Source organism: Pseudomonas sp. FG43 (genome assembly GCF_057809175.1).
Window position 1 is genome coordinate 1 of record NZ_JBMDJL010000011.1, and the last position, 57,671, is coordinate 57,671.

Consider the following 57,671-nt stretch of genomic DNA (forward strand, 5'->3'; position numbering starts at 1 on the left):
GAGCCTGTTTTTAACGCAGCATCACCGAGCGCAGCCACTTTTCGTACAAAGCCTAATGCGAGTTTTGATCCCACAGCCAGTTCCATATGCCCGGCAAACGCACAGCCTCATCGCTGCTCTTGACCGTACGAGCCAGCGCAGCGCGCTTCAACTGCGCGCTGTCGTCGTAGAAGGGCTTTTCAGCCAGGGTCACGCCGGTTTCACGGGCGCTATCGACCAGGATCTGCAGGTATTCCCGGGCATGCCGGGCGGTGTAGCGGTTCAGGTCATGAAAGGTGACGACAACCGGTATGACGCCATCGACGGTCGGAAGCTCGGCGGCCGCGATACGTTCACGCACTTCCGATAGCTGACGGATCATGTTGGAGCGGCGGCGCAGGCTGAAGTTGTAACCCCATATCTTGCCGTCGTTGGCACTCAGGTCGGTCAGCAGCACATGCAGGCCATGCTGCTGATAGGCCGCGAAGGTGCGCTTGTCGTAGTTCCAGAATGGCGGACGCAACAGAACCGTCGGCGTACCCGTGATACCGGCGATGATCGCACTGCCCTCTGTCAGTGATTGCTCAAGCTCTTCGGGATTCAGCGAGCGGTGATTGGTGTGATGCGGGGTGCTGGTATGAAAACCCAGTACATGCCCTTCCTCATCCTGGCGCTGCATGATTGCCCGCCCTTGTTCACTGCCGCCTGCGCCGCTGGAACCTGTCTGAACGAAGAACACGGCCTTGATATCCGGTTGCAGCGGATTACGGGCCAGGCTGTCGAGCACCGTGAGCGTCGGATTGTAGAAGCTCGATGCACTTGGGCCATCGTCAAAGGTCAGCAGAAACCGGACGGGCGGTTGCTGATGCAGCCGCTCGACAGTCTGCGGGGTCAGGGGAATGGGGTTGGCGATACAGCCCGAGAGACCGAGTACGACAACAAGCACCGACAAGGTACGGAAAACAGAGCCCATGAGTATGTTCGAGTCCGGCTAGCCAACGGTGATGCACCTTTTCGGGTGCCCGGCCATTCCTCCGTGATCGGCTCATGCGCGGGACATTCGCCCTTCGCGCCCCTGCACTACGCTGAGGGGCTCACACATTATCGGGGCTTGACCGGTAAAGCCATGGGTAAACGATGAACTCTCTGCCCGGCGTCTACTTTTCCCACTCAGCGCGGGGAATCTTCAGCCCATGCAAGCCGTCGTAGCTTGCCCGTTGAGGTGGCGTCCAGCCTTCGAGCAGCGAGTCTTCCAGGCTGTAGATTTCCACGCCCAAAGGGCGGCAGACGGACAACGGGTCCTGAGCGTCCGGCCCCCACATCGGCAATGACAGGTCACCGCCGGGGCAAGTGGACAAGGCACACAGCAAGTCGATTTCCGCGAAGAACTCCAGATAATCCCCCTGACGGGCCGGGCAAGCCTTCATGAAATACATGTCGTCATGATTGAGCCCGGTACACTGGAAGATATTGAGCACGTCATGAACATCGAACTCGGTCAGGCCATGGGGCAATACGGCGCGGGTCAGGTTCGAGTGGCAGTGATGATGAAAATCTTCGCCGGTCAGCATCTTGTTGACGTAGGGATCGCAGCGGGTGCCGAGCAGGTCATGCAGACGCCCGCCATGTTCGTCGATGCCGTAGCTGGCCAGGCTGTCGTCGGTGATGGTCACCATCGGACGCAGGAATGGCAGGTTCGACCAGAGTCTGTCGTGAGTCGTGACATGAGCCCCCTGCAACTGGCGAGTACGGGAAGCCCACATGCGCTCGCGAGGATCATCGGCACTCCAGACATTGAAGTCGCCGACCTGCGGCCCCACCGGCGTGGTGACACGAAACACCTGCCCCGCCTTGACCTTCCAGGCCCGCCCGGTACGAATCGGCACCTCGAACTTCTCGATCAGCGTACGCTGATCGACGCTGGCACGTATGCGTTCGTAAAACGGCTTGTCCACTTGCAGCGCAGCACCTTTGCTGACCTGATAAGCGGCTGGGTAGTCTTTGTACATGCGCTGTTCCTCGGCCATGGGCAATGGCCACAGATAACAGACTTCCCGGCCATACCGTCAAGCCAGCATGACGCGCACAGGCATGAATGGGCGGTTTCGATCAGGTCGGACAGGCGATGGTGCCATTATCGAGGCCTTGCCTGTGGTTCTCGTAGTCCAGCGTGGCTTTGCCATTGACCCATTTCAGGGTAATCACCAGCACCGAATCGAAGTCGTCGCCCGTCCAGTCGTCCAGCAGCTTCATTTTCTGGCCCGATGCTTCCTGGGCGACCTTGTTGATCAGTTCCGGCAGATAACCGTGGGACCAGGCCGTGTAGATGACTGCGTTGTGATACTTGTCATGCATCAGCTCATCGGCCAGGGCACCGGTGTCATTGGCACCAAAGTCGATATTGACCGGCAGGCCCAGCTTGATCGCGCTAGGACCGACTGTCATCAAGGGCCGCAGGTAGCTGTAGGACAGATCACCTTCCCCCTCTTCCACATGACGACTCGGGTTGGCGGCAAAGATGAAATCGGCCTTGCCATAGGTCCTTGGCAATAGCTCGGACAAGTCGATGGCCCGGTTCAAACCCTGGCAATTCAATTGCCCAAGGCCCATGGAAGGCTTCTCTGCATGGCGCAGGAATACGAGGGTTTGCGTACCGTTTTTCGGCTCGGCTTGCACTCTGCTACCGATGGCAAACCAGAAAGCTACGCAAGCAATCAAAAGAGCAGGAAAAAAAAGCCAGGCGTAACGGCGATAGACGCGGCTGATCAAGTGGGTTCTGGAGATATTCATTGTCTGGAGTCCGGCACGTGTTAAGTAAAGTCAGCTTGTCGCTGATGCGAATGTGCCAGCCATGAGCGGGTTCGCAGCCCCCGTGAAATCCTTTGTGGATCAGTCGAATACGTACCCTTGATCACGTTTAAAGACTAATACCTATATGTTTCGATATGAAGAATTCGGATGATAGGAGTCCAAAAGTGCCTTCTTGTTGCATCGGGCAGGCAAAAACAGACAAGACGCGAGAGGACGGATAGCCAGGAAAAACCCTCTGGAAAGATTTAAAAGCTCACCAGAAGGTTAAAAACGAGGGATTTTTGCGCTAAATCAACAGATATTGGCAAAGTATTTGAAGGCGGAATTTTGTTTCAAAATTCGCGTTGCGGTGCATAAAACTCAATGTCTGGCCATTCAGAAGACTGAGGGAGACGGCTTGCAGCTTGCCGCCTCCCACTCACTTTCAGATCACAAACCGACCCACCATCGTATTCAAGCCTACAGCCAGTCGCGACAGTTCATGGCTGGCGGCACTGGTCTGGTTAGCGCCCGCGGCCGACTGATTGGCAAGGTCGCGAATGTTGACCAGATTGCGGTCAACCTCGCGGGAAACCTGAGCCTGTTCTTCGGACGCACTGGCGATCACCAGATTACGCTCGTTGATCTGCGAGATGGCATCCGTGATCATCTCCAGCGCATCGCCTGCGGCCTGAGCCAGGTCCAGCGTGGATCGAGTGCGGCCGGTATTGAGCGTCATGGACTCGACAGCCTGCCCCGTGCCGCTCTGGATACCCGCCACCATCTGCTCGATTTCCCGGGTAGACTGGGCGGTACGATGCGCCAGCGCCCGGACTTCATCGGCCACGACCGCGAAGCCTCTGCCCGCCTCGCCTGCCCGTGCGGCCTCGATTGCAGCATTGAGTGCCAACAGGTTGGTCTGCTCGGCAATGGCACGGATCACATCCAGCACCTTACCGATCTCACGACCTTGAGTGGCCAGCCCTTCAATCAGACTGGAGGTGCTCTGGACGTCACGGGTCATGACCTCTATGGCCTTGACCGTTTCCACAACCTTGTCACGCCCCAGACGTGCCGTTTCGTTGGACTGCTGCGAGGCCTGGGAGGTGGATACCGCATTGCGAGCCACCTCTTCGACTGCTGCGGTCATCTGGTTGACGGCAGTGGCCGCCTGCTCAAGCTCGTCGTTCTGCTGTTGCAGGCCGCGAGAGGACTCTTCAGTCACGGCGCTCAACTCTTCAGCGGCTGAAGCCAGTTGCGTCGCCGAGCCTGAAATCTGTTCGATGGTCTTGCGCAGGTTCTGCTGCATCAGCACCAGAGCTTCCAGCAAGCGTGCAGGCTCATCATTGCCGTCCACTTCGATATGCCGGGTCAGGTTGCCGTCGGAGATTTCCTGCGCTGCGCGTACCGCCCGACTCAATGGCATGACAATACTGCGGGTCAATAACCAGGCCAGTAGAACCGTCAAGGCAGCAGCCAGAATCGAAACCAGAATGATTGCTGTATTGGCATTATCGAAATGGAGGCTTGAGCGGTTGGATGCCTCCTGGGCCGATTTCTTATTGATAGTTATCAATTGATCAAGTTGCGAGGAGATCAGATCCGTACTGACTTTCATCTGGCCATTGATCAACGCTCTCAACTCTTCGAGTTTATTACTGCGCGACAGCATCATTGCCGTTTGTTGCACGTCCAGATAATCGGCCAGCGCAGCCTGAAACTTTCTATATATATCTTTCTCCTCACCCTCCGCAGGCAAGGCTGCGTAGTTGGACTCCGCTTTTTTAAGCTTCTGGGTCAACAACTGGGCACGGGTTTCAGTTTCCTGTATCTGATCAGGCTCGCGGTTGATCACGTACCGGAACGCCATGATGCGTAACAGCAGCAGGTTCTCGTCCACTTCGCCCAGATAGCCGATGCTGGGAAGCATGTTGGTTTCCAGATCCGTGGTGGCCTGACGAATGATGGACATGCGATTGAGTGCAAAAATGCCCAGCCCTATTACCAGAATGGCAATAAAGGCAAAGCCCAGAAAAGCACGAGGCGCAATATTGATGCTTCGTAGTGACATGAACTGATTCTCTTGGGAAGTACAACCCGATGCGCTCCATGCATAACGAAACGAGAGAGTCAAAACTCTCGCCAATGGGAAGAGCAACGGCATTAAGCCTGTGCTCCATAAAGCGGTTATCGGTCAACCTTGAGAATAAATAGAGTCAAAAACAGAAAATATTTTCTGGCGTCAAAGTGACGACTTTCCGTTCGTTTTTATTGCCGTATTCAATGATCAATACAGTCTTTGATATTCACTTTCCTGCCTTGGTGTCCGCCCATATACGCGCACGCAGTTCTTCGATTTTCACCTGAACAGGTTCAAGCACGAACATCCGGCTGACCATGTCGGCATTTGGATAGACATTGGTATCGCCCCAAAGCGCCGGATTGATCAGGGCATCCGCCTTTTCATTGCCGTTCGCGTACTTGACCTCGTTGGTAATGTGGGCCATCACCTCCGGGCGCAGCAGGTAATTCATGAAGGCATACCCGGCCTTTTCATTGGGGGCATCGACAGGCATTGCGACCATATCGAACCACATTGGTGCCCCTTCCCTGGGTACGGTGTAACCGATCTGTATGCCGTTACCGGCTTTTTCCGCCAGATCCTGAGCCTGGGCAATATCGCCGGAAAAGCCCAGCGCCACGCAGATCTTGCCGCTGCCAAGGTCTGCAATGTATTTGACGGGGTCAAAATAGCGGACGTAAGGCCGGATGGCGCTCAATACAGTCGCAGCCTTTGCATAGTCTTCAGGCTGCTCGCTGTGGGCAGGCAGGCCAAGGTAGTTCAAGGTGATGGGCAGCACTTCGGGAGCATTATCCAGAATGGCGACGCCGCACTGCGCAAGCTTCTTCATGTTTTCGGGCTTGAAGATCAGGTCCCAGGAATCCAGCGGCGCATTGTCTCCGAGCAGGGCCTTGACCTTGGCGACGTCATAGCCGATGCCAGTACTGCCCCATAGATAGGGAAAACCATGCTGGTTGCCGGGATCGTTGACCTCCAGCGCCTTGAGCAATACCGGGTTCAGATTCTTCCAGTTAGGTAGCTGGCGCTTGTCCAGCACTTTCAAGGCGCCGCTGTCGATCTGCCGTGCCATGAAGTGTACGGACGGCACCACGACGTCATAGCCCGAATGGCGGGCCATGAGCCTGGCGTTCAGGACTTCATTGGTTTCGTAGGTCTGATAATCGGCCGTTATGCCGGTCGCCTCCTGAAAATTCCTGACGGTGTCGGGGGCGATGTAGTCGGTCCAGTTGTAAATATTGACCCTCTGCGCTGCATGGCTGGTGGAGGCCAGCAACATCAGTGCAGCAATGGATTTACTCAGCATCTGTCAACTCCCGGGGTCAATGGAACCAGCTTGCCCTAACCGGCGCGCGTATCTCAATAGATGGAGCAGACTGATTTAAGGATCAAACGATTTTGACGTACATCAAATAATTGAAAAAATTCGGGGAACACCTGAAAATATTTTCCAGATGTGTGCAGGCAGGTGCTATTTTTAGGTCTCGCCAGACCGTTCAGATCATCCCGCAGAAAAGCAGTACGATCACTCAGGATTGTGCACTGTTTGATCTCTCAGGCTTTTATCGGTCGCATCTCGACTGGTCTTCCTACCCATTGGGGCTGCAGGAATTGCTCGATTGAATCAGGTGGGCCGCTTCCATGAACAAAGTCACGTTCCCCAATGCATGCCAACTGATGCGCTGGCACTTTCATCCGGTTGGCTTTGAAGCCACCATGGATGCACCCAGCAGCATGATCGCCCGCCTGTTCGACCGGGCCAGCGGTGAAACGGTGGTCGCCATTGCCGGCCTGCCCTGCGCTACCGTCATGAACGCCACCGACGTAGAGCGGATCATCGAAGCCATCGAAGCCGAACTGGAGCTGTTCGGAGCCCATCAGTCAGTCGGCTTCATGTGAACCGGCGGGAGCTTTGGACTCCCGCCCACTCACTCATCAATGCTTGCGCAGATCCTCAAAAAAAGGCTTGTCCCGGGCAACCCTGTCAGAAGCCTTGGGCACCTGGACATTGTCATTGCCTGCGGTTCCTTCATCGATATACCAGTAGCAATAACGTATGGCGCGGGTGATCGCCACATACGCCAGACGCAGGACTTCATCCTGCTGGGCATTGTCGAACGACTGCGTATCGCTTGCGTTACCCAGACCGGCCAGACGATAGACCTGATTCTTGTAGGGCGACAGTGTCGAGTGCTGACAATCCCCCAGCAGAAATACCGCATCGGCCTGTAGCCCTTTGGAGCTGTGATAGGTCAGCGTCCTGATCCGCCGAGACTGCGGGCCCATTGCAGAGTCGGCCTGAATCAGGGATTTCAACGACTCGGAAATCATGGCCTTTTCACTGTTCTTGCGATACAGCAACAGGATCGAATCACCTGCGTTGTAGTGCTCGGCCACACGCTCGGCCAGCTCATTATCATCGCGGTTCAGCACCGTCACCGGCAGCAGTTCCTGAACGGCACCACTGGCCTTTTCCTTCTTGCCCGCAATGGCAGGCGCAGCCCGCACGATATGTTCGGCGGCATCGATGATGTACTGGTGGCTGCGAAAGTTATCGCTGAGCATGACCCTGGTAGTCGCAGGCGAGGAAAATTCCTTGGGAAACTCCATGAAATATTGCGGCGAGCTGCCTCGCCAGCCATAGATGGACTGCCAGTCGTCTCCCACACACAACAACGATGAATGCCTGGCGACACGGCCGCCATGAATGGCCGGGCCACGGCGTCGGATCTCTCGCAGGCTGGCGCGTATCCAGGAGACAATCTGCGGCGAAACGTCCTGAAATTCGTCGATCATCAGGTGCGACAGAGGCCTGAGCACTTCATCGCTGACCTGCCTGAGGTTTTCCGGTGAGGTTTCGCCAAACAAGGCAAACATCCGGTTGTAGGTCATGATCGGCGGCGTCTGATCCAGCAGATGGTTCTCGAAAGCCTTCCAGAACAGGCTGAGGCCTTCAAAGAAAAACCGGTCAGGATCATTGCTGGCAAAACTCATTTCAGCCACGGCACCGGGTACATCAAGCCCCAGGTTCTCGATGAAGCTGGCCGCTGTGACAAAACAATCCAGCAGCGGCGCTGCGCTCAACTCGCCCTTGATCCTGTAATCGAAACCCGGCCCGGCCACGGCGGATCCGGCCAGCGATTTCAGCACCTTGCCAGCCGCTTCGTAGTTCTCGAACCAGATCAGCGGCTTGCGGCAGAAAGCTTGAAACAGCGTGCGCTTGATCACCCATTCGGCCCAGACCGGAAGCTTGGCGCCCGGGCGCTTCATCTGCTGGTCTTCGCTGGAGTCGAGCCCCAGCACGACCCAGGCATCCAGTTCGGCGATATAGCCATGAACGTGAAAGGCAAAACCATTTATTTCAATGGTCTGGCGCATAGGCTCAATGCCTTTTATAGGCCATGCCTTTGCCCGAATCCACAGGTCCTCGATGATGTCGCACAGTTCCTCATCGCGCTTGGCCGACAGCTCGGTCACGGTGATGCGCTTTTGCACATCCGGGTGATCGCGATCCAGTTCCTTGAGCTGCAGCGCATGGCGGTACAGCGGCGCAATCACCTCGCGAAAGCGTTCGCTGCTGGCATAGAGGTCGCGATAGCAGAGGTTCAATTGCTGACGCTGGGCGTCGTTGATACGCAGATCGAACGGGTTACTGTCGGCCTCGTCGCCTGAAGCGGAGGTATTACCCAGATTCTCGAAAGCACGCAGTTGCTCGAAACCCGGCAGGCTGCGAACCAGCGGCAGTATTCGCGAATGGAAGGTGCGAACCAGATCCCGGGCCTGCTTGTGGCTCAGGGTATGCCCCCACAAAGCCATTATCTCGATCAGCTTGCCGATGAAGTCCTTGCGCGACTCGCGGGTAAAGGTCACTACGGTCATCGCTTCCAGCTCGAAGCCCAGGTAGTGATGGAGCAACAGTATTCGCAGCACCAGCGACGTGGACTTGCCCGCCCCTGCGCCCGCAATCACGTAAGTGGATGGCGTGTCGCTGAAAATCATTTTCCATTGAGCAGTGCTGGGCTGTGCATGGGGCGGCAGCTTTTGCGCCACATCAGCCTTGATGCGCTTTTTCAGTTCCGGGGTCAGACCCAGACGCCAGTCATCGAACAGATGATCATCGACTTTCGGCCCACGATGCTCGCTGGGCCGGGTGTCACGGATCAGCAAGACATTGCGCCCTTGCTCCAGCCCATCCAGACGACCTTCGGCGTAGCCTTCATTCACACCTTCGATGTGCCCGCTCAGATACCCGTCAGCATGCCCCTGAAACCATGAAGGTCTGTGCTGCGCACCAAGCCCTGTCAGACCACGACCGATCAGGCGTGACAGCAAGCGCTTGAACAACGGCAGACGCTCGGGCGGATTGAGTTCGACATCCAGGTCGGGAGGAAGAGCAGAAGGCAGGTCGTCAGGCACGCAGGCTCCGGATAGAGAATCGTCGGACGCCTATGGTCGCCGGATTCGCCCGCAAGCTCCAGCGAAATGCTTTTCTTTCAGTCCCTTAGGCGATCAACTGCATGTTTGATGGTAAATGTGCCATTAAAAATAAGTACTGAAGCTTTCGATCACCTTCAGTTCCTCATCGACCAGGCAACCGGAACGCCACTTATCGAAGGTCAGGCACGGGTGAGAGGAACCAAAGGAAATGATGTCGCCGACCCTCAGCTCACAACCCGGCGCAACCGTCATGAAGACATGCTGATCCATCAAGGCCGTGACCTTGCAGGCGCTGACGTCATCGCCTTTGGCTGACCGGTCACCAGCCCTGTAGCGCACGAGAGGGTTTGGCAAGCCAGCATCATAGGCAATATCGCGCTTGCCCAGAGCCACCACAGCAAAACCCGGCTCCGGCAATGACTGCACATGCGCCCAGACCTCCATGGCCGGACGCAGCCCTTCGCCCAGATCCGCACGGCGGTCGAGCACACAGCATTGCGCGCTTTTATAGATGCCATGGTCATGCACCACATAGCTGCCGGGGCGCAGCACACTGAGAAAACGCTGACGAACAGCCTGGGCATCGAAGGCTTCGGCAATCAGGTCGTACCAGGCCGAACCCGAGGCGGTAACAATGGGGCGCTCCAGGGCAAAGGCTTGTTTGTCTTGCAACTCGACAGCCAGACGCACCAGTGATGCGGCAAAAGCCTTGATGTGTTCGATGGCCTGATCGCCATGAATCACACCTTCGTAACCTTCGATACCAGTCAGAGCCAGGCCCGGCTGAGCGTTGATTGCCTCTGCCAGCGCCAGTACTTCCTGCTCGGTGCGACAACCGCAGCGTCCACCAGGCACGCCATACTCGATCATGACATTCAGCCGCAGCCCGCGCGCAGCGAAGAATTCGCCCAGGGCAGCCACGTTGTCCGGGTGATCGACCATGCAATGAAAATCGAACAGAGGGTCGGCCAGCATCTCGGCAATGATTGCCATATTGGGCGTACCCACCAACTGATTGGCCATCAGCACCCGACGCACGCCATGGGCAAAAGCGGTGCGGGTCTGCACCGCCGTGGCCAGAGTCATGCCCCAGGCCCCCTCCTCCAACTGACGACGAAACAAGGCCGGCACCATGCTGGTCTTGCCATGAGGCGCCAACTCCGCACCGCTGTTAATGGCAAAGGCCTGCATCCAGCGAATGTTGTGCTCCAGCGCCTGATTGTGGATCACCAGTGCTGGCAGGCTTACATCACACAACAAGCTATGGCCCGGCTCGGCAGAGCCTTTATCGGCGACATGGATAGGCATAGGGGCTCCAGGGCTGAAAGTTACAAGCTGCAAGCTTCAAGCAAGTTTCAAGCCGCTCACAACTGAAAGCTTCAAGCCGTAAGCCTCAAGCCTCAAGCTTGTAGCTTGTAGCTTGTAGCTTGTAGCTTGTAGCTTTCAGCCTGCTTCCATCTTACAAACAGGTAGCAATTGCCGCTGCCCTCAACGCGGAGTGGCTGTCGCCTTGCGGGGCATAGAACTCGATCTCGGTGCTCGGGCCTTTGCTGCGCACGTCGGCGAAGTATCTGGCTTCAGTGGTGAAGACCGTAAAGCCGCCACCGGAAAGCTTGTGCATGAACACATCAGAGGACGTGCCGAACATCGCTTCGTTCTGCCAGGAAACCTGGATGCATTGAGCGACGGCAGCATCCTGCTTGCTGCTGGACAGGACCTTGGCAGGCCCGACCGAACGAGCGGAGTCTGAGGGAGCCGCGCATCCGGCCAGCAACAGAGTGGCCGCGATGATAGAAACCGGAAATTTCATGACATGCCTTCGTCGAAAAAAGCCGATTCTAGCACCCCATACTGCCGATCAACTCTCGACCAACTCGAAAACCACATCCTGCGCCCCTTCCCACAAGGTCTTGACGCCCAGTTTGCGCAGGTTTTCCTTGCCCTCAGTGATGGTCAGAAAGTGATTGCCCGCCAACTGCCCCATCTTGCTCGCAAAACAGCAGGAGCCGTAGGCCAGGATGATTTCGGTTTCACTGTAACCACCCGGATAAAACAGAATGTCGCCCACCGAAGGATGGCTGGTCGCATTCTCGAAACCGATCGGCTTGTCGTCGAGCATGAGCTGGTAATCATCCAGCGGCACCCAGCACCCCTCTCCGCTCCAGCGCACATGAATGAACTTCTGCCGGTAAGGCAGCAACTTCAAGAAGGCCGCGACGGTTTGCGGTGCATCGGGATTGGCCTCAGCCAGGAACTCATATCCGCCGGCGGTTATTTTTATGGTGGTCACAACTGCGACTCCTGTTTACGAAGGGGTTCGGTGAATATCCGGTCACGGAGTTCCGTTTCTGCCATACAGCAAATAACCGGGGCGATAGCTCAGACGCTCATAGTACGCAGCGACTGCGGGAAAATCCGGATGGTCCAGCGGGGTTTCAAACCATCGATTGACCGAGAGGCCAATCGGGATATCCGCAAGGGTAAACGACGTGCCGCTCACATAAGCGCCGGTCAGCTCAAGCTGTCGATCCAGTATCTGCATATGCCGGGACCAACTGCTGCTGGATGCCTTCAACGCATCTCGATCCTGAAACCCGGCCGAACGCCTGACCAGCGACATGAACGCATAGGTCCAGGACTTGTTGAGGTCCGTTGCCTGCCAGTCTATCCACTGATCTATGCGAGCCCTGGCTCTGGGCTGGGACGGGTAGAAACCTTCATCCGGGTGAGCAGAAGCCAGATAGCGAATGATGGTATTGGATTCCCACAAGACAAAGTCGTCTTCCAGAATCACGGGCACCATGGCATTGGGATTCAAGGCCATGAATTCGGGCGTATCCGTCGCCCGAAAACCGCTTCCCCAGTCTTCCTGCTCAAAAGGCCGGCCTGTTTCGGCGCATGCCCAGAGTACTTTTCTGACGTTGATTGACGATGCCTTGCCGAGTATTCGCAGCATTTCGAGTTCTTGGATCACAGAGAAGGAGCATGACCGTACCAGTTCTGTTTTTTCCAGAACACAGGAGCATCAGGAAAAATGTCAAAGCCCGGCACAATGGCCGGGCTTGAGAAAGACCTCAATGCTGAAAAAGATGCTCCTTCGCAGCCTTGATACGCTTTGCCCGCTCCTTGAGAAGGCTGTCCGCCAGATCGGCCGCAGCCTCGACCGCCTGCTCGGCAGATTCGGCTTTCACAATCGTGGCACTGAGCGCGGCAGAGGCATACAGATCCCATGCCTGAATTTCGTCGTTAAAGAGCGGTGGTTTGCTCGACATTGGACTACTCCTGAATGCAAGGACCCGGTATCCGGTCCATCAGGCAGAAAGCCTAGGCTGTAAAGCGTCATTGGCAAATAACGCAGGTTCATGCTTTCGAGGTGGCCGACGACTGGATCGGCCACCTTCAAAGATCCCCCATATGACTACCGCCCCACCTATGCGACAATGCGCGCCAAAGTCTGGCATGAACCCCGCATTCATATTCCGGCAACCCGTCTCTGACAGGCTGGTTGCTATCGACGTATGCCTCGCTGGAACCACTCAAGCTCCGACTGGAGCGAGCCGCCCTTCGGGGTACGGCTCACATCGGCATTTCCCAAGTTATTGATAGGTAAGGCAATTGATCTCCACCGCGAATATAACCATGCAGTTCGGCCCCAAACCCTTGTTCGAGAATGTCTCGGTCAAGTTTGGTGCCGGTAACCGTTACGGCCTGATCGGCGCCAACGGCTGCGGCAAGTCCACGTTCATGAAGATTCTGGGTGGCGATCTCGAACCTTCCGGTGGCCAGGTGATGCTGGAGCCGAACGTGCGCCTGGGTAAATTGCGCCAGGATCAGTTCGCCTACGAGGAATTCACCGTTCTCGACACCGTGATCATGGGTCACGAAGAGTTATGGAAGGTCAAGGCCGAGCGTGACCGTATCTACTCGCTGCCGGAAATGACCGAAGACGACGGCATGGCCGTTGCCGAGCTGGAAACCGAATTCGCGGAAATGGACGGCTACACCGCCGAGTCCCGCGCTGGCGAGCTGTTGCTGGGCCTGGGTATCGGCATCGAGCAGCACAACGGCCCGATGAGCGAAGTTTCACCGGGCTGGAAACTGCGCGTCCTGCTGGCTCAGGCGCTGTTTTCCGATCCGGAAGTGCTGCTGCTCGACGAGCCGACCAACCACCTGGACATCAACACCATCCGCTGGCTGGAAAACGTTCTGACCCAGCGTAACAGCCTGATGATCATCATCTCCCACGACCGTCACTTCCTGAACAGCGTGTGCACCCACATGGCTGACCTGGACTACGGCGAGTTGCGCCTGTTCCCTGGCAACTATGACGAATACATGACCGTGGCGACCCAGTCCCGCGAGCAGTTGCTGGCCGACAACGCCAAGAAGAAAGCACAGATTTCCGAGCTGCAATCGTTCGTCAGCCGCTTCTCGGCCAACGCCTCGAAAGCCAAGCAGGCTACTTCCCGCGCCAAGCAGATCGACAAGATCCAGCTCGCCGAGGTCAAGCCTTCCAGCCGTGTCAGCCCGTTCATCCGCTTTGAACAGACCAAGAAGCTGCACCGTCAGGCCGTTGTCGTGGAGCACATGGCCAAAGGGTTCGATGGCAATATCCTGTTCAAGGACTTCAGCTTCACCGTAGAAGCTGGCGAGCGCGTTGCGATCATCGGCCCGAACGGCATCGGCAAGACCACCTTGCTGCGCACTCTGGTCAACGACCTGACGCCGGATGCCGGCTCGATCAAGTGGACCGAATCGGCTGAAATCGGCTACTACGCCCAGGACCATGCCCACGACTTCGAGGACGACAGTACGCTGTTCGACTGGATGGGCCAGTGGACCCAAGGCGGCGAGCAACTGGTGCGTGGCACTCTGGGCCGCATGCTGTTCTCCAACGACGAGATCCTCAAGTCGGTCAAGGTCATTTCCGGTGGTGAGCAAGGCCGTATGCTGTTCGGCAAGCTGATCCTGCAAAAACCGAACGTGCTGGTGATGGACGAACCGACCAACCACCTGGACATGGAATCCATCGAAGCCTTGAACCTGGCGCTGGAAAACTATCCGGGCACGCTGATTTTCGTCAGCCACGACCGTGAGTTCGTATCCTCGCTGGCCACCCGCATCATCGAACTCAGCCCAAGCGGCGTGATCGACTTCAGCGGCACCTACGATGATTACCTGCGTAGCCAGGGTGTGGTGATCTAAGCTCGCCTGTCACGAATAAATTCGCTCCTGCGGTGTTGAAAATTCCCCGTAGGAGCGAATCGGGCGGCGCTCCGCTCATTCGCGAAAGCCTTATCAATCAGGCCCCCGGCTGATTCAACACCTCGATCCAAAGCGCACCTTTACCCGACGGCGCTTCGCCCACACGCTTCAATGCGCCCTCTGCGCCAATCGAATAACTGCCCACCACCTCGCTCTTCTCTCCCGTCACCAGCAACCAGCGGCCATCAGGCGATACCGCGATATTGCGTGGCTGTTTTTCCTGGACCGCGTAGTTCTCGAGGAAGCTGATCTTGCCGCTCGAAGGCTCGACCTTGAAGACCGACACGCTGCTGGAAGTACGCTCGCTGATAAACAGCAACTTGCCATCCGGCGCAATACGGATATCTGCTGCCCAGATGCGCGGAGTCGGATCGTCCTTCAGGTCGTTATTGCGGGCATCACGAACTTCGCCATGGGCAAGTTTCAGGCGTTCCGGGATTCCGGCTGCCCGGGTGATCGCGGTCAACGCGCCGGTTTGATCATTGATTGAAAAACCGTCCACGGTGCCGCTCATCTCTCCCACCACATACAGGTACTTGCCGTCCGGCGAGAAGGCCAGATGGCGTGGCCCGGTGTTGTCTGCAACGGAGACGTAACCCGTGCCAATCGGTGCAAGCGTGCCGTCCTTCTCCAGACGATATTGCAGGACGTGATCTACGCCCAGGTTGCCGGCATACACAAATCGGTTGCTCGGGTCTGTACGCACCGAATGGGCATGCAGGCCGGTCTTGTAGGTCTTGATGCTGTCGCCTGGGCGCTGTTGCTCATCGATGGGCTGAACACTGAGCAGGTCGCCGCCATAGGACGCGCCAAGCAGAAATCGACCGCTGCGGTCAGTGGACAGGTAAGCCAGGCTCTCGGCCAGTGGTCCTTGGGAAATCTGTTTCAGATGCCCGGTGCCGTGCTCAATGCCGAAACCGACCACCTGATAAGGCTTGGCGCGCAATGCGGCAAACAGCGTCTTGCCATCCGGCGAGAGAGCCATAGGGTTGACCTGATCGCCTGCCTTGGTCTGCTCTATCAGGCTAAGCGCCCCGCTTGCCGCGTCCAGTCGGTATTGGGAAATGAGCCCGTCAGCAGGGCTGGAGATATAAGCGAAAGTCGCTGCATGAGCAGACAGACCGAACGAGCAGGAAACCGCAGCCGCCAGCAGGAGGTTTTTTTTCATGAAGCACCTTTTGTTATTGTGTTTGTGGTCAGTCATCCTATGACTACGTGAGAAGAACAGCAATACACCCGATCAGATTGTTAGCGTGCTTTCATTTAAGCCCTTACCGCGCCATGATGATTCCATTCCAACCGCCTGCCAGCGAACGAGTCCAATGCCTGCCGCCTCAAGCCAGAAACCTTCAGCGCAGCCAAGTTCCATGGCGATCACGCTGCAAATTGTCTCAATCGTCTTCTATACCTTCATCGCCTTCCTGTGCATCGGCCTGCCGATTGCCGTGCTGCCCGGCTATGTACACGACCAACTCGGATTCAGTGCGGTGGTCGCAGGTCTGACCATCGGCTCGCAATACCTGGCCACCCTGCTCAGCCGTCCCTTTGCCGGCCGGCTGACGGACAATATGGGTAGTAAACGCGCCATCGTCCTTGGCCTTTGCGGGATAGTCATCAGCGGTGTGATGACGCTGGCCGCCACGCTGCTTGAAAGCATTCCTCTGGCCAGCCTGTGGATTTTGATCGTTGCACGGCTGTTCCTCGGCGTATCCCAGGGCATGATCGGGGTCGGGACCATCAGTTGGTGTATCGGCAAGGTCGGCGCGGAGCATACGGCACGCTCGATTTCCTGGAATGGCATCGCGTCCTACGGCGCGATTGCCATCGGCGCACCACTTGGGGTCGTGATGATCGACCACACCGGGTTCAACAGCCTGGGCATTGCCCTTGTCGCCATGGCGGCCCTGGCCTTGCTGATGATTCGCAAGAAGCCATCGGTACCGGTGATTGCCGGTGAGCGCCTGCCCTATTGGTCGGTGTTCGGGCGTATCGCTCCGTATGGCCTTGGGTTGACGCTATCATCCATCGGCTACGGGACGCTGACCACCTTCATTACCTTGTTCTATATCAGCCGTGGCTGGGAAGGAGCAGCCTGGTGCCTGAGCATGTTCGGGGTATGTTTCATCCTTGCCCGCCTGCTCTTTATCGGCGCCATCAATCGCTTGGGCGGCTTCAATGCGGCGATGCTGTGCATGGCAGTGGAAACCATCGGGCTGGTAATGCTGTGGCTGTCTCCCAACACCGGTTTTGCCCTGGCGGGCGCGGGCCTTACCGGTCTGGGGCTGTCGCTGGTGTATCCGGCTCTGGGTGTCGAGGCGATCAAGCAAGTCCCTACCACCAGTCGCGGTGCAGGTTTGAGCGCCTATGCCGTGTTCTTTGATCTGGCGCTGGCGATTGCAGGCCCCGTGATGGGAGCCATTGCACTGGGTCAGGGCTATGGCTGGATTTTCTTTTATGCCTCTTTGCTGTCGATAACCGCCCTGGCCCTGACACTCTGGTTATCACGCCGCCCTCAAGCAGGCACCTGAACCTGTTTTCGCACGGAACCTGATGCCGCCGGTCGGTCAACTAATTGACGCATCTCGCAATCGGATCTTGACTTGTTTCTGCTAGCCATTGATCAGGCTTATAAAACCCCTTCATGGATGTCACTTGCGTGGTAGCCAGGCCAGCATTGGAACCATGAACCGCCTCCCTGACCACGTGTTCAGAGAGAGCAGTCATGAAAATCAACCACCGGTTACTGCGCTTCATCGCTCGAATCCTTCCCCTGGCTGTACTGACCTTCTTCATCTCTCCCAACGCTCATGGTGCCTGCGATCTCGCCGCCACCATCGCCAACGAGATACAGGTCTGTGACAGCGGCAACAGCGGCCCCTTGAACAAACCTGGCGGTAATAACACGCTGATATTCCCGGCAGGAGGTACGGGTTCGATTAACGGCAGCGTCACCTATGGGCCAGGGAGCGACAGGGTCGAGATGAATTCCGGCAACATCACCGGCAGCGTCAATCAGGGCGCGGGGCCGGATCAGTTTCGTATCACGGCAGGAAACATCACGGGCGATGTCAATCAAGGTACCGACCGTGATGATTTCTTCATGAGTGGCGGCACCCTGCGCTCGCTGACTCAAGGCGATGGCCTGGACACCTTTCTCATGACCGGCGGCACGATCAGTAACGCCTTCGAGGATGGTGATCAGGCCAGAATGACCGGCGGCACCATAGGCCGCGTAGACATGAAACTGGATGACAATACCTTCGATATGTCGGGCGGGGCCATCGTCAACAATCTGGTCACAGGCTTTGGCCGCGATACGATCATTCTGTCAGACGGCAGTATTGGCGGGATCGTCAGTGTCAGTGGTGGCAACGACAGGGTTACCGTCAGTGGCGGCGAGATTCGCGGCGGGATTCGCACCAGCTTCGGCAATGACACCTTCACCTGGCTCAATGGCGGCTACATACGCGGCAGTGTGCTGATGGAGAACGATAATGACACGGCGACACTGAGCAATCTGAATGAAACCTACCTGGGACCCAACCCGCTGCTCAATGGTGGTCCGGGCACGGATCTACTGGCCTTTGATGCAACAACCTCAGCAAATCCCGCACGCTATACCAACTGGGAAACGGTCAATCTGAACAATGGTTCACGGCTGGATCTGGCAGGCATTTTCACGCTGGGGGATAGCACCAGCGAAACGGGAGTCATGAATGTCGACGCCAGCAGTACCCTGACATCCGTATCGGGCAGCATTTCGCCTTTTACCAGCGCTCGCTTGGTCACACTCAACAACGCCGGCACTCTGGACATGAGCACCGGTAGCAGCAGTGCGACTGACACACTGACGGTCAATGGCAATTACGTTGGCAATAACGGGCAGCTAAGGCTGCAATCGGTGCTGGGCGAAGACAGCTCGCCCAGCGACAAACTGGTGGTATCCCGGGGATCGATCAGCGGCAGCACTCAGATTACAGTCGACAATCAAGGAGGAGTCGGTGCATTGACCCTGCAAAACGGGATCGAAGTGGTCGAGGCCGCCAATGGCGCGACCAGCGATAACTCAGCCTTTTCACTGAAAAACTCATTGTCTGTCGGCGCCTATCAGTACTACCTGTTCAAGGGTGGAGCCACTGCCGGCTCGGAGAACAGCTGGTTTCTGCGCTCATCGGTGATTTCCGTACCTGAGGCACTCGTCACTGCGCCAGTCGAGCCTGCTCCTGAACCGACACCAACGCCAACGCCAACGCCAACTCCTGTGCCACCCGAAGCTCCAGCGCCCACACCGCCAACCTTTCAACCGGCGGCTATCCAGCCCGTTCCCGCACCTGGCACCCCGCCGCTTCCCGCTCCTGTACGTGGTGCTGCGCCTGTTCCCTTGTATCGCCTGGAGGTTCCGAATTACGCAGTGGTGCCTCCAGCCGCTGCAAAACTGGCGCTGTCATCCCTGGGGACCTTCCATGAGCGTCAAGGCGACCAGAACCTGCTGAACGAGACCGGTGCCTTTGCTGCCGGCTGGGCGCGTATATTTGGCAACGACTTCCAGCAGGACTGGTCAGGCACGGTAGCTCCTGGCCTTGATGCATCGCTCAAGGGCTATCAGGTCGGCCATGACCTGTTGGCCCTGCAAACCAGCAGCGGGCGTACCCAGCGAACCGGTCTATTCGTTGCCCACACGCAACTGGACGGCCACGTCAAAGGCTTTGCCGAGGGTTTCGAGGGCCGCCGTACTGGCAAGCTGAAAATCCAGGGTGACAGCCTCGGCATCTACTGGACCCTGATCGACCCGCAAGGCTGGTATCTGGATACCGTGGCGATGGGTACTCGACTGGATGGCAACAGCCGTTCAGACCGGGGGATTCGTATCGACACTGACGGCCATGTCCTGAGCCTCTCCGTCGAGGCGGGTTACCCCATTGCGCTGGCGCCACACTGGGTTATCGAACCTCAGGCACAAGTGATCCATCAACGTATCGACCTCGATAGCCAGAACGATGGAATCTCACACGTCGCGTTCGACTCACAGCCCTACACCACCGCACGCCTGGGTGGACGGCTTGAAGGCCGCTATCAAGTGCGGGGAGTTCCGGTCGAGCCGTTTTTACAAGGTAACCTGTGGCAAAACTTTGATGGTGCGGACACACTGACCTTCGATCACAACGACCGGATCAAGACGGAACACAAATCGACGACGGCTGACCTGGGCGTTGGGCTGACAACCCGATTATCCCGTGAGATCAGCCTCTACCTGAGCGCCGATTACAGCAGCAATCTGGATGACAATGACCTGGATGGGTTGCGGGGAAATCTGGGGGTCAGAGTGAGCTGGTAGGTTGCTGTCGCGGCCAAGGCCCCTCCCACGCAGATGTGGGAGGGGCCTTGGCCGCGACGGTTCACTATTCCTCGACCTTAGGCTTGAGAATCAGCACCGCCAAAGGCGGCAGACTCAATGAAACAGAAGCAGGCATCCCGTGGCTCGGGCTGTCTTCGGTATGCACCCCGCCGCCATTACCCAGATTCGAGCCTGCATACGTTTCAGCATCACTGTTGAGCAGTTCGACCCAGGTCCCGGTGAATGGCACGCCAACACGATAGTTTTCACGGGGCACCGGGGTCAGGTTGGCGACCACCAGCAGCGGCTCACCCTCCTTGCTCCAGCGCAACCAGGCAAAAACGCTGTTGGCCGCATCGTCACCGATCAGCCACTGGAACCCCATCGGCTCGGCATCGCGCTCGTGCAGGGCCTTTTCCTGGCGATACAGGCGGTTGAGGTCCGATACCAGCTTTTTCACGCCGATATGATCAGCATATTGCAGCAGGTACCAGTCCAGTTGCTCGTCGTGGTTCCACTCGCGCCACTGGCCGAACTCACAGCCCATGAACAGCAGCTTCTTGCCCGGATGCGTCCACATGAAGGTCAGGTAAGCGCGCAGATTGGCGAATTTCTGCCAACGGTCACCCGGCATCTTGTCGATCAGCGAGTGCTTGCCATGCACCACTTCATCATGGGAAATCGGCAGGATAAAACGCTCGGACCAGGCGTACACCAGACCAAAGCTCAGTTCGTTATGGTGATGGGCGCGATGAATCGGGTCTTGCTGCATGTAATGCAACGAATCATGCATCCAGCCCATGTTCCATTTGTAGGAGAACCCCAGCCCGCCCTGCTGGGTATTCTGGGTGACGCCCGGCCAGGCCGTGGACTCCTCGGCAATCACCATGGTGCCCGGCGCTTCAATCGCGACCACATCGTTGAGGTGACGCAGGAAGTCGATGGCTTCGAGGTTTTCACGCCCGCCAAAACGGTTCGGTACCCATTCGCCAGCCTTGCGCGAGTAATCCCGATAAAGCATCGATGCCACAGCATCCACCCGCAGGCCGTCGATATGGAAGTGCTTGAGCCAGTGCAGCGCCGAGGCCAGCATGAAACCATGTACTTCGGTGCGGCCCAGGTTGTAGATCAGGGTGTCCCAATCCTGGTGGAAGCCTTCCTGCGGGTTGCCATATTCGTACAGCGCCGTGCCGTCGAACTGGGCCAGGCCATGGGTATCGGTTGGAAAATGCGCGGGCACCCAGTCCAGGATCACGCCGATCTCGGCCTGATGGCAGGCGTTGACGAAGAACGCAAAGTCCTCGGGCGAGCCATAACGTGCCGTGGGAGCAAATTGCGCCAGCAATTGATAACCCCAGGAGCCGCCAAATGGATGCTCCATGATCGGCATCAGTTCGATATGGGTGAAGCCCAGTTCCTTGACGTAAGGGATCAGCCGGTCAGCCAGTTCACGCCAGTTGTATTGCCGCCACTGCGTCCCGTCTTCGTTCTGCTCCATCTGCCAGGAACCGGCATGCAGCTCGTAGATCGACAGCGGCGCCGTCTGGGCATGCCGGGCGCCGCGCGATTGCAGCCAGTCATGGTCCTGCCAGTCGAACTGCAACGGCTGGGCGACCTTTGAGGCGGTATCGGGTGGCAAGGTGGTTGCCAGCGCCACCGGGTCACATTTCAAGGGCAGGATGCCCTGGCTGCCCAGGATTTCGTATTTGTAGATCTCGCCTGCCTGCAAGCGAGGCACGAATACTTCCCAGACACCCGAGGGATGCCGCAGGCGCATCGGATGACGACGCCCGTCCCAGTTATTGAAACTGCCCACCACCGAGACCCGGCGAGCATTCGGAGCCCAGACCGCAAACCGCACGCCATCGATACCTGAGACATTGGTGAGCTGTGCGCCCAGGCAACTGCTCAGGTCGCGATGATTGCCTTCTGCAAAGAGATACAGATCCATCTCGCCCAGCAGCGGACCGAAGCTGTAGGGATCTTCGGTTACCTGTTCGCCACCGGCCCAGTTGATCTTCAACAGATAAGGCTGTGCCTGCTCGAAATGCCCCACGAAAAAACCTGGCACTTCACTCATCTGCAACTCGCCCAGATCCCGTCCGTCGTTCTGGGCAAGCACACGAACACTCAATGCACCCGGCAGGTACGCACGGATGAACTGCCCGTGGGCGCCATCGTCATGTGGCCCGAGAATGGAAAAGGGATCTCTGTGCTCCGCACGGATCAAAGCATCCATATCGACAGCAGCAGGCATTGGTTGGCGGCCCGTACCGATCTTGTCAGGCAAATTCATTTGGTTTCTCCATCAGACAGTTCCAGCAACCCACGCAAGCCTTGCAAAGGTACGGCCAACCAACTCGGACGATTCTCGGCTTCGTAGATCACTTCATAAGCGGCTTTTTCCAGGGTGAACAGCTCCAGCGCAGCGCTCTCTCCGTTCTCGTCTTTCCAGGCATGAGCCAGGCCGAGTGTTGCCTTGCGATAACCCTCCAGAAACGCCTCGCGGGCCTGAGCGAGGTAGGTTTCGGCTACATGACGGCGGGCCACGCCGGCCTCGGCCGAGGTGTCGACACTCTGAGCACTGCGCACGGCCATTGCGGCAGCGTAGTCGAAAGATCGCAAAACGCCGCTGACATCCTTGAACGGGCTGTGTTTGGCACGTCGCTCGGGCAAGCTGCGGGCAGGCTCGCCCTCGAAATCGATCAGATAGGCGTCGCCCTTGACCACCAATACCTGACCCAAATGCAGGTCGCCGTGGACCCGCATGCGTAAACCGCCCACCGAGCGTCTGGCCAGGTCTTGCACATGGTTCTGAATGGCTTGGCGACTGGCACTCAGGTCATCGACCAGTTGCCGGTCTTCCGGCCCCAGATCGTCCTTGCGCTGATCGAGCAATTGCAGGGCACGCTCAAGCTGTGCGCCGATGCTTTTCGCCGACGCCTGACTGTCATCGATACTGGTGACTTGCACCGCAAAGTCCGGATTATCGGTCGGTGCTGCCAGAACCTGGTGCATTTCTCCGAGTCGTTGCCCCAGATAAAGAGAAAAATCCGCCAGTTCCAGCAGCGCGTTGTAATGCTGCTCCTGCTCGGACACGCCATGTGCCAGCGCATCGCGCACTGCCCGCTCAAGGTTGTTTTGCGTCCACTCCCAGGCATCGCCCTGATTGCTCAAGTAGCCTTGGGCAATCATCAATAGATGCGGCTGCCCGTCATTGCCAACCCTCGTCACGGCCCCCAGCAAGGGCGAAATGTTCCGGTAACCGGCATTGGTCAGATAAGCCCCCATCTCCAGTTCCGGGTGAGTACCGGCACTGACCTTGCGGATCAGCTTGAGCACCAGGCTGCTGCCCACCACAACAGAGCTGTTGGACTGCTCGGCGGAGAGATAGCGCACCTCAGACTCGTCACTCAGCCCCAAGGGCGCCAGTTCCGACGTGTGCTCGAAACGCAATTCGCCGTCGTTGCAGGTCAGTACGGTCTGATCCTGCATGCCTTGAATCACTGCCCGAATAAAGGTTTCCAGAGTAAAGGCATCGGTAATCAGCCCCACCTGCCGACCGCGCCGCACGCGGGCAAGCGCCAGTTGCTGGGGCAAGGCGCTGCTGATGTCATCTTCGGCCAACAGCCCGAAAGGCAATTGATAACGCTCTGGCTGACCACCGGCAGTGACCTCGATTTCACTGAGCAGGACCGGATGCGCCGGGTCGCCGAAGCGAACGGCATAGGCGATGTTGACCTGTTCAATGGCCTTGTCCTTGCCCGCAAACCAGCGACGCTTGGGCAGATAGACCGCCAGGGAAGTGTTTTCCATCGTGCTGCGCAACGGCTCGTCGAGCAATTCCTCAAGACGCTTCTTGAGTACCAGCGTGGGAAAGTCCGGCATGCTTTGCGCAGGTTCCACGTGCCAACTGGGCATTTGATTCTCCGGGGCGAGAAGAAACCAGTAAAAACCATAAGGTGGCAGCGTCAGCAGATAACTCAGTTGCCCGATCGGCGGGAAGGCACTGCCGCCGAGCATTTCCACCGGGACAGTGCCCGCATGGGCCGACAGCTCCAGTTCGGCCGCCTGGGCCGCACTGGAAACGTTGGCTACGCACAAAATGATTTCGTTGTGTCCATCTGACCCTGTGTATTCGCGAATGTAAGCCAGGATGCGACGATTGGACGGTGACAGCATTTTCAGCGTGCCGCGCCCGAATGCCTTCTGCTGCTTGCGCACCGCCAGCATTCGACGATTCCAGTTCAGTAATGAATGAGGATCTTTTTCCTGGCTTTCGACGTTGACCGACTGGTAGCCGTACAGCGGGTCCATGATCGGTGGCAACACCAGACTGGCCGGGTCGGCACGGGAGAAACCGCCATTGCGGTCGATGGACCACTGCATCGGCGTACGAACGCCATCGCGGTCCCCCAGATAGATGTTGTCGCCCATGCCGATTTCATCACCGTAGTACAGCGTCGGAGTACCGGGCATGGACAGCAGCATGCTGTTGAGCAGTTCGACCCGACGCCGGTCACGCTCCACCAACGGAGCCAGACGTCGGCGGATGCCCAGATTGATGCGGGCGCGCTTGTCGGCTGCGTAGTAATTCCACAGGTAGTCCCGTTCACGGTCGGTGACCATTTCCAGGGTCAGTTCATCGTGATTGCGCAGAAAGATTGCCCACTGGCAGTTGGCCGGAATTTCCGGTGTCTGGCGCAGAATGTCAGTGATCGGGAAGCGGTCTTCCTGGGCCAGCGCCATATACATGCGCGGCATCAGAGGGAAGTGAAACGCCATGTGGCATTCATCGCCATTGGGGCCATGGGTATCACCGAAATACAGTTGCGTATCTTCCGGCCATTGATTGGCCTCGGCCAGCAGCATGCGATCAGGATAGTGGGCGTCGATCTCGGCACGGATGCGCTTGAGTACCTGATGAGTCTCGGGCAGGTTCTCGTTGTTGGTGCCATCCCGCTCGATCAGGTAAGGAATCGCATCCAGACGCAAGCCATCGACACCCAGGTCCAGCCAGAAGCGCATGACTTCCAGTACCGCGTCCATCACGTAGGGATTGTCGAAATTCAGATCCGGTTGATGGGAGTAGAAGCGGTGCCAGAAGTACTGGCCGGCCACCGGGTCCCAGGTCCAGTTGGACTTTTCCGTGTCCAGAAAGATGATGCGCGTGCCCTCATACTTCTGATCGGTATCGGACCAAACATAAAAATCCCGGGCCTTGGAACCGGGCTTGGCATGCCGCGCCTTCTGAAACCAGGGATGCTGGTCCGAGGTGTGGTTGATGACCAGTTCGCTGATGACCCGCAAGCCGCGTTTGTGGGCCTGGGCAATGAACCTTCTGGCATCGGCCATGGTGCCGTAGTCGCTGTGTACATCACGGTATTCGGAAATGTCGTAGCCATCATCACGCCGGGGCGAGGGATAGAACGGCAGCACCCAGATGGTGTTGACGCCCAGTTCGGCGATGTAATCGAGCTTGTCGATCAGGCCGGCAAAGTCACCGATACCATCATTGTTGGAATCGAAGAACGACTTGACGTGAACCTGATAGATCACGGCGTCCTTGTACCAGAGCGGATCATTGATGAATGTGGCGTTAGTAGCTTTCTTCTTCGCCATTACGGGCTCCTGCCTCTTCAATTCGCGGCCTGGATACGCCAGATACCAAATGGCTGATACGAAGGGTCGATCCGCATCCACTGAATCTTGCCGTACCAGGTCCATCGATGCCCGGTCATCAGGTCCTCGCCCGAAGTTGCAGCATCGTCGGGCAGGCCCATGTCCCACAGCGGCAACTCGAAGTGCGCTTCCTGGGCATTGAACGGATCCAGGCTGACAGCCACCAGAATGAAGTTACTGCCATCGTCCGAGCGCTTGCCGAAATACAGAATGTTGTCGTTCCAGGCCGCATACAGCTTCAAACCCAGATGACTATGCAATGCAGGGTTCTGCCTGCGAATACGGTTGAGCTGGGCGATCTCGGCAATGATATTGCCCGGTGCCGTGAAGTCCCTGACCCGGATCTCATACTTCTCGGAATCCAGATACTCCTCCTTGCCGGGGATCGGTGCCGACTCGCACAGCTCAAACCCCGAATACATGCCCCACAGGCCCGACCCCATGGTCGCCAGTGCGGCCCGGATCAGAAAGCCCGCGCGCCCCGACTCATGCAGGAAATGCGGGTTGATATCCGGCGTATTGACAAAGAAATTGGGACGGTAGCAATTGCGCAACGGTGGCTGGTTGAGCTGGGTCAGGTACTCGGACAACTCGGCCTTGGTGTTGCGCCAGGTGAAATAGGTATAGCTCTGTGAATAGCCGACCTTGCCCAGACGCGCCATCATCGCGGGTTTGGTAAAGGCTTCGGCCAGAAACATCACATCAGGGTGCTGGCTGCGAATGTCACCGATCATCCACTGCCAGAACGGCAGCGGCTTGGTGTGCGGGTTATCGACCCGGAAGATCTTGACACCCTCCTCGACCCACCCCAGCACGATATCCCGCAACTCCAGCCACAGGCCGGGAATCGCATCGGCCGCATAGAAGTCGACGTTGACGATGTCCTGATATTTCTTCGGCGGGTTCTCTGCATAACGGATGGTCCCGTCCGGCCGCCAGGAAAACCAGCCCGGATGCTGCTTGAGCCAAGGGTGATCCTGAGAGCACTGAATGGCGAAATCCAGAGCGATCTCCAGGCCGTGCTCCGCAGCCGCTGCAACCAGATTGCGAAAATCCTCGCGGGTGCCCAGTTGCGGATGAATAGCCTCATGACCACCGTCTTCACTGCCGATGGCGTAAGGGCTACCGGGATCGTCCGGGCCTGCGGTCAGCGAATTGTTCGGGCCTTTGCGATGGGCGCGGCCAATGGGGTGGATAGGCGGGAAATACAGCACGTCAAAGCCCATGTCCCGAATCATCGGCAGACGTGAGTGCACATCATTGAAGGTGCCGTGCCGCGCCGGATCATCGGTAATCGAGCGGGGAAACAATTCATACCAACTGGCGAACTGCGCCAACTGACGCTCCACATCCAGCGGGAACTCGATACTGCGACTCAGAAACGTCCGATTGTCCGCCTGGACCATCAAGGCCGCAGTTTCACTGTGCAAGAGCAAGGCAACCCGGCCTTCGGAATCCAGTTGCCCCAAGCGCTCCAGAACACTTTCGATCTGCTGACGCAACGCGCCCTGGCTTCGCTCGGCCGCATGAACGAGATGAATACGCCCTTCTTCCAGCTCCAGCTCGATGGGCACACCGGCACCGTACTTTTTCTCCAGTTCGTAACGATAACTGGCGTACTGATCGATCCAGGCCTCCAGGCGAAATACGTAACGGTCAACGGACGTCGGCGTGAATTCGCCGATCCAGCTGTCATTTCCAAGGTCGTGCAGCAAAGCGTCCTGCCACTCCCCGTCACCGTCCACCCGCCAACAGACCCGCACTGCCAGCTTGTCATGCCCATCGGCAAACACCTTGCTGGTCACCGTGACCTTCTGCCCGACGATGCCCTTGGCAGCAAACAACCCGCCATCGATCACCGGCATGGTGTCTTCGATCACGATGCGCGGTAATTGCAGGGCTTGGGTCAGGGACAATGGACGGGTTGGGTGTGGAACATCAGAGGCCAGAGAATCCGGGCCGTATGGCTGATCAGCAGTCACATTCATCGAGCATCACTCCTCACGCCCCTGGGACGCTCCTGTGCAGATCCATGCAGAAAAAGGTTTTGTATCGATGCGGTGCGGACAGACAAAGACAATCCTGATTCGCCTGAATATCTGTCACATGTTTTTCCGATGCCGCCTGTACAGGCAAAGTTCAAAAAGTTTGAGAACGAGCCTCAGCGTAGACGAATCTGTTCGCTCAGGACTGCGCCATGCAACAGCAGGAAATGCCTGAATGGGCATGCGGACCAAAACCCGGACGACCGTTCGTCGGCTTTTTTAGGGGAGCATATAAAGATCCCAGAGTTGAACCACTGGAAAACTATTAGCCGAAAAATGTGAGTACTTTCTCAAATCAGATATTTTCGATGGTGAGCATAAGCCTGTCGATAACACCTACGGAAAACTCTTACAACAATCAAAGACCTTAAGTAACCATCAGCAAAAACACCGAAGTTTCTTAAAGAAACGTAAGACGCTTCCACAACAGAAAAATCAATCAAACCTGGCATATGCAAACCATATTGACTCGAACATATTAAACAAATAAAAACAGATCCCTCAGCACAATCCCACGCACGAACACCCTACCCTGCAAGGCTCTACAGGCAACTACAACTCATAAAAATTCTTTGCACCGGGTTTACACCCTCTATAAATCTATAAAAAGGCCAACCATGCAGCTCAAGATATTTAATTACGAACTTTTATTTTTTGAAAACATAAACCCGAGCGTTGAAAAAGAAAAAACATCAGAGCCACTATGGAGTGTATTGAAAGAACTGAAAGAAGCTCATGAAGCTTCAGAACCTGTAATAGATGAGCTGACTATTCATTCCACATTGTTATCCTGGCAAAACAAAATCGTCTGAATTCCAGAACGCGCTCGGCGGTCAAACATCACGAACCCCACTTATCTGGTATCGAGGTGAAGCTCAATGAACATTCCAATCCCGGCCGAAACGCCGGACCCGAATATCGATAAACCCACCCTGCCCGTGCCACCGCCAGCCGAAGAGCCGCCACCGACCCTGCCGCCGGTGATCCAGCCGCCTGCAGGCGACCCTCCGACTCAGGAGCCTCCGGTCATTCTGGTGGATGACTTGCCGCAGTGACCGGAATCGGGAGGATGTGAGCGGTTGCGGCCGGCTCGCATTTCTCCTTCGTCGAACCCTGACCCGAGTCAATGTGCCGGGCAGAAATGTTTGAGAGTTTTGACGCACACCTCAAGGAGTTGTGCCATGACACTGGAATTCGATAGCGCTCACCAATCCTGCTCCGTGACCTTTCACGATACGATTTTGCGCAGCCTCGTGGCTGATGTGATCATCACGACCAACGATGCGACCCATATGTCCGAGGCGCTGATAGATGGACAGCACGTACCGATAACCGAGGCGGATGCCGATGCGCTGACAGTGCAAGGTGCGCAGGACAAGCGGCATCACACGGTTAGAGAGTAGGAGCGAATTCATTCGCGAGAGGGTATTTCAAACGACATTACTCTGTCGGGCGTACTGACTCTTCGCGAATGCATTCTCTCCTACCGGCTTTATCTGATCTGCTTTTTCAGCATGAACCTGCATCTGTTCTGAAAACAGTCTCGCCTTTATAGTCCGGCTACCTCATTAGCGGTGATGCCATGAAGCGTTACGAGAAGTATGCCGACGATGTAGCCGAGTTGATTCGCAGTGGCGTGCTGGGACCGGACCAGCGGGTGCCTTCGGTTCGTTATGCGAGCCAGACCCACGGTATCAGCCCTTCGACCGTGTTCCAGGCGTATTACCTGCTGGAGCGTCGCGGGCTGATTCGGGCGCGTGCGCGTTCCGGGTATTTCGTAAACGGCATTGTCGACAAGCCACCCAGACCGTTCAGCGAGCCGCAGGCCAGCACTCAGGTCTATGAATCCACTGAAGTGGATGTCAGTGAGCTGGTGTTTTCAGTGCTGGATTCGATCAAGGACCCCAATACGGTGCCCTTTGGCTCGGCCTTTCCCAGCCCGGTATTGTTCCCGTTGCCGCGTCTTTCCCGCTCTCTGGCCAGTGCCTCTCGCGAGATGGACCCGCGCATGGTGGTCACCGATATGTCGCCGGGCAATCCGCAACTGCGTCGTCAGATCGCCTTGCGCTACATGGTCAATGGCCTGGTGTTACCCATGGAGGAGCTGCTGATTACCAATGGCGCGCTGGAAGCTCTGAACCTGTGTCTACAGGCCGTCACCGAGCCTGGCGATCTTGTGGCCATCGAAGCCCCCGCCTTTTACGCCTGCCTTCAAGTGCTGGAGCGTCTGAAACTCAAGGCCGTGGAGATCCCGACTCACCCGCGTGACGGTATCGACCTGGGCATATTGAAGCAGGCTTTGGAGCGACATCCAATCAAGGTCTGCTGGTGCATGACCACTTTCCAGAACCCGACCGGTGCGCAGGTCCCGGAGGCGCGCAAACGTGAACTGGTGGAACTGCTGCGCGAGCATCAGGTGCCATTGATCGAGGATGATGTATATGCCGAGCTGTACTACGGCCCTCAGGCCCCGAAACCGGCCAAGGCCTTTGATACCGAGGGGCTGGTCATGCACTGCGGCTCGTTTTCCAAAAGCCTTGCGCCGGGTTATCGGATCGGCTGGGTTGCGGCAGGACGTTATGCGCAGAAGATCGAACGCTTGAAACTGATGACCTCTCTTTGCGCCTCGATGCCTGCTCAAGCCGCCATTGCTGACTATCTGCAGCACGGCGGTTATGACCGACACCTGCGCAAGCTGCGCTACGCACTGGAAGATCAGCAGCGGGCCATGCTGAGTGCCATCGGTCGACACTTCCCGGCGCAGACCAGAGTCAGCCAGCCGGTAGGCGGTTACTTTTTGTGGGTGGAACTGCCAGAACAGCTCGACTCGCTGAAAGTCTTCCAGGTGGCGCTAGCTCAGGGGATCAGTATTGCGCCGGGGCCGATCTTTTCGCCGACCCGACGCTTTGGTAACTGCATTCGCCTGAACTACGGCAGCCCCTGGACCACAACCTCCGAGAAGGCCATGGAAACCCTGGGGCGGATCATTCGTTCGTTGCTGGACAATCGAGCGTCAGCGACCACCAGCAACATCGATGAAGGTGCCGGTCACGTATGAAGCATGGTCCGACAGCAGCCAGACAATGGTCTCGGCAACTTCTTCGGCTTTACCGCCCCGGTACATGGGGATGTTCCCTTCAAGCTTGCTGACCCGAAACGGATCGCCGCTCAGGGCATGAAAGTCGGTGAAGATGAAGCCCGGTCTTACAGCATTGACCCGAATGCCCTCACCCGCGACTTCCAGGGACAGTCCTGTGGTGAAGGTATCCAGTGCTCCCTTGGAAGCCGCATAGTCGATATATTCGCCCGGCGCTCCCAGGCGCGCGGCAGCCGAGGTCACATTGACGATACTGCCGCCGTTGCCGCCATGACGCGGCGACATGCGCAGCAAAGCGTGTTTGCTGCACAGCATCGGGCCGACCACATTGGTCATCATGATCTTGAGCATACGGAACTCTGACATATCGTCCAGCCGCGAGGTATGGGCAATGGTTCCGGCGTTATTGACCAGATGGGTAATGGGTCCCAACTCCGAATCGATACGCGCGTAGAGGCGAATGATCTCGTCCTCGTTACTGACATCGGCCTGTACCGTGATGGCCTGCGCACCCAACTCCCGGATCTTGCCGCATATTTTCTCGGCAGAGGCATGGTCGGACAGGTAATTGATACAGATTCGATAACCTTGTGAAGCTGCCAGAAGCGCCGTGGCTGCACCGATCCCGCGGGAGCCGCCGGTAATGAGGAGGACTTTATCCATGAATGTCTCTCGTATGTTTTCAGGGGCCAAGGATCGCTATGGCGATCCGTTGCTCATACAGAGCCTAGCGGACCCACAGCGCCCGCATGCAGAATCGATCCTGCCAGCGTTTTGGCATGAACGCCATCCTGTATTTCAGCTATCACCCCACTTGCCCTTGGGAGTGTGCGGCCCTCGACCGAAAGGATATGGCTCATGAATTGTTGCGCAGGCAGCGGATGCCCCAGCAGGAAACCCTGCAAGGCATTGCAGCCCAGATCGGTCAGGAAGTTTTGCTGAACACTGTTTTCAACGCCTTCGGCAACGATTCGCAAATCCAGGGCACGGCCCACGGCAACAATGGCCGAGACAATCGCGGCATCGTCCCGGTCGTGGTCGAGATCACGGACAAAACCACGGTCGATCTTGATTTCATTGGCAGGCAGGTGCTTGAGGTACATCAGGCTGGAGTAACCGGTGCCAAAGTCGTCAATCGAAATATCGACACCCATGGCCGAAAGCTTCTGCAATACCTCCATGGTGACCTCGGCATTGCTCATGGCGGTGGTTTCGGTGATCTCCAGGGTCAGGCAATTGGGCTCAAGCCGATGCCTGGACAAGGTATTGGCGACCGTCGTGACCAACCCGGCATGACAGAACTGCAAGGCCGAAAGGTTCACTGCAATACGCCAGTGGGTGTAACCCTGGGCATACCATTCGCTCATCTGACGGCAGGCTTCATCGAGCACCCACTCACCGATAGGAATAATCAGGCCGGTCTTTTCAGCCAGTTCAATGAACGTATCCGGCCCAAGCAGCCCCTGCTCCGGGTGATTCCAGCGCAGCAAGGCCTCGGCCCCTACAGGCAAGCCGCTGACGGCATCGAACTTGGGCTGGTAATACAAGCAGAAATGGGTGTTCTTGATGGCTGACCGCAACCCCTGCAAGAGCTGCATCTGGTTGCGGGCATTGGTGTTCATCGCGGATTCAAAGAAGCTGTAGCAGTTCTTTCCCGCAGCCTTTGCGTGATACATCGCTGCATCGGCATTCATCAGCAGCTCATGCTGAGTCTCGCCATTGCCCGGGTACATGCAGATGCCGATGCTGACCGAAACCTGCAGAGTGTGTTCGGCAATATCGAACGGCTGGGCAATCACGCCGACCTGGCGCGATGCAACGGCCAGGGCGTCATCGATATCCTGGGATTCCATCAACAGAACGAACTCATCGCCACCGATTCGCGCCAGGGTGTCATGCCGGTGCAGGTTTTCCCGCAGGCGCAACGCAACCTGACGCAACAACTGATCGCCGATATGGTGACCGAATGCATCGTTGACCGGCTTGAAACCGTCCAGGTCCATGAACATCAGCGCAAAACAGCCGCCATTATCGTTGACCTTCCTTATTGCTTGCTCGATGCGATCAGCCAGCAATACACGGTTCGGCAGACTGGTCAGACTGTCATGCAGAGCCTGATGGGTGAGTTCGCGGTTGGCTTCCAGCAGCGAATTGGCCAGAACAGCCGTCCGGGCCTCAAGGCGGGCGTCGAGAATCGAGGTCAGCAGCACGATGGTCAATACGGCCAGGCTGGTGACCAGTACCAGCTTGTCCAGACCATCGCTTTTCAACCCGTTACCCAGCGCGCCGCAGAAACTGCCTTCGGGAAAACTGGCTGCCGCCATGCCGGTATAGTGCATGCCCACAATGGCGATGCCCATGACCACCGCCGCTCCAGCCCGAACCAGAAACACATTGGAGGTCTGATGACGCAAGCGAAAGGCAATCCAGATGGCAACGGCCGAAGCCCCTACAGCGATAAGCAGGGACATGATGAACAGGAAAGGGTCGTACTCGATGCCTGGCTGCATGCGCATCGCTGCCATGCCGGTGTAATGCATGGTGCTGATGCCGCCACCCATGAACAAGGCGCCAAGCGCCAGGTGTGACAGAGGTAATTGCACCTGATTGACCAGCCATAAAGCGATGCCTGAAGACAGCATGGCAATCAGCAGTGACAGCAAGGTCAGAGGGATATCGAACCCGAGTTCGATGCGAAGCTTGAAAGCCAGCATCCCGATGAAGTGCATGGAGCAGATACCGATGCCCATGGCAAAGGCACCGCCACACATCCATATGTAAACGCCACGACCCTTGGCAGAAGCAATGCGGCCTGCCAGATCGAGCGCGGTATACGAAGCGAGAATCGCCACGAATATGGAAATGAAGACCAGTGAGGGCGTGTAATGACCAGTCAACATGGGCGCTCCTGTGACATGGATCGAGTTAACGCATCCATGCCAAACAGTTGCAGGAGAGTTTACGCAAAAACGGCAGAATGTCCCGTCAGACACGTAAAAAAATGGCTATTGGCCATATATAAATTATTAATTTCAGACGGACAGCACAATGATGCTCTCCGCCCTCCTCCAGAGCTGATCAGTCCTTGAGTTGCAGAGCGCTCTGCCCATCCCAGCCACCGCCCAGTGCTGCAATCAACTGAACACTGGCAATCAGGCGACTTTGCAGGACATTCAATACAGAACGCTCGTTGCTCAGTGCTGTGGTTTGTACATTGACGACATCCAGATAGCCGATCACTCCGGCCTTGTACTGGTTGCTGGTCAGGCGCAGGGATTCGCGAGCGGCATCCAGCGCTTCCTGCCGAACCGCCGCTTCCTCCTCGTAGACCTTGAGCTGAACCATGTAGTTTTCCACTTCCTGGAAGCCGTTCAGGACCGTCTGCCGGTATTGCGCAACTGTCTGGTCATAGACGGCTTCAATGCGATCGACTTCCGCCGAGCGTCTGCCCGCATCGAACAGTGTCAGCGCCATTTGCGGCCCGACCGACCAGAAACGGTTCGGCAGGCTGATCCAGTTGGAGAACGAATTGCTGTTATAGCCGCCACTCAGGCTCAGGGTGAAATCCGGGTAGTAAGCGGCCTTGGCGACACCGATATTGGCGTTGGCAGCCATGATCGAGCGTTCGGCGGCAGCGATATCGGGACGACGCTCCAGCAATTGTGAAGGAATGCCCACCGGAATCTGCGGTAACTCCGGGATAGTTATAGTCGCTGGCAGATTGAACTCGGCCGGGGCCATGCCCATCAAGACCGCGATGGCATTCTCGAACTGGGCGCGCTGCCACGTCAGATCGATCAGGTCGGCCTGGGTGGTCTTTAGCTGGGTCTGTGCCTGAGCCACGGCTTCGCGCCCGGAAATACCGGCCTGATACTGATTGCGGGTCATGGTCAGAGAGCGTTGGTAAGCCTCAACCGTGGACTCCAGCAAACGCTTCTGTTCATCCAGCACCCGCAATTGCAGGTAGTTCTGCACCAGTTCCGACTGCAGGCTCAACTGCATGGCTGCCAGGTCAGCAAGACTGGCCTGGGCGCTGGCGGTATCGGCCTCAAGGCCTCGGCGCAGCCTGCCCCAGATATCGGCCTCCCAGCTCACACCCAACTGGGCGTTATAGGAATTGTTGATGCTGTCGGCATTGGAGGTACTGCTGCTGGAAGAACCCTGGCTTGAGCGGGTCTTGCTGGTGGTCAGGTCCAGAGAGGGAAACAGCGCACCGCGGGAACTGCGCACCAATGCCCTGGCCTGCCGGTACTGGGCTTCATATTGCGCGACCGTCTGGTTGGAACTGTTGAGCCGTTCCACCAGCGCATTGAGTTCCGTGTCGCCATACACCTCCCACCACGCACCGCGCGCCACGGCATCGCTCGGTGTCGCCTGACGCCAGCCTTCAGCAGCCTTGAACTGCACAGGCGTGGTCACTGACGGCTTGTGGTAATCAGGCCCTACGGTGCAGGCGCTCAGCAGCAGGACACAAAGCCCCATTGCCACTGGCCGGACAAGCCATTGCGGGTTGGATTTGATTGCCGGATGGTCGGTCATAGCGGGGTTTCCAAAGCAGCATCGGTGCGCACGCCACGCCAACCGTTGAAACGGTGGCGCAGCCGGTCGAGATAGAGGTAAACCACAGGCGTGGTGTAAAGGGTCAGAACCTGGCTGAAGACCAGCCCGCCAATAATGGTCAGGCCCAGCGGGCGACGCATTTCCGCACCTTCGGCATTGCTCAGCAGCAGCGGCAATGCGCCAAGAATGGCAGCCATCGTGGTCATCAGGATCGGCCTGAGACGTTGCAGGCAGGCACTGCGGATCGATTCCTGTGGCGTCATCCCGGACTCACGCTCCAGATGCAGGGCCAGGTCGATCATCATGATCGCGTTTTTCTTCACGACACCAATCAGCAGGAACAGCCCCAGCAAGGAAATCAGGCTGAATTCGCCGCCCAGCACGTAGATGCTCAGCAAGGCACCGACACCGGCCGATGGCAGGGTCGACAGAATCGTCAGCGGATGGATATAGCTTTCGTAAAGAATCCCCAGCACCAGATAAACCGCCAGCAGCGCCCCGAGAATCATCAATGGCTGCCCTTTCTGGGTTGCAGCAAAGGCACTGGCGGCACCCGCCATCTTGGAGATGACTTCGGAAGGCAGGCCTACCCTGGCAATGGCACGCTCTATGGCGACAGTCGCTGTGTCCAGGCTGACACCTTCGGCCAGATCGAAGGAAATGCTCTCCGATGCAAACTGACCTTCATGGGACACCCGGTCATTGGCAAGACTGCGCTCGTAATGGGCAATGCTCGACAACGGCACTCGCTGCCCGTCTGCGGTAATGACCTGTACCTGTTGCAGCGTGACCGGGTCCTGGGCGTATCGGGGGTTGACCTCCATCACCACCTGATACTGGTTCAGGGTGTCATAGATGGTGGAAACCTGACGCTGGCTATAGGCGTTGTTGAGCACGGCGGTAACCATGTTCATGTCGATTCCCAGCCGCTTGGCCGCGTCCCGATTGACCACCAGCGTCACTTGCTGGGCACCGCGCCCTTCACGGGCGTCGATGGCCGTCAGCTCCGGCAGGGCCTTGAGGGCCGCCACGACTTTCGGATACCACTCGCGCAGGCTTTGCAGGTCACCGCTTTGCAGAATGTACTGATACTGGGAGCTGGCCTGTTCACGACCACCGCCCAGTTGCAGGTCCTGATCCGGAGCCAGGAACAATCGCCCGCCCGGCACATGAGGCAGAGTCTTGCGCAAACGCTCGACCACCTGGGTCGCGGATACCTTGCGTTCGGAAATCGGCTTCAGGCGTACGATCATGAAAGCGTTGTTGGTCCCGCCACTGCCGCCGATGAACCCTGCAACACTCTGCACCGCCGGATCGGTCAGCACGGCACGGCGGAAGATTTCCATCTTGGGTTGCATCACGGTAAACGAAAGACCGTCATCGCCACGGATGAAGCCCATCAGCTGCCCGGTGTCCTGCTGCGGCAGAAACGTCTTGGGCACCACCACATACAGCGCGACATTCACGACGATGGTAATCAGCAGGCTGAGCAGCGTCAGGCGCGGGTGGCGCAGCACCCAGCCAAGGGACCGGTCATAGCCAGCCACCATGCGCTCGTTGACCCGCTGACTCCAGCGCTGAAAGGTGTTCTGCTCCTGCTGTTGAGGCTTGAGCCAGCGTGCGCAGAGCATCGGGGTCAGGGTCAGGGAAACCAGCAGCGAAACGATGATCGCCACCGACAAGGTGATGGAAAACTCCCGGAACAGGCTTTCCACCAGACCGCCCATGAACAGAATCGAGATGAACACGGCCACCAGCGAAACGTTCATGGATAACAGCGTGAAACCGACTTCCTTGGAACCCAGAAAAGCCGCTTTCATGGGCGCAACACCTTCATCGATGTGCCGGGAAATGTTTTCCAGCACCACGATAGCGTCATCCACCACCAGCCCGGTGGCCAGAATCAGAGCCATCAGTGACAGGTTGTTCAGCGAGAAGCCGCACAGATACATGATGGCGAAAGTGCCCACCAGGGAAACCGGGACCGCCAGCGTCGGGATCAGTGAAGCCCGCAGGCTGCCCAGGAACAGAAACACCACCAGAATCACCAGAACCACGGCGATCAGCAGGGTCATCTCGGCTTCGTGCAGTGTGGCCTTGATGACCGGCGAGCGGTCCATGGCAATGTTCAGTTTCACGCTGGCAGGCAGGACGGCCTGCAAGGCGGGCAGTTGTTCCTTGATCTGCGCCACCGTCTCGATGATGTTGGCACCGGCCTGACGGTTGATGACCAGCAGCACCGCTGACCTGTCATTGAAGAAACCGCTGTTATAGCGGTTTTCCACCGCGTCGCTGACCTTGGCCACATCCTTGAGGCGCAATGCGGCGCCGTCCTGATAGCGGATGATCAGCGGTGCGTAATCCTTGGCCTTTTCCAGCTGGTCATTGGCCTGGACCTGCCAGTTATGCTGGCCATCCTCCACCGAGCCCTTGGGGCGGCGCACGTTGGAACCGGTGATGGTCGTCCGCACTTCGTCCAGCGACACGCCGTACTGGTCCAGCATGTTGGGCTCAAGTTCGATGCGCACGGCCGGCAGCGAACTGCCGCCGATCTGCACCTCGCCCACACCGGTCACCTGGGACAGGCTCTGGGAAAGAATGGTCGAGGCCAGATCGTAAAGCTGCCCCTTTTCCAGCACATCGGAAGTCAACGTCAGCACCATGATCGGTGCCTGGGAAGGGTTGACCTTCTTGTAGGTCGGCATGCTGCGCATACCGCTGGGCAACAGGTTGCGCGAGGCGTTGATTGCAGCCTGCACTTCCCGCGCCGCGCCGTTGATATCCCGGTCCAGATCGAACTGCAGAATCACACGGGTCGAACCCTGGCTTGAGCTGCTGCTCATGGTGTTGACGCCGGCGATGGTCCCCAGCGAGCGCTCCAGCGGCGTTGCGACACTGGAAGCCATGATCTCGGGGCTGGCCCCCGGCAGACTGGCCGACACCACGATCACCGGGAAATCCATGTTCGGCAAGGGTGCAACGGGCAGCAGCCTGAAGCTGACCGCGCCCAGCAGCATGATTGCCAGGCTCAGCAGGACGGTGGCGACCGGCCTGCGGATGAAAGGTGCGGAGAGATTCATGCTTCAACCTGTATGGCGTCAGGCTTGCTGCTCCAGCGACGACCCAGCCGGTCGAAATACAGGTAAATCACCGGGGTCGTGAACAGCGTGAGGATCTGGCTGAGCAACAGGCCGCCGACCATCACCAGCCCCAGCGGCTGACGAAGCTCTGCGCCGGAACCGGTGGCCAGCATCAGCGGTATGGCACCGAACAGCGCTGCCAGCGTCGTCATCAGGATCGGCCGGAAACGCAGCAGCGCCGCCTCATAGATAGCCGTCTCGGGGTCGATGCCGCGATTGCGTTCGGCATCCAGAGCGAAGTCGATCATCATGATGGCGTTTTTCTTGACGATGCCGATCAGCAGAATGATGCCGATAATGGCGATCATCCCCAGGTCGTTGCCGCTGATCATCAGGGCCAGCAAGGCGCCCACTGCTGCCGACGGCAGGGTCGAGAGAATGGTGATCGGGTGGATGTAACTCTCGTAGAGCACGCCCAGTACGATGTACATGGTGACCACCGCCGCCAGGATCAGCAAAAGCGTACTGGACAGTGAGGCCTGGAAAGCTGCGGCAGCCCCCTGGAACTGGGTCTGCACGCCAATCGGCATGCCGATGTCCTTCTGAACCTGCTCGATCACTTTCACCGCTTCGCCCAGCGCCACATCCGGCGCAAGGTTGAACGACATCATGACCGCCGGGAACTGCCCCATATGGGCAATCGCCAGTTGTGCCTGACGCTGCTCGACCCTCGCCAGACTCGACAGCTTGACCTGAGCGCCATCGGTGGTCCTGACGTGGCTCTGCTCCAGCGCCTTAGGCCCTAGCTCGCTGCCGGCAGCCGCCTGCAATACCACTCGATACTGGCTGGCCTGGGTATAAATGGTGGAAATCTGTCGCTGACCAAAGGCGTCGTACAGCGCGTCGGTGATATTGGCCACGGTGACACCCACACGGCTGGCGGCATCGCGGTCGATCATCAGGTAGACCTGCAGGCCCTTGTCCTGCAGGTCACTGGCAACATCGGTCAATTCGGGGCGTTTGCTCAACGCATCCACCAGCTTGCCGCTCCACAGGCTGAGCAGCTCGGCATCGGGTGACGACATGCTGAACTGATACTGGGTCCGGCTGACCCTGTCCTCGATGGTCAGGTCCTGCACAGGTTGCATGAACAGGCGAATGCCCGACAGACCGTCCAGTTGAGGTTGCAGACGCTGGATGACCTGCATGGCGGTCAGGTCGCGCTCGCCATGGGGCTTGAGATTGATCAGCAGACGACCGCTGTTGAGCGTGGCGTTATCGCCATCGACACCTATATAGGAAGACAGGCTGACAACCGCCGGATCCTTGAGGATGATCTCTGCCAGAGACTGCTGACGCTCACTCATGGCCTTGAACGACACCGACTGCGGTGCCTCGGAAATCCCCTGGATCACGCCGGTATCCTGCACCGGAAAGAAGCCCTTGGGGACCGCCATATACAGCACGACGGTCAATCCCAGTGTGCCGATTGCCACCAGCAGAGTCAGGGGCTGGTGCTTGAGCACCCAGCGCAGCTTGTCGGCATAGATGCGGATCAGCCAGTCGATCCAGGCGCCGCTGGCACGATAGAAACGGCCCTGCTCTTCTTCCCTGGGCTCACGCTTGAGCAGACGGGCGCACATCATCGGGGTCAGGGTCAGGGAAACCACCAGGGAAATCAGGATCGCCACGGCCAGGGTAATGGCGAACTCCCGGAACAGACGCCCGACCACATCGGCCATGAACAGCAGCGGGATCAATACGGCAATCAGCGACAGGGTCAGCGATATCAGCGTGAAGCCGATCTGCTTCGCGCCCTTCAATGCCGCCTGCATGGGCGTTTCACCCTCTTCGATATGCCTGGAAATGTTCTCCAGCATCACGATCGCATCGTCCACCACAAAGCCGGTGGCGATGGTCAAGGCCATCAGTGTCAGGTTATTGATGGAAAAACCGGCCAGATACATCACGCCAAACGTGCCTATCAGGGACAGCGGCACGGCAATCGACGGAATGATGGTCGCGCTCACCCGGCGCAGGAACAGGAAGGTCACCAGCACCACCAGAATGATTGCAATCAGCAGCTCATGCTGAACGTCAGTGACGGAAGCCCGGATGGTCTGGGTGCGGTCAGTCAGCACAATCACGTCCAGCCCGGCCGGCAGATTGTCCGTGATGCTGGGCAGCAAGGCCTTGATCCGGTCCACCACCTCGATGACGTTGGCACCGGGCTGACGCTGGATATTGAGCAACACGGCCTGATTCTGGTTGGCCCATGCTGCCAGCCGCTCGTTTTCCGCACCATCGACGATCTGCGCCACATCCTTCAGGCGCAACGGCGCGCCGTTGCTGTAGGCCAGAATCAGGTTGGCGTATTCCTCGGGGGACTTGAGCTGGTCGTTGGCATCGAGCATCGATACCCGCGTCGGCCCGTCGAAGTTGCCTTTTGGCTGGTTGACGTTGGAGGCACTGATCAGCGTACGTACATCCGACAGGTTCAGGCCGTTGGCGGCCAGGGCATCGGGGTTCACCTTGATCCGCACCGCCTGACGCTGTCCGCCCGCGATACTGACCATGCCGACGCCGCTGATCTGGGAGATTTTCTGCGCCATGCGCGTATCCACCAAGTCGTTTAGCTTGGGCAGCAGCATGGTTTTAGAGGTAATCGCCAGGGTCAGGACCGGGGTGTCCGCCGGGTTGACCTTGTTATAGACCGGTGGCGCAGGCAGGTCGTTGGGCAGCAGGTTGGTTGCGGCATTGATGGCCGCCTGCACTTCCTGCTCGGCCACGTCCATATTGATTTCAAGATTGAAACGCAAGGTGATGACCGACGCGCCGCCCGAACTGGTGGACGCCATCTGGTCCAGCCCCGGCATCTGCCCGAACTGTCGCTCCAGTGGAGCCGTCACGGCACTGGTCATGACTTGCGGGCTGGCACCCGGATATAGCGTCATGACCCGGATGGTCGGGTAATCCACTTGTGGCAGGGCAGAAACCGGCAGCAAGGTGTAGGCAATCAAACCGGCCAGCACAATGGCCAGCATGCTCAGGGTGGTTGCTACCGGACGCAGGATGAACAGGCGCGACATGTTCATGCTTGGGTTTTTTCCGCCTTGTCGGCCGAGGCCGATTTATCGGTGGCCTTGTCAGGCTTGCCTTGTAACTGCTGGCCCGGCGTGGACGGCACGTCCTTGCTGTCGCTGACCACTTCCACTGCGGCGCCTTCGCGCAGGCGGTCAGTACCTTCGAGCACGACCCGCGCACCTGCGGCCAGGCCTTCCAGGACCACCGTCGAGTTCTCATCGCTCGGGCCGGTCTTGAGCAGATTGATCTTGACCTTCTTGTCGCCGTCCATCGCATAGACGAAGGTACCGTTGGTGCCGAACTGCACAGCAGCCGTGGGTACCAGCACCGCTTGTCTGAGGGTGTCGGCACGCAGGCGCACATTCACGAACTGGTTGGGAAACAGCGCTTCGTCCCGGTTCTCGAAGCGTGCCTTGAATTTCAGCGTACCGGTGGCGACATCGATCTGATTGTCCAGGCTGGCGAGCACGCCAGTGGCCTGTAGCTTGATGTCACCCCTGTCCCAGGCTTCCACGGGCAACTGGTCGCCACTGCGATAACGGGTGATGACTGCCGAAAGCTCTTTCTCCGGCAAGGTGAAGTTGACCGAGATCGGCTGGATCTGGGTAATCACTACCAGTGCCGTGGTGTCGTTGGCGGCGACAAGGTTGCCGACATCCAGTTGCTTGAGGCCGACACGACCGGCAATCGGTGCCTTGATACGGGTGAAGTCCAGGTTGAGCCTGGCTTCTGCCACTGCGGCCTGATTGGACTTGATCGTCCCCTGATACTGGTTGACCAGCGACTCGGCAGTGTCCAGCGTCTGCTTGGCGATACTGTCTTCAGCGAACAGACCGCGGTAGCGTTGCACATCGAGCTGAGCGTTTTTCAGCAGCGCCTGATTGGTCGCCAGGGTGCCTTCAGCCTGCTGCAACGCGACCTGATAGGTACGCGGATCGATTTCGGCCAGCAGATCGCCCGCCTTGACCATCTGCCCTTCCTGGAAGTGAAGCCGGACCAGCTCACCAGCCACCCGGCTGCGCACATTGATGGTGTTGGTCGCGGTGACCGTGCCCAGCGCCTTGTAATAGATCGGGAAGTCGCCCTGGGTTACCGGAGCGACCCGCACCGGAACCGCTACCGCCGAACCGCCGAACCCCGGACGCGCCATGCCTCTGCCCGGCCCGGCCGCACCGCCAGCGGCAGCGGCAGGAGCCTTGCCAGCCTCGGCTCCCTTGTGTGAAGAGGACGCAGGCCAGAACCACCAGCACAAACCGACGATAACCAACAGGACCAACAGACTGATCAACCAGCGACGGGAATTACGGGGGCCAGACGATTGCATGAATAAATCAACCATTACAGGTGGGGTTCTTCAGGAGGCTGAACAATAAGCACAGATGAGCTGCAAGCAAAGCGCCTTTACCAAGCGCTTACTTTTGTTAAACGGTTGAAGCACAAATAAAAAAACGGCCTGAACGGATTCAGGCCGCTGAAGTGTTGCAACGTATTACTTCAATACAGCCAGAGCCGCTTCATAGTTCGGCTCTTCGGCGATTTCCGAAACCAGCTCGCTGTGCAATACATTGTTGTTTTCGTCCAGGACGACAACAGCACGAGCAGTCAGGTGAGCCAGAGCACCATCGGCGATTTCAACGCCGTAGTTCTTGCCGAAATCGGCACTGCGGAAAGAAGACAGGTTCTGGACGTTCTCCAGACCTTCCGAGCCACAGAAGCGAGCCTGGGCGAATGGCAGGTCAGCGGAGATACACAGTACGACCGCGTTGTTCACCTCATTGGCCTGAGCATTGAACTTGCGCACGGAAGTCGCGCAGGTCGGCGTGTCGACGCTTGGGAAAATGTTCAGCACTTTACGCTTGCCCGCGAAGTCCGCCAGAGTCACATCGGCAAGGCCGGCACCCACCAGTGTGAAGGCAGGAGCGACACTGCCAGTCTTCGGCAGATCGCCAGCGATTTGTACAGGGTTGCCTTTGAGCGTTACTTGAGCCATGAAACCAAGTCCTTTTTACAGAGTTTTGGAAGAGCCGGAAGTTAACCACGAAAGTGACCAAGTACCTATATCGGATATTTCCGAAACGGGTACGAGATAGAGCCTTCGCGCTAAAAATCCCGTTTATAGAAAATATCCAGCGAACTGGCAATACCGCTGGCCGCTTCCAGATATACCCTTTTGCTCAGCATATAGCGCAACGCAATGGTATTGGCCGGCTCGAACACGCCTACGCCATAACGCAGGCTGAGTTTTTCGGTGATCTTGCCGCTGGCCACGACATTGGTCTTGTTGCCGGTCCCCGTGGTGTCGAGTTCAAAGTCCTTGATCCCGAGGTTGTCGGCCAGTTTTCCGGTAGTGGAAGCACTTCCCGCTACCCCCAGCGCCAGGGCCGCCTGGGCCACCATATTGTTGTCTTCACCGGTATTGCCCAGGGGCCTGCCCATTACCAGATATGAAAGCGCCTGCTCCTGGCTCATGGCCGGCTCGGAAAACACTTCGGTGGTGGGCTGCTCGGCGCTGCCTGTCAGCCGGATACCGGCGATGATGTCGTCGGTCTGGCGAATCGCTTCAATATCCAGATATGGCTGATCGATGGGGCCTGCAAACAGCAGGCGGGCCTTGCGAATGGTCAGGCGCTGGCCATAGGCACGATAACGCCCATCATTGAGGTTCAGTTCGCCACGGGTATCGAGGTTGTCGCCAATATGCACATGACCAGCAAGATTCGCTGTCAGCCCGAAGCCGCTGAATGCCAGTTTTTCCTGACCGACCTCGACATCGATATCCATCGCCATGGCCAGCGGCGGCGCGCCCTCTTCGGTCTGTTGCCCCACGATGACCGTATCGCCCGACAACTTCACCGTAGACGGCGGCAACTCGCGCACCGTGATCGTGCCCTTGGGCACCAGTACCTTGCCGGAAATGCCCAGCCGGTCGTTGTGCATGGAGATTTTCAGATCGGGCGCCGCTTCCACGGCGACATAAGGCTCGACGGTAATCGGCAGGCGCGAGCCCTTGAGGTTGATATCCACCAGCAAGGCCTGCCCCCAGGCCACCTGCCCGCTCACGGTTCCCTGCCCGTTCGAGCCGCTTCTCCAGCCGCCATCGAGCTGCACGCTTTCCCCGGCAATCAGGGCCTGCACCTTCAAACCCTGCAACTCCATCGGAAGCTCGGGACCGGAAACCTCGCCATCATTGAGGCGGATGCTGCCATTGACCTGAGGCGCCAGCAGGCCACCAGACAGACGGCCATTGCCGCTCAGACGGCCATTGAGCTTCTGCACCATAGGCACGAAGGGCCGTGCCACGGACACATCAAGACCGGACAGACTGAAATCGCCACTCAGGCTCTTGTTGCGCGATAACGGATCGATACGCACATCAAGCAGCAGCCTGCCCAGTTTCTCGCCATCGAAATCCAGCCGCGAGTCAATACGCTGGGGCTTCAGGGTGCTGCTGAGCTTCAGGCTTCGATAGGGAAAATCCAGCCATTGGTCCTTTTCCCGAACCCGCAGCGTACCGTTACTGGCATCGACCGTGATTTGCCCATCAGGACCGGCCGCAGGCATGTCGAGTTTTACATCCGCGTTGAGCGAACCTTTCCATGCGAAATCCTTGGGCAGCCATTGAGCCAGGCTTTCCAGAGGGAAGTTCTTCAGTTGATAGCGCAGGCGCGGATCGGGCAGCAGGCGCTGATCCTCAGCACAGAGGCTGGCCTGTCCGGACGCCCAGCAATGGGCACCGAAGTTGACCTTGCCGTCAGCCAGACGCTCAAGCTTCGCTGGCCGCTGCAATTGCCAGTCCTGCCCGCCGCTCTGAATGGCACCGCTGGCCAGACGCCCACGCCAGTTGCCCTGATCCAGAGCACCATCCAGTGCCAGGGCCAGTTTCAGCAGCGGGCCTTGCAGGTCGAGCTTCATCTGCTGGTTCTTGAGCGTGCCCTGCCCATTGACGGTCAAGGTTCCCAACGCCGTGTTACCCGCCTGAATACCACTGCCCTTGAGGTCGACCGTTGCCCGCTGGGCCTGATCGAGCTTTGCCGCCAGCGTCAGGTTTTGCAGGCGATTGTCCTGCAAGGCCAGTTGCGCGCCTTGCAGGTCAAGCTGGCCCTGGGGAGCCTGGAGCGTCCCGGCCAGATTCAGTTTTCCGTTGAGCCGCCCTTGCAACCTCGGCCATAGCTGCCCCAGGCGTGGCAGATTGAGGTCCAGTTGACCCGCGAGGCGCTGCTGCAAACTGCCGCTCCCCTGAATCCGGTTATCACCCAGGCGTATATCCAGCGCACTGAGGTTCCACTGCTCACCCGCGCCATCGGCCTTGGCCATCAATACAGCGGGTTGCCCACGCAAACGGCCTTTGAGATCGAGGTCGGCATTGAGCTCAAGCCTTTCGTTTTTCAATTGCCCCTTGCTACGCAGCGCACCCGCCAGAGTGCCCGGCAGCTCTGCAACCCAATAGGACGGATCGAGAGATGCCAGGTCCAGAGCCGTGTCCCAGCCGATGCCATCGGCGAATTGCAGGTTCAGATGACCGCTGGCCTTGCCCTGCCCTGCGACCAGTTCCAGTTGCGGCAGGTACACCCGCTGCAAATTGCCACTGAACGGGCTACCCAGGCTGAAAGCGCCCGCGGGGCCATCCAGGTCTGAGCTGAAATTGCCCAGATACTGGCCATCGGTATAGGAAATCTCGCCAGTGAACTTGCGCAAGCTGACCTGAGGCTCGCTCGCCAACGGATAAAGCCGCTGCCACGGGAAATCCAGCCAGTCGATTTTCGCATCGGCCTTGAACTCGTTTTCCCAGTTCAACTGACCGTTGAGGGTGAGATGTTGTTGATCACTGGCCGTCAGTTGCAGCGCCGCGATATCCGCGCCTTTGACATCGACCCGCCCTTGCAGCGCCAGAGCGACCGGACCTTGCTCGGCTGGCAGGCTGGCGCTGCCGGTTATCTGGTAGCCACTGTCGAGGTTACCTTGGGCATTGAGCAGCACCTGCTCAAGCTGCAAGGTATCCGGCAGTCCGGCACTGGGTTTGAAGCGCTCGGAGGTGATGTTCAGCCTGGCTGGCAGATGCTCGGCCAGCGCTTGCAACTCACCGCTCAATTGCCCTTGCAGGTAGCCGCTGCTGTCCGCCTTGAGGTGCAGGGTCTTGAGCAGTTCGCCGGTGATATCCAGCGCCAGTGCCCAGGGCTTTCCGTCCTGAGGTGGCAGTTGCAAGGTGCCTTTGGCAGTCAGCGGCCAGTTGCCCTCGGGCGTCAACAGACCGGCAAGGTCGAGGACCAGGCTGTCGCGCTGCAAATGGGCCGAATCGATTTGCAGCCCATCGGCAGTCCAGTGCGCCGCCAGCTTCAGATTGTTCAGTTGCTCGACGCCGTCCAGTTGCAAACTGCCCAGTTGTACGTCATTCAGGCGAATCGCCAGTGGCAGCTTCAATTGCGGCAAGGTCAGAGGACCTTCGCTGGCAGGCTCATCACTGGCGGTGAAGTGCATGCGAACCTGAGCGGCATGCAGTTGTTCGACACACAGGGTCATTTTCAAGAGACAGGCAGGCGTCCAGTCGAACTCGACGGCAGTGACCTCGACACGATCCTCGCCTTGCTGCCAGAGCACTGTGTCAGCACGCCATTGCCCGCCCAGCCGGCCACTGAAATTGTCCACCTGCACACCGGGCACCCGCGCCAACAGCCACTGGCTGCCACCTTGCGTGCCCACCGCCAGCCATGTGCCAACGACCAACAACAGCAGGACCGTAACCAGACTCAGGCCGGCCATTTTCGCCGCACGCTTCATATTCAGACGCTTCACAGTTCCGGTCCCATGGAGAAGTGCAGACGAATCCCGCCGTCATCGTCCAGCGCACGGGCCAGATCCAGACGCAACGGCCCGACCGGTGAAACCCAGCGCACACCGAAGCCTACGCCGGTCTTCATGCTCGGCAGCTCAAGGTTATTGAAGGAGTTGCCCTGATCGACAAAAGTCGCCAGACGCCACTTTTCGGCGATGGAATATTGATACTCGACGCTGCCAGCCACCATGTAGCGGCCGCCGATACGATCGCCATCGGAGTTGGTCGGCGACAGGGTCTGATAGTCGTAACCGCGAACGCTCTGGTCACCACCGGCAAAAAAACGCAGCGACGGCGGGATGGACTTGTAGCCATTGGTGAGGTTGCCCCCGAACTGCACACGCCCAAGAAAACGGTGATTCTGCGCCACAGTGGTCAGGCCCTTGAGCAACACGTTGCCATGGAACAGGTTGGCGTCGGACATCACGCCCTCCTTGGCCACCTGAGCATCGAACTGCAGTCGGTAGCCGTGGCTTGGGTCGATGCGATTGTCACTGCGCAGGAACGAATAACTGATACCGGGCATCAGCAAGGTGCTCAGGCCACTGTCATCGCCCAGTCGGTACTCTTCACGCTGCCACTTGAGGGAAACCACCCGCTCCCAGCCGCTGGGCAACTTGCTGTGCCATTCAGGGCCGACCGTGAGCAGCTTGCTGAGGCTGTCGGTGCCCGCGATTTCTTCATATTGATAGCCACCGGCAAAACGCAGCTTGTCGGTCAGCGGTGGATCGAGCGGCACGTCGTACCACAGGCCCACGTTCTGCCGAGGTGCAGACAGCTCCGTTTCAAAGCCATAACTGTGCCCTTGGGGATTGGCCCAGTGACGAGTCCAGTTGGCCTTGCCCCGCGGCCCGACGTCAGTGGAAAAGCCCAGCCCAAGCCCCATGGTGCGCGGTTTGCGGGTTTCCAGTTGCACGGTCACCGGGATGACTTGCCCAACGGCGGCAGTCGGTGCAGCGTCCACACGGACACCCTCGAAATAACCGCTGGCCTGCATGGCCTGGTTGAGTTCGGCGATCAGTTGCGAGTCATAGGGTGTGTTTTCCTTGAACGGCACCATGCGCTTGAGCAGGTCATCGTCGAGGGGCGAGTCACCACTGAACACCACTTTGCCCAGTGAGTAGCGCGGACCGCTGTCATAGACCAGATCGATGTCCGCCACCCCGGCCCGCGGATCTATCGCCAGACGTTGGCTGGTGAAGCGTCCGCTGAAAAAGCCGTAGCGCGATGCCTGATTCTGGATCAGACGCTTGGCGTCTTCGTAATGACCATGGTTAAGCACCGCACCCGGCGCCAGCGCCTGGCTTTTCGGAACCTGAAAAGCCTTCAGGGAAGCAGCCGGCCCGTCGATGCGCACCGTCACATTGCGCAGGCGGATCGGCTCACCCGGCTGGATATTGATGACCAGCTTCGGGTCCTTGTCGCCTGTCACCTGACTGTCGATTCGAGCCTGATAGTAGCCCAGCGCCTGGGCCGCCTTCTGCGCCTGCTCTTCGGCACCCAGGCTGAAGTGTTGCAAGGCTTCGGCGTCACGCTCGCCAAGGCTGCCCACATATCCTTCGACGTTGGCTTTGAGTTCCGGATTCGCGGGCTTGATCCTGACATCCAGGCTGGCTTGGGCAAGGGCCGTTGCACTCAAGGACATCAGCAGCACGCTACTGAGCGTTGTTAAAAACTTCATATGGGCACGGATGCTAACACGACCGACGGGGTGCGCTGGAACACGTCAATAAGTCGAACTTTCAATCCCTTACGTCATTACAGGCGGTAAAACCTGAGGATATGATCAGAAAAAAGCCTGCTTTCGGACAGGCCCCACAATTATTTCGGCTATTTCTACAAAGCCCTGGCGCCAAGGCAACGCACGGATGAGAGTGGATGGCGCCAGTACAGTTCCAGCAATCCATCCAGCGTAGCAGCCGACGGCATGCTGGCCGTAAATCAGCGGGTCGGCTAGCATCGCTTCTTTGCATGAATCCAGGACTGCCGCTTTATGAAAATTGTCTCGTTCAACATCAACGGTCTGCGTGCCCGACCGCATCAGCTGGCGGCGCTGATCGAAAAACATCAGCCTGACGTGATTGGTCTGCAGGAAACAAAAGTCTCCGATGAGCAGTTCCCCCAGGCCGAAATCGAAGCCCTTGGCTACCACGTCCACTTCCATGGCCAGAAAGGCCATTACGGTGTCGCCCTGCTCTCGCGCAATATGCCGCTGGCCCTGCACAAGGGTTTCGAGGGCGATGACGAAGAGGCACAGAAGCGTTTCATCTGGGGCACCTACGCCGACAGCAATGGCCAGCCGGTCACCATCATGAACGGCTACTTCCCTCAGGGTGAAAGCCGCGACCACCCCACCAAGTTTCCCGCCAAGCAACGCTTTTACAGCGACTTGCAGGCGCTGCTGGAAAACCGGTTCAGTAATGATCAGCCACTGATCGTCATGGGCGATGTGAATATTTCTCCTCAGGACTGCGATATCGGTATCGGCCCGGATAATGCCAAGCGCTGGCTGAAAACCGGTAAATGCAGCTTCCTGCCGGAAGAACGCGAATGGATGGAACGTCTGAAGAACTGGGGCCTGGTCGACAGCTTCCGCCACCTGAACCCGGAAGTGGCCGATCAGTTCAGCTGGTTCGACTACCGCAGCCGCGGCTTTGAGGACAGCCCCAAGCGCGGTCTGCGAATCGACCTGATCATGACCTCCACCGGCCTGCAACCGCGCATCAAGGCCGCCGGTGTGGACTACGAATTGCGCGGCATGGAAAAACCTTCGGATCACGCACCGATCTGGCTTGAATTGAGCTGACAAATGCCGCGATGCCGGCTTGCAAGACAAGTCGGCTCACGCAAATCCTGTCCCCCCATCAACCGTCATATTTCAGCAATCTATCTGTCTTATTCTGCCGACACTTTCCGCAATACAAGGTGACGCAGATGCTGCGCGCTCTGCTTTCCGCACTGGCGATCTCTTGCGCCATCCTGCCCGGCATGACCCAGGCAGCGTTGCCCGTTCCGGCGGATGGTCGCCCGGCCCTGCGCATCCAGGGCTCCAACACCATCGATGCGCAACTGGGACCCGAACTGGTCGAAGGCCTGATGCGCCAGCAAGGCCTGCAATCACTGCAAACATTGCCCGGAGCCCAGCAAAACGAAGCCCGCGTGACAGGCATGACGGCTGCCGGGCAGTCCGTCATCACAGAAATTGCCGCTCATGGCTCAGGCACCGGATTCAGTGCCCTTAAGGCTGGCAGTGCCGATATTGCCGCGTCTTCGCGGCCGATCAAGGATCAGGAAGCACTGGATCTGGCGAATCTTGGCGATCTGAAAAGCCCTGAAGGCGAGCAAGTGATCGCCATCGACGGCGTGGCGGTCATCCTGCATCCGGGCAATCCGCTGCGTCAGCTCTCCACCCTGGAACTGGCGCGCATCTTTTCGGGGGAAGTTCAGGACTGGGAAGAAGTCGGCGGCAAGGCCGGAGCGATCCATCTGTATGTGCGCGATGAGAAATCCGGCACGTATGAAACCTTCAAGGAACTGGTCCTGGCCAGAAACGGCAAGACACTGTCGCGTCAGGCCAAGCGCTTCGAGTCCAGCGAGCAGTTGTCCGATGAAGTCAGCAAGGATCGCAACGCAATTGGCTTCATCGGCCTGCCCTATGTGCGTCATGCCAAGGCCGTGGCGGTTGCCGACGGTGATTCAAAAGCGATGCTCCCGACTGTCAGCCTGATTGCGACCGAGGATTACCCGCTCTCAAGGCGCCTGTATCTGTACGTTCCGCCCAAGGTGAAGCATGAATGGGCTCAGGCACTGGTTCAGTTTGCGCAAAGCGCCGAAGGCCAGGACATCGTGGCCCGCAACGGTTTTGTAGCGCAGACCGTTCAGGCCATGAAAGTCCAGGCCACAGCGCAGATGCCCGAGGACTATCAGGCATTGACCCGTCAGGCCGAGCGCCTGTCGGTCAACTTCCGCTTTGCCCAGGGCAGCGCCCGGCTCGACAACAAGGCGAAACTCGACTTGAGGCGCGTGGTGGACTACCTGAAAACCCACGAAAAGCTGAATCAGCAAGTCACTCTGGTAGGGTTTGGTGACGCCAAGAATGACTCGGCGCGAGCCACACTGCTTTCCCGGCTGCGCGCCATGGCGGTACGCCGGGAACTGCAGAAAAACGGCGTGACCTTCCGTGAAATACTGGGCTTTGGCGATGAAATGCCAGTCGCGGGCAACGACGCCGACGATGGCCGGATCAAGAATCGGCGGGTTGAAGTCTGGGTGAACTGAACCCGCGCCCCGGCACACTCACTTCTGCGGCAAGTACTTGCCCAGCTCGAACTTGCCGATTGCCGCACGGTGTACTTCGTCCGGGCCGTCAGCCAGGCGCAGAGTGCGCTGCATGGCATACATGTAAGCCAACGGAAAGTCATTGGAAACCCCGGCGCCGCCATGCATCTGGATGGCACGGTCAATGACTTTCAGAGCCACGTTCGGTGCAACCACCTTGATCTGGGCAATCTCGCTCCTGGCCACCTTGTTGCCCACGGTATCCATCATGTAAGCGGCCTTGAGGGTCAGCAGGCGCGCCATATCGATCTCCATGCGCGAATCCGCGATCCTGTCGATATTGCCGCCCAACAGGCCCAGCGGCTTGCCGAATGCAACGCGACTGGACGCTCGCTGGCACATCAACTCCAGGGCACGCTCGGCCATGCCGATCGAACGCATGCAGTGGTGGATACGCCCCGGCCCCAGACGGCCCTGAGCAATTTCAAAACCACGCCCCTCGCCCAACAAGACATTGCCGTAAGGCACGCGGACATTCTCGAACAGCACCTCGGCATGACCATGAGGCGCATCGTCATAGCCAAAGACCGGTAACGGCCGCACGATTTTCACGCCGGGCGTGTCCGCAGGCACCAGAATCATGGAGTGCTGCTGATGACGCGGGCCGTCGGGACTGGTCAGGCCCATGAAGATCAGGATCTTGCAGCGAGGGTCACAGGCACCCGAGGTCCACCACTTGCGGCCGTTGATGACCCACTCGTCGCCATCGCGCTCGGCGCGGGCCGCCATGTTGGTCGCATCCGAGGAAGCCACATCGGGCTCGGTCATGGCGAATGCCGAACGGATCTCACCGCGCAGCAGAGGCTCCAGCCATTGCTGCTTCTGCTCTTGGGTCGCGTAGCGGACCAGCACTTCCATATTGCCGGTGTCCGGAGCCGAGCAGTTGAAGGGCTCAGGCCCGAGCAGCGAGCGACCCATGATTTCTGCCAGGGGCGCGTACTCAAGATTGGTCAGGCCCGCACCCAGCTTCGACTCGGGCAGGAACAGGTTCCACAAGCCTTGTTCTTTGGCCCTGGCCTTGAGCTCTTCCATGATTGCCGTGGGCTGCCAGCGGTCACCTTCCGCCACCTGGCGCTCGAACACAGGTTCAGCGGGATAGACGTAAGTGTCCATGAATGCAGTGACACGCTCGCGCAGTTCCTGCACTTTCGGGGAATAGGCAAAGTCCATGGGCAGCTACCTTCTCAAGGGAATCGAGGTCATGGAAGGATGCTAAAGAACCCATCGGCATTTATCTAATCTATTCTCGGCGTATATAAACATTCATAACCAATATATGATCGAGCCACGCTGCGGCATAAGCAGTGATCCTACAAGAACGACAAGAGGCGCCCTCCAATGAACCTGAGCAAGGTTGATCTCAATCTTTTCATTGTCTTCGACGCCATTTATACCGAAGCCAATCTGACACGAGCCGGCCAGATCGTTGGCATTACCCAGCCTGCGGTATCCAATGCATTGGCGCGACTGCGTGAAACCTTCAACGACCCGTTGTTCGTGCGTACGGCCCAAGGCATGGTGCCTACCCCCATGGCCCAGAACATCATCGGCCCGGTCCGCAATGCCTTGTCACTGCTGCGTGTGTCGGTGCAGGAAAGCCGCATCTTCAATCCGTTGCAGGCCATCAAGAATTACCGCATCAGCATGACCGACCTGACCGAAGCGGTGATCCTGCCCCTGCTGTTCCAGCGCTTACGTCGTCAGGCACCGGCGGTGACCATCGAAAGCTTCCTGTCAAAGCGTCGCGAAACCACCAAGGAACTGGCTGCCGGTCGCCTGGACTTTGCTGTCGATGCACCACTCAATACCGACCCGCAAGTGCGTCACGTCAAGCTGATGGAAGACAAATACGTCTGCGCCATGCGCAAGGGCCACCCTATGGCTGGCAAGACAACCCTGAGCCTGGATGATTATCTGGCACAGGCACACATTCATATTTCCAGCCGCCGCAGTGGCCTGGGGCATGTGGACCTGGCACTGGGCAAGATGGGTATCCAGCGCAAGATCGCATTGCGCTCCCAGCACTATTTGATGGCAACTCAGGTGCTCCAGCAGACCGATATGGTCATGACTGTGCCCGAACGTTTTTCCCGCCGTCACGATCTGCACTACGTTTGCTTGCCCGTCAGTGATGTGCCTGCGGTCGAAACCCATCTTTACTGGCATGAAAGCACTGACCAGGACCCGGCCAATCGCTGGATGCGCGAGCAGCTTATTGAGCTGTGCCAGCGGGTAACGGCGCAGGAAAACAACCCAGAAAGAGAATTAACAATATAACTCAAAATACTGATAAATATTGGTTTTTATCTTTAAGTTAAAGCTATTTCTAGCTTTAACTTCGCCATCTCACAGCGGCACTGGCTTGACGTATACGTCAAGCCAGCCTTAGGTTACCCCAAAGGTTTCCCCGCCGAGCAAAGCCATGACCAGCCCGACCTACAGCATCTCCGACCTCGCCCGCGAACTGGACATCACCACCCGCGCCATTCGCTTTTACGAGGAGCAAGGCATGCTGAGCCCCGAAAGACGGGGCCTTGAACGCATCTACTCCGCCCGCGACAAAGTCACCCTCAAGCTGATCCTGCGTGGCAAGCGCATTGGTTTCTCACTTGCCGAATGCAAGGAGTTGATCGAGTTGTATGACCCCCACGGCGGCAATCACAAGCAATTGCACACCATGCTAGGCAAGATCGAAGAGCGTCGCGGCCAGCTGGAGCAGCAACTTCTGGACATCCAGCAGATGCAGCTGGAGCTGGATACGGCAGAGGAACGCTGCCGCGCCGCACTGGATAAAACCCTTTCAGATCAATTATCTGAATGATAAACCTCGACAAAATATGAGGTCCAAGCGCCATGCATTTACCTCAACGTGTTCGTCTGGTGGAGGTAGGCCCCAGAGATGGCCTGCAAAACGAAGCACGCCCGGTCGGCCTCACTGACAAGGTGCAACTGATCGAAGACCTGGCAACGGCAGGACTGAAACATATCGAGACCGGCAGCTTCGTATCGCCCAGATGGGTGCCGCAGATGGCCGACTCCGCCGAAGTCTTTGCCCGTCTTCATCGCCTGCCCGATGTCACCTATTCAGCCCTGACACCCAACCTCAAAGGTTTCGAGGATGCACTGGCGGCCGGCGTTCGGGAGGTAGCGGTATTTGCCTCAGCCTCCGAAGCCTTTTCACAGCGCAATATCAATTGCTCCATCAGTGAAAGCCTGGAACGTTTTCTGCCAGTGATGGCCGCGGCCCACCTGCATGGCATTGCGGTGCGAGGCTATGTCTCGTGCGTGCTGGGCTGCCCTTATGAGGGCAAGGTTTCGCCCCGGCAGGTTTCGTCCGTGGCCAACGAACTGATCGCCATGGGCTGCTACGAAGTTTCTCTGGGCGACACTATCGGCACCGGCACGCCAGGCGCTACCCGGGAACTGTTCAACGCGGTCGCCGGGCAGATTCCCCGCGGCAAACTCGCCGGGCATTTCCATGACACCTATGGCCAGGCATTGGCCAATATCTACGCCAGCCTGCTGGAGGGAATCGGGGTATTCGACAGCTCGGTCGCCGGACTTGGCGGCTGCCCTTACGCCAAGGGCGCCAGCGGCAATGTCGCAACGGAGGATGTGCTGTATATGCTCGGCGGCCTGGGTATCGACACCGGTATCGATCTGGACCTGCTGATCACTGCTGGTCAGCGAATCTGTACGGTGCTGGAACGCCGAAACGGATCGAAAGTGGCCCTGGCCCGCCTGCACATCTGAGAAAGGTCATTGGTCGGCGAGCCGGTGCGACAACTTGTCACAGAGTGTTACCCTCACCACTGATCAGTTCAGTGAAAACGGGTAACACGGAAACATTCAGAGACTGACGGGCCAGCCCATCAGCCTCCGGAATCCCGCCAAAGCCCCGGCTTTAAAGGGCTTCATAAAAACTGGCACGGGTTCTGCTATATCTCTTGTACAACAAGAACAAGAAAACGCAGCAATCCAATAAAAACAATATGTATCGGCTCTGACATAACAAGAACAACACGGACAGAGGCGCAGCTAACAGATTTTTTTGGAGTGGATAGCTTTTCAGAGGCCCTTGTAACCAAGGGTGCTCGCAACCGGACAGAGAATAATAAAACTACCTTCAGGTAGCTCCAGTACTGGTTGGATCGACAAGATAAAAGCCACATCAGCGCTCAAAAAAATACGTTTGCTCTTGATCCCGAATGGGGATCGCTCAAAAAAGATGTGAAGGGCCAGGTCGCCAAAAACAATAAAAGGCCTCCCGAAAAACAAAAAAGAGCATGCAAAGAAACCTTGAAGGGGAGCCCAGGCTCCCCTTCGTGCTTTCCGGCATTCAGCATCGCCACCCTCCTCCTTTCCCTCGCAACGCTTCGACATTGACACTTTGGCAGTTACAGGCTTACGTTAACGTAAAGGTCATAGACAATCCGCCAAAAATAAAACTGGAGCGCTATTCATGATCTACCCCAGCCTGAACTTCGCCCTGGGCGAAACCATCGACATGCTGCGCGACCAGCTTCAGTCCTTTGTCGCATCCGAACTCTCTCCTCGTGCCGCGCAGATCGACAGGGACAACCTGTTCCCGGCCGATATGTGGCGCAAGTTCGGGGAAATGGGCCTCCTGGGCATCACGGTCAGCGAGGAATATGGCGGCGCAGGTCTTGGCTACCTGGCCCATGTGGTCGCCATGGAAGAAATCAGCCGCGGGTCGGCCTCGGTCGCCCTCTCCTATGGCGCGCACTCGAACCTGTGTGTCAACCAGATCAATCGCAATGGCACCCCGGCGCAGAAAGCCCGCTATCTGCCCGCATTGATCAGTGGCGAACATGTCGGTGCCCTGGCCATGAGCGAGCCCAATGCCGGCTCCGACGTGGTTTCGATGAAGCTTCGGGCCGAGCGGCATAGCGACCGCTTCGTACTCAATGGCAGCAAGACCTGGATCACCAACGGCCCGGACGCCAACACCTATGTGATCTACGCCAAGACCGACCCGGAACAAGCTGCACATGGCATCAGTGCCTTTATCGTCGAGCGCGACTGGAAAGGTTTCACCCGCAGCAACAAGTTCGACAAGCTCGGCATGCGTGGCTCAAATACCTGCGAGCTGTTTTTCGATGATGTGGAAATCCCGGAAGAAAACCTGCTGGGGCCGCTCAATGGTGGCGTGAAAGTATTGATGAGCGGCCTGGATTACGAGCGCGTCGTGCTGTCTGGCGGCCCGACCGGGATCATGCAGGCCTGCATGGATGTGGTATTGCCCTATATCCACGACCGCAAGCAGTTCGGCCAGAGCATTGGCGAATTTCAGCTCATTCAGGGCAAGGTCGCTGACATGTACACCCAGCTCAATGCCAGCCGCGCCTATCTGTATGCGGTCGCCCAGGCCTGCGACCGAGGCGAGACCACCCGCAAGGATGCCGCCGGGATCATTCTCTACAGCGCCGAGCGGGCGACACAAATGGCGCTGGATACCATCCAGATTCTGGGCGGCAACGGTTACATCAATGAATTCCCGGCCGGTCGCCTGCTGCGCGACGCCAAGCTGTACGAGATCGGTGCGGGCACCAGTGAAATCCGGCGCATGCTGATTGGCCGCGAACTGTTCAACGAGACCCGCTGACTTCCGGAGTGTTTCATGGCCATTCTGACCAGCCGAATCAATACGCGCTCCCCCGAATTCGCCAGCAACCATGCGGCCCTGCTGGAGCAGGTCAATGAGTTGCGCCGTCTGCTGGCCAAGGTTCATGAGGGTGGCGGCAGCAAGGCACAGGAACGCCACACTTCCCGAGGCAAACTGTTACCTCGCGAGCGCATCAACCGCTTGCTGGACCTTGGCTCGCCGTTTCTGGAAATCGGGCAACTGGCGGCCCATACCGTCTATGACGAAGAGGTGCCGGCTGCCGGAGTGATCGCAGGCATTGGCCGGGTTGAGGGCGTGGAATGCATGATTGTCGCCAATGACGCAACGGTCAAAGGCGGCTCGTACTACCCGTTAACCGTCAAAAAGCACCTGCGCGCTCAGGCCATCGCCCAGCAGAATCGCCTGCCCTGCATTTATCTGGT

The 57,671-nt window shown here is 58.0% G+C and carries 40 protein-coding genes and 1 pseudogene (1 of these 41 running past the window's edge); 15 read left to right on the plus strand and 26 right to left on the minus strand.

Going from position 1 to position 57,671, the window contains the following annotated elements:
• Positions 1 to 52: 52 nt before the first annotated feature.
• The 5 genes from ACODS3_RS14515 to ACODS3_RS14535 all read right to left on the minus strand — a co-directional run bounded on the left by ACODS3_RS14515 (position 53) and on the right by ACODS3_RS14535 (position 6,155).
• Positions 53 to 952 carry a polysaccharide deacetylase family protein gene (locus ACODS3_RS14515; protein WP_489034911.1) on the minus strand — a complete coding sequence of 300 codons (900 nt, stop codon included), beginning with the start codon at positions 950 to 952 and terminating at the stop codon, positions 53 to 55.
• Positions 953 to 1,136: 184 nt separating this feature from the next.
• Complete coding sequence (locus ACODS3_RS14520) at positions 1,137 to 1,988, minus strand: urea carboxylase-associated family protein (RefSeq protein ID WP_489034912.1); 852 nt, start codon at positions 1,986 to 1,988, stop codon at positions 1,137 to 1,139.
• 100 nt (positions 1,989 to 2,088) lie between these two features.
• Positions 2,089 to 2,769 carry a hypothetical protein gene (locus ACODS3_RS14525; RefSeq protein WP_304574609.1) on the minus strand — a complete coding sequence of 227 codons (681 nt, stop codon included), beginning with the start codon at positions 2,767 to 2,769 and terminating at the stop codon, positions 2,089 to 2,091.
• A gap of 445 nt (positions 2,770 to 3,214) precedes the next feature.
• On the minus strand, positions 3,215 to 4,840 hold the full coding sequence (locus ACODS3_RS14530) for a methyl-accepting chemotaxis protein (RefSeq protein WP_489034913.1): 1,626 nt from the start codon (positions 4,838 to 4,840) through the stop codon (positions 3,215 to 3,217).
• A gap of 235 nt (positions 4,841 to 5,075) precedes the next feature.
• A complete protein-coding gene (locus ACODS3_RS14535; RefSeq protein ID WP_304574611.1) occupies positions 5,076 to 6,155 on the minus strand; it encodes a polyamine ABC transporter substrate-binding protein in 1,080 nt (359 codons plus the stop codon).
• A gap of 335 nt (positions 6,156 to 6,490) precedes the next feature.
• Between ACODS3_RS14535 and ACODS3_RS14540 the strand changes: the two genes are divergently transcribed.
• On the plus strand, positions 6,491 to 6,748 hold the full coding sequence (locus ACODS3_RS14540; RefSeq protein WP_201017008.1) for a DUF1652 domain-containing protein: 258 nt from the start codon (positions 6,491 to 6,493) through the stop codon (positions 6,746 to 6,748).
• Positions 6,749 to 6,784: 36 nt separating this feature from the next.
• Here the strand turns inward: ACODS3_RS14540 and ACODS3_RS14545 are convergent, their stop codons facing one another.
• The 6 genes from ACODS3_RS14545 to ACODS3_RS14570 form a co-directional block, all read right to left on the minus strand.
• Complete coding sequence (locus tag ACODS3_RS14545) at positions 6,785 to 9,265, minus strand: UvrD-helicase domain-containing protein (protein WP_489034915.1); 2,481 nt, start codon at positions 9,263 to 9,265, stop codon at positions 6,785 to 6,787.
• 123 nt (positions 9,266 to 9,388) lie between these two features.
• The gene (locus tag ACODS3_RS14550) at positions 9,389 to 10,594 is read right to left on the minus strand and encodes an amino acid deaminase (RefSeq protein ID WP_304574613.1); all 1,206 of its coding nucleotides are present in this window, start codon (positions 10,592 to 10,594) and stop codon (positions 9,389 to 9,391) included.
• Positions 10,595 to 10,745: 151 nt separating this feature from the next.
• Positions 10,746 to 11,096 carry a 2-oxoacid ferredoxin oxidoreductase gene (locus ACODS3_RS14555; protein ID WP_236250120.1) on the minus strand — a complete coding sequence of 117 codons (351 nt, stop codon included), beginning with the start codon at positions 11,094 to 11,096 and terminating at the stop codon, positions 10,746 to 10,748.
• A 48-nt stretch (positions 11,097 to 11,144) separates the two neighbouring features.
• On the minus strand, positions 11,145 to 11,576 hold the full coding sequence (locus ACODS3_RS14560) for a DUF3830 family protein (protein ID WP_201000481.1): 432 nt from the start codon (positions 11,574 to 11,576) through the stop codon (positions 11,145 to 11,147).
• A gap of 42 nt (positions 11,577 to 11,618) precedes the next feature.
• A complete protein-coding gene (locus ACODS3_RS14565; RefSeq protein WP_489034917.1) occupies positions 11,619 to 12,242 on the minus strand; it encodes a glutathione S-transferase family protein in 624 nt (207 codons plus the stop codon).
• A 118-nt stretch (positions 12,243 to 12,360) separates the two neighbouring features.
• A complete protein-coding gene (locus ACODS3_RS14570) occupies positions 12,361 to 12,558 on the minus strand; it encodes a hypothetical protein (RefSeq protein ID WP_025260108.1) in 198 nt (65 codons plus the stop codon).
• Positions 12,559 to 12,901: 343 nt separating this feature from the next.
• On the opposite strand from ACODS3_RS14570, the gene ACODS3_RS14575 reads away from it, so the two are divergent.
• Positions 12,902 to 14,491 carry an ABC-F family ATPase gene (locus tag ACODS3_RS14575; RefSeq protein ID WP_025260106.1) on the plus strand — a complete coding sequence of 530 codons (1,590 nt, stop codon included), beginning with the start codon at positions 12,902 to 12,904 and terminating at the stop codon, positions 14,489 to 14,491.
• Between the two features lie 97 nt (positions 14,492 to 14,588).
• Here the strand turns inward: ACODS3_RS14575 and ACODS3_RS14580 are convergent, their stop codons facing one another.
• Positions 14,589 to 15,719 carry a lactonase family protein gene (locus ACODS3_RS14580; protein WP_489034919.1) on the minus strand — a complete coding sequence of 377 codons (1,131 nt, stop codon included), beginning with the start codon at positions 15,717 to 15,719 and terminating at the stop codon, positions 14,589 to 14,591.
• A 154-nt stretch (positions 15,720 to 15,873) separates the two neighbouring features.
• Here ACODS3_RS14580 and ACODS3_RS14585 point away from each other — a divergent pair, with 154 nt between their 5' ends.
• Both ACODS3_RS14585 and ACODS3_RS14590 read left to right on the plus strand, forming a co-directional pair.
• Positions 15,874 to 17,079, plus strand: a complete 1,206-nt coding sequence (locus ACODS3_RS14585) for an MFS transporter (RefSeq protein WP_201017003.1) — start codon at positions 15,874 to 15,876, stop codon at positions 17,077 to 17,079.
• Between the two features lie 194 nt (positions 17,080 to 17,273).
• A complete protein-coding gene (locus ACODS3_RS14590) occupies positions 17,274 to 19,886 on the plus strand; it encodes an autotransporter family protein (RefSeq protein WP_489034921.1) in 2,613 nt (870 codons plus the stop codon).
• Positions 19,887 to 19,950: 64 nt separating this feature from the next.
• On the opposite strand, the gene glgB is transcribed toward ACODS3_RS14590, so the two are convergent.
• Genes glgB through ACODS3_RS14605 form a run of 3 tightly spaced genes read right to left on the minus strand, consistent with a single transcriptional unit; the run spans position 19,951 to position 27,556 of the window.
• The gene (gene glgB / locus ACODS3_RS14595) at positions 19,951 to 22,182 is read right to left on the minus strand and encodes a 1,4-alpha-glucan branching protein GlgB (protein ID WP_201017001.1); all 2,232 of its coding nucleotides are present in this window, start codon (positions 22,180 to 22,182) and stop codon (positions 19,951 to 19,953) included.
• Positions 22,179 to 25,508, minus strand: a complete 3,330-nt coding sequence (treS, locus tag ACODS3_RS14600; protein WP_201017000.1) for a maltose alpha-D-glucosyltransferase — start codon at positions 25,506 to 25,508, stop codon at positions 22,179 to 22,181. Before treS ends, glgB begins: the two co-directional genes overlap by 4 nt.
• Positions 25,509 to 25,525: 17 nt before the next feature.
• A complete protein-coding gene (locus ACODS3_RS14605; RefSeq protein WP_201016999.1) occupies positions 25,526 to 27,556 on the minus strand; it encodes an alpha-1,4-glucan--maltose-1-phosphate maltosyltransferase in 2,031 nt (676 codons plus the stop codon).
• A 674-nt stretch (positions 27,557 to 28,230) separates the two neighbouring features.
• Here ACODS3_RS14605 and ACODS3_RS14610 point away from each other — a divergent pair.
• The 4 genes from ACODS3_RS14610 (at position 28,231) to mapR (ending at position 30,671) form a co-directional block, all read left to right on the plus strand.
• The gene (locus ACODS3_RS14610) at positions 28,231 to 28,425 is read left to right on the plus strand and encodes a hypothetical protein (protein WP_201016998.1); all 195 of its coding nucleotides are present in this window, start codon (positions 28,231 to 28,233) and stop codon (positions 28,423 to 28,425) included.
• 66 nt (positions 28,426 to 28,491) lie between these two features.
• Complete coding sequence (locus tag ACODS3_RS14615) at positions 28,492 to 28,668, plus strand: hypothetical protein (RefSeq protein WP_489034924.1); 177 nt, start codon at positions 28,492 to 28,494, stop codon at positions 28,666 to 28,668.
• A gap of 126 nt (positions 28,669 to 28,794) precedes the next feature.
• Positions 28,795 to 29,016, plus strand: a complete 222-nt coding sequence (locus tag ACODS3_RS14620; protein ID WP_201016997.1) for a DUF3203 family protein — start codon at positions 28,795 to 28,797, stop codon at positions 29,014 to 29,016.
• 179 nt (positions 29,017 to 29,195) lie between these two features.
• Complete coding sequence (gene mapR, locus ACODS3_RS14625; RefSeq protein WP_489034926.1) at positions 29,196 to 30,671, plus strand: GntR family transcriptional regulator MpaR; 1,476 nt, start codon at positions 29,196 to 29,198, stop codon at positions 30,669 to 30,671.
• Here the strand turns inward: mapR and ACODS3_RS14630 are convergent.
• From ACODS3_RS14630 to ACODS3_RS14670, 9 genes and pseudogenes are all read right to left on the minus strand, one after another.
• Complete coding sequence (locus ACODS3_RS14630) at positions 30,627 to 31,373, minus strand: SDR family oxidoreductase (RefSeq protein ID WP_201000456.1); 747 nt, start codon at positions 31,371 to 31,373, stop codon at positions 30,627 to 30,629. The two genes, mapR and ACODS3_RS14630, sit on opposite strands and share 45 nt — an antisense overlap.
• 149 nt (positions 31,374 to 31,522) lie before the next feature.
• Positions 31,523 to 33,610 (minus strand): annotated as a pseudogene (locus tag ACODS3_RS14635) (putative bifunctional diguanylate cyclase/phosphodiesterase); the annotation flags it as partial.
• A 178-nt stretch (positions 33,611 to 33,788) separates the two neighbouring features.
• Entirely contained in the window at positions 33,789 to 35,249 is a 1,461-nt protein-coding gene (locus ACODS3_RS14640) for an efflux transporter outer membrane subunit (protein ID WP_489034928.1), read from the minus strand.
• Positions 35,246 to 38,350 carry an efflux RND transporter permease subunit gene (locus tag ACODS3_RS14645; RefSeq protein ID WP_489034930.1) on the minus strand — a complete coding sequence of 1,035 codons (3,105 nt, stop codon included), beginning with the start codon at positions 38,348 to 38,350 and terminating at the stop codon, positions 35,246 to 35,248. Before ACODS3_RS14645 ends, ACODS3_RS14640 begins: the two co-directional genes overlap by 4 nt.
• On the minus strand, positions 38,347 to 41,445 hold the full coding sequence (locus ACODS3_RS14650; RefSeq protein WP_489034933.1) for an MdtB/MuxB family multidrug efflux RND transporter permease subunit: 3,099 nt from the start codon (positions 41,443 to 41,445) through the stop codon (positions 38,347 to 38,349). The genes ACODS3_RS14645 and ACODS3_RS14650 overlap by 4 nt, the downstream gene beginning before the upstream one ends.
• Positions 41,442 to 42,773, minus strand: a complete 1,332-nt coding sequence (locus tag ACODS3_RS14655; protein ID WP_489034935.1) for an MdtA/MuxA family multidrug efflux RND transporter periplasmic adaptor subunit — start codon at positions 42,771 to 42,773, stop codon at positions 41,442 to 41,444. Before ACODS3_RS14655 ends, ACODS3_RS14650 begins: the two co-directional genes overlap by 4 nt.
• A 150-nt stretch (positions 42,774 to 42,923) precedes the next feature.
• The gene (gene tpx / locus ACODS3_RS14660) at positions 42,924 to 43,424 is read right to left on the minus strand and encodes a thiol peroxidase (RefSeq protein ID WP_201016990.1); all 501 of its coding nucleotides are present in this window, start codon (positions 43,422 to 43,424) and stop codon (positions 42,924 to 42,926) included.
• A gap of 110 nt (positions 43,425 to 43,534) precedes the next feature.
• A complete protein-coding gene (locus ACODS3_RS14665) occupies positions 43,535 to 47,209 on the minus strand; it encodes a translocation/assembly module TamB domain-containing protein (protein WP_489035053.1) in 3,675 nt (1,224 codons plus the stop codon).
• A gap of 11 nt (positions 47,210 to 47,220) precedes the next feature.
• Positions 47,221 to 48,909, minus strand: coding sequence for an autotransporter assembly complex protein TamA (locus ACODS3_RS14670; protein ID WP_489035055.1), 1,689 nt, complete (start codon positions 48,907 to 48,909; stop codon positions 47,221 to 47,223).
• A gap of 348 nt (positions 48,910 to 49,257) precedes the next feature.
• Here ACODS3_RS14670 and xthA point away from each other — a divergent pair, with 348 nt between their 5' ends.
• Positions 49,258 to 50,070, plus strand: coding sequence for an exodeoxyribonuclease III (gene xthA, locus ACODS3_RS14675; protein ID WP_201016988.1), 813 nt, complete (start codon positions 49,258 to 49,260; stop codon positions 50,068 to 50,070).
• 128 nt (positions 50,071 to 50,198) lie between these two features.
• On the plus strand, positions 50,199 to 51,542 hold the full coding sequence (locus ACODS3_RS14680; protein ID WP_304574623.1) for a substrate-binding domain-containing protein: 1,344 nt from the start codon (positions 50,199 to 50,201) through the stop codon (positions 51,540 to 51,542).
• A gap of 18 nt (positions 51,543 to 51,560) precedes the next feature.
• Here ACODS3_RS14680 and ACODS3_RS14685 read toward each other — a convergent pair whose 3' ends face one another.
• Positions 51,561 to 52,772: an acyl-CoA dehydrogenase gene (locus tag ACODS3_RS14685; RefSeq protein WP_201016986.1), complete on the minus strand. Its 1,212-nt coding sequence runs from the start codon at positions 52,770 to 52,772 to the stop codon at positions 51,561 to 51,563.
• A 168-nt stretch (positions 52,773 to 52,940) separates the two neighbouring features.
• Here ACODS3_RS14685 and ACODS3_RS14690 point away from each other — a divergent pair, with 168 nt between their 5' ends.
• The 3 genes from ACODS3_RS14690 (at position 52,941) to ACODS3_RS14700 (ending at position 55,355) form a co-directional block, all read left to right on the plus strand.
• Positions 52,941 to 53,879: a LysR family transcriptional regulator gene (locus tag ACODS3_RS14690; RefSeq protein WP_489034938.1), complete on the plus strand. Its 939-nt coding sequence runs from the start codon at positions 52,941 to 52,943 to the stop codon at positions 53,877 to 53,879.
• 145 nt (positions 53,880 to 54,024) lie between these two features.
• On the plus strand, positions 54,025 to 54,423 hold the full coding sequence (locus ACODS3_RS14695) for a MerR family transcriptional regulator (protein WP_201016984.1): 399 nt from the start codon (positions 54,025 to 54,027) through the stop codon (positions 54,421 to 54,423).
• A gap of 32 nt (positions 54,424 to 54,455) precedes the next feature.
• Positions 54,456 to 55,355: a hydroxymethylglutaryl-CoA lyase gene (locus ACODS3_RS14700; RefSeq protein ID WP_489034940.1), complete on the plus strand. Its 900-nt coding sequence runs from the start codon at positions 54,456 to 54,458 to the stop codon at positions 55,353 to 55,355.
• 315 nt (positions 55,356 to 55,670) lie between these two features.
• Here ACODS3_RS14700 and ACODS3_RS14705 read toward each other — a convergent pair whose 3' ends face one another.
• On the minus strand, positions 55,671 to 55,880 hold the full coding sequence (locus tag ACODS3_RS14705) for a hypothetical protein (protein ID WP_322791246.1): 210 nt from the start codon (positions 55,878 to 55,880) through the stop codon (positions 55,671 to 55,673).
• A 184-nt stretch (positions 55,881 to 56,064) separates the two neighbouring features.
• Here ACODS3_RS14705 and ACODS3_RS14710 point away from each other — a divergent pair, with 184 nt between their 5' ends.
• The gene (locus ACODS3_RS14710) at positions 56,065 to 57,228 is read left to right on the plus strand and encodes an isovaleryl-CoA dehydrogenase (protein WP_201016982.1); all 1,164 of its coding nucleotides are present in this window, start codon (positions 56,065 to 56,067) and stop codon (positions 57,226 to 57,228) included.
• Between the two features lie 15 nt (positions 57,229 to 57,243).
• Positions 57,244 to 57,671: the 5' end (the start) of a carboxyl transferase domain-containing protein gene (locus ACODS3_RS14715; RefSeq protein ID WP_489034942.1), read on the plus strand. Its footprint extends 1,180 nt past the window's final position; 428 of the gene's 1,608 nt are visible here — the first part of the coding sequence; its start codon is at positions 57,244 to 57,246; its stop codon lies beyond the right edge, outside the window.

What these genes read in the sequence shown, in the direction of transcription:
- ACODS3_RS14605 (WP_201016999.1), bottom strand. Translation starts at nt 27,556, where the DNA reads ATGAATGTGACTGCTGATCAGCCATACGGCCCGGATTCTCTGGCCTCT.
- ACODS3_RS14580 (WP_489034919.1), bottom strand. Translation starts at nt 15,719, where the DNA reads ATGAAAAAAAACCTCCTGCTGGCGGCTGCGGTTTCCTGCTCGTTCGGT.
- treS (WP_201017000.1), bottom strand. Translation starts at nt 25,508, where the DNA reads ATGGCGAAGAAGAAAGCTACTAACGCCACATTCATCAATGATCCGCTC.
- glgB (WP_201017001.1), bottom strand. Translation starts at nt 22,182, where the DNA reads ATGAATTTGCCTGACAAGATCGGTACGGGCCGCCAACCAATGCCTGCT.
- ACODS3_RS14680 (WP_304574623.1), top strand. Translation starts at nt 50,199, where the DNA reads ATGCTGCGCGCTCTGCTTTCCGCACTGGCGATCTCTTGCGCCATCCTG.
- ACODS3_RS14700 (WP_489034940.1), top strand. Translation starts at nt 54,456, where the DNA reads ATGCATTTACCTCAACGTGTTCGTCTGGTGGAGGTAGGCCCCAGAGAT.
- ACODS3_RS14585 (WP_201017003.1), top strand. Translation starts at nt 15,874, where the DNA reads ATGCCTGCCGCCTCAAGCCAGAAACCTTCAGCGCAGCCAAGTTCCATG.
- ACODS3_RS14685 (WP_201016986.1), bottom strand. Translation starts at nt 52,772, where the DNA reads ATGGACTTTGCCTATTCCCCGAAAGTGCAGGAACTGCGCGAGCGTGTC.
- ACODS3_RS14530 (WP_489034913.1), bottom strand. Translation starts at nt 4,840, where the DNA reads ATGTCACTACGAAGCATCAATATTGCGCCTCGTGCTTTTCTGGGCTTT.
- ACODS3_RS14665 (WP_489035053.1), bottom strand. Translation starts at nt 47,209, where the DNA reads ATGAAGCGTGCGGCGAAAATGGCCGGCCTGAGTCTGGTTACGGTCCTG.
- ACODS3_RS14610 (WP_201016998.1), top strand. Translation starts at nt 28,231, where the DNA reads ATGCAGCTCAAGATATTTAATTACGAACTTTTATTTTTTGAAAACATA.
- ACODS3_RS14645 (WP_489034930.1), bottom strand. Translation starts at nt 38,350, where the DNA reads ATGAATCTCTCCGCACCTTTCATCCGCAGGCCGGTCGCCACCGTCCTG.
- ACODS3_RS14640 (WP_489034928.1), bottom strand. Translation starts at nt 35,249, where the DNA reads ATGACCGACCATCCGGCAATCAAATCCAACCCGCAATGGCTTGTCCGG.
- ACODS3_RS14515 (WP_489034911.1), bottom strand. Translation starts at nt 952, where the DNA reads ATGGGCTCTGTTTTCCGTACCTTGTCGGTGCTTGTTGTCGTACTCGGT.
- ACODS3_RS14570 (WP_025260108.1), bottom strand. Translation starts at nt 12,558, where the DNA reads ATGTCGAGCAAACCACCGCTCTTTAACGACGAAATTCAGGCATGGGAT.
- ACODS3_RS14710 (WP_201016982.1), top strand. Translation starts at nt 56,065, where the DNA reads ATGATCTACCCCAGCCTGAACTTCGCCCTGGGCGAAACCATCGACATG.
- ACODS3_RS14620 (WP_201016997.1), top strand. Translation starts at nt 28,795, where the DNA reads ATGACACTGGAATTCGATAGCGCTCACCAATCCTGCTCCGTGACCTTT.
- ACODS3_RS14520 (WP_489034912.1), bottom strand. Translation starts at nt 1,988, where the DNA reads ATGTACAAAGACTACCCAGCCGCTTATCAGGTCAGCAAAGGTGCTGCG.
- ACODS3_RS14525 (WP_304574609.1), bottom strand. Translation starts at nt 2,769, where the DNA reads ATGAATATCTCCAGAACCCACTTGATCAGCCGCGTCTATCGCCGTTAC.
- xthA (WP_201016988.1), top strand. Translation starts at nt 49,258, where the DNA reads ATGAAAATTGTCTCGTTCAACATCAACGGTCTGCGTGCCCGACCGCAT.
- ACODS3_RS14670 (WP_489035055.1), bottom strand. Translation starts at nt 48,909, where the DNA reads ATGTCCTTGAGTGCAACGGCCCTTGCCCAAGCCAGCCTGGATGTCAGG.
- ACODS3_RS14565 (WP_489034917.1), bottom strand. Translation starts at nt 12,242, where the DNA reads ATGCTGCGAATACTCGGCAAGGCATCGTCAATCAACGTCAGAAAAGTA.
- ACODS3_RS14650 (WP_489034933.1), bottom strand. Translation starts at nt 41,445, where the DNA reads ATGAACATGTCGCGCCTGTTCATCCTGCGTCCGGTAGCAACCACCCTG.
- ACODS3_RS14550 (WP_304574613.1), bottom strand. Translation starts at nt 10,594, where the DNA reads ATGCCTATCCATGTCGCCGATAAAGGCTCTGCCGAGCCGGGCCATAGC.
- ACODS3_RS14590 (WP_489034921.1), top strand. Translation starts at nt 17,274, where the DNA reads ATGAAAATCAACCACCGGTTACTGCGCTTCATCGCTCGAATCCTTCCC.
- tpx (WP_201016990.1), bottom strand. Translation starts at nt 43,424, where the DNA reads ATGGCTCAAGTAACGCTCAAAGGCAACCCTGTACAAATCGCTGGCGAT.
- ACODS3_RS14555 (WP_236250120.1), bottom strand. Translation starts at nt 11,096, where the DNA reads ATGAAATTTCCGGTTTCTATCATCGCGGCCACTCTGTTGCTGGCCGGA.
- ACODS3_RS14540 (WP_201017008.1), top strand. Translation starts at nt 6,491, where the DNA reads ATGAACAAAGTCACGTTCCCCAATGCATGCCAACTGATGCGCTGGCAC.
- ACODS3_RS14630 (WP_201000456.1), bottom strand. Translation starts at nt 31,373, where the DNA reads ATGGATAAAGTCCTCCTCATTACCGGCGGCTCCCGCGGGATCGGTGCA.
- ACODS3_RS14615 (WP_489034924.1), top strand. Translation starts at nt 28,492, where the DNA reads ATGAACATTCCAATCCCGGCCGAAACGCCGGACCCGAATATCGATAAA.
- ACODS3_RS14690 (WP_489034938.1), top strand. Translation starts at nt 52,941, where the DNA reads ATGAACCTGAGCAAGGTTGATCTCAATCTTTTCATTGTCTTCGACGCC.
- mapR (WP_489034926.1), top strand. Translation starts at nt 29,196, where the DNA reads ATGAAGCGTTACGAGAAGTATGCCGACGATGTAGCCGAGTTGATTCGC.
- ACODS3_RS14695 (WP_201016984.1), top strand. Translation starts at nt 54,025, where the DNA reads ATGACCAGCCCGACCTACAGCATCTCCGACCTCGCCCGCGAACTGGAC.
- ACODS3_RS14535 (WP_304574611.1), bottom strand. Translation starts at nt 6,155, where the DNA reads ATGCTGAGTAAATCCATTGCTGCACTGATGTTGCTGGCCTCCACCAGC.
- ACODS3_RS14655 (WP_489034935.1), bottom strand. Translation starts at nt 42,773, where the DNA reads ATGGTTGATTTATTCATGCAATCGTCTGGCCCCCGTAATTCCCGTCGC.